Here is a 57671-nt window from a genome sequence, read left to right on the forward strand (position 1 = left end):
AGGATTGATTTGATTTGACGTGCGCGCGCATGCGCCGATGCCCCGCCCGCATCCGGTTCAAGCGCGCCGCCGCTCGACGGGAGCCTCGCGCCCCGATGCTATGCAAACGGTACTGATCGCGCTGCTGCGTCTGTATAAGGTTGCCGTAAGCCCTCTGCTCGGCAGCCGATGCCGTTTTTATCCTTCTTGTTCGGATTACGCGCGCGAGGCAATCCAGTATCATGGCGCCGCGCGCGGGAGTTACCTCGCGGTGAAGCGCTTATGTCGCTGCCATCCGTTTTCCGAGGGCGGGATCGATCTCGTTCCGCCCGCACCCCCGAAAAAGCGCTGAAACGCCGCTCCATCGACTCTGAGACCACGCATGGATATCAAACGCACCATCCTATGGGCGATCTTCTTCGTGTCAGCGATCATGCTGTTCGACAACTGGCAACGCGATCACGGACGCCCGTCGATGTTCTTCCCGAACGCGACGCACACGCAGACGAGCACCGGCACGCCGGCATCGGGCACGCCCGGCTCGGAAGCCGCAGCCTTGGCCTCGGCCTCGGCTCCGTCCAACGCCATCGCGCCTGTCGCCGGCACCGCACCGAGCCAGCCGCAGGCGGCCGCGCAGCTGGTTCATTTCAGCACCGATGTCTATAACGGCGACATCGATACGCGCGGCGGCACGCTCGAGAAGCTCGTTCTGACTGGGAACGCCGATCCGAAGGGCGCGCCGCTGAACGAAACGCTGTTCGATCACACCGCGAAGCACACCTATCTGGCGCGCACGGGCCTGATCGGCGGCGACTTCCCGAACCACACCGACGTCTTCACGCCGGTTCCGGGCCCGCTCACGCTGAGCCCCGACCAGAAGACGCTGACGGTGTCGCTCGAATCGCCGGTCAAGGGCGGCTTGAAGGTCGTCAAGACCTACACGTTCACGCGCGGCAGCTATGTGATCGGCGTCGACACGAAGATCGAGAACGTCGGCACGGCGCCGGTCAAGCCGAGCCTGTACATGGAAATCGTGCGCGACAGCCAGCCGGTCGATACGCCGCGCTTCTCGCATACCTTCCTTGGCCCGGCGCTCTACACGAACGAGCACCACTTCCAAAAGATCACGTTCAGCGACATCGACAAGAACAAGGTCGACGTCGCGACCTCGGCCGACAACGGCTGGATCGGGATGGTTCAGCACTACTTCGCGACGGCCTGGATTCCGCAGCAAGGCGCGCCGCGTAACATCTACGTCGAGAAGATCGATCCGACGCTATACCGCATCGGCGTGCAGCAGCCGCTGTCGACGATCGAGCCGGGCAAGTCGACCGATGTCTCGGCGCGCTTGTTCGCCGGCCCCGAGGAAGAGCGCGTGCTCGAAGGCATCGCGCCGGGGCTCGAACTCGTGAAGGATTATGGCTATGTGACGATCATCGCCAAGCCGTTGTTCTGGCTGCTCGAAAAGATCCATGCGGTGGTGGGCAACTGGGGCTGGGCGATCGTGCTGCTCACGGTGCTGATCAAGGCCGTGTTCTTCCCGCTGTCGGCGGCCAGCTACAAGTCGATGGCGCGCATGAAGGCGATCACGCCGCGTATGCAGGCGCTGCGCGAGCGGTTCAAGGGCGATCCGCAGAAGATGAACGCGGCGCTCATGGAGCTGTACAAGACCGAGAAGGTGAATCCGTTCGGCGGCTGCCTGCCGATCGTCATTCAGATTCCGGTGTTCATCTCGCTGTACTGGGTGCTGCTCTCGTCGGTGGAAATGCGCGGTGCGCCGTGGATTCTCTGGATTCACGACCTTTCGCAGCAGGATCCCTTCTACATCCTGCCCGTGCTGATGGCCGTGTCGATGTTCCTGCAGACGCGCCTGAACCCGACGCCGCCGGATCCGGTCCAGGCCAAGATGATGATGTTCATGCCGATCGCGTTCTCGTTCATGTTCTTCTTCTTCCCGGCCGGCCTCGTGCTGTACTACGTCGTGAACAACGTGCTGTCGATCACGCAGCAGTACTACATCACGCGCGTGATGGGTGCGGACAAGAAGAAGGCGGCTTGATCGTCTTCGATCGCCGGCGCGCAGTACAGGCTGCGCGGCCGGCGCGAATCGCGGTTCGATCGAGATTCGACGTTCGGGATTCGACGTTCGGGATTCGTAAAGAAAATCGCCCGGTGCAGTTCATGCACGCCGGGCGATTTTTTTTGTTTGGCGGTTTGGCCGTTCCTCGAAGAACCCTGCAGCGCTATCGCTCGCTGCGGTCCCCGTAGAACTGCTCGATCAATTCCTGCACGAGATAGCGATGGTGCGCCGACAGTGATTCGATTTTCGACGCCAACTCGATCGTCTCGGGCGTAAGCGGATACTTTTCGTCGCGCGGAAGCGGCTTGGGGGTAACGCGTGCTTGCGCGTTCGGCGGCGGGCCGTAATGGAGCCAGTGCGGATCGACGCGCAGCCAGTGCGACAACGTCTCGAGCTTGTCGGAGGTCGGGATCGTCCGGCCCGTCAGCCACTTGTGGGCCGTTTGCGGGGAAATCGGCTGATCGCCGTGATGCCGCAAGTTGAAATGCAGCGCGAGCTGCGTCCCGCCCAGCACCTTTTCAGGGCTACGCTGCAACGCGAACTTGAGGCGCTCGGAGAACGCGGCTTTTTCTTCGGCGGTCGGCATCGGCAAATTGTGCAATCCGGTCCATGTCGAGGAGACAACCGGCTGGGTCAGCTTTAGCTTGATCGGGTGCGAATTGCGCTGATTTCGGGCGGGCAGGGGGCCGTGCGCACATAGTGGCGTTTCGGCAGAAACTCACATGCCAGCTAGCTTTGCGGGGAGATCAGTGGACGCACAAGCTTCATTTCGTCCTAATTTTACGCTATCTCGATTGAGATAAAGCTTAACTATGGTATCGGCGCGGCCGAGCCTGATCGGAGATCGAAGGGCCTCGGACATCGCCACGCTACAATGCCGGGCATACGCGCCGCCTCGCCCCCTTGCACCTCTCGCTCCCGTTCGACCATGCTGCCTCTCGATTCCGATCCAATCGTCGCCATCGCCACTGCCCCCGGACGCGGCGGCATTGGTGTCGTGCGCATTTCGTGCGGGCGGGTTGGGGAAACCGCTGCGCTGGCCTTGATGGGCGCGCTTTGCGGCCAAGCGCTGACGCCGCGCCACGCGAGCTACGTGCCGTTCGTCGACGCGGGAGGGAACGTGCTCGACCGCGGAATCGCGCTTTACTTCCCGGCGCCGCATTCGTACACGGGCGAATACGTAGTCGAACTGCAGGGCCATGGCGGCCCGGTCGTGCTGCAACTCGTCCTGCAGCGGTGCCTCGAGGCGGGACAGGCATTCGGTCTTCGGCTAGCCGAGCCGGGCGAGTTCACGCGGCGCGCATTTTTGAACGACAAGCTCGACCTCGCGCAAGCGGAGGCCGTCGCCGACCTCATCGAAGCGAGCACGGAAGCCGCGGCGCGTTCGGCGGGGCGTTCGCTCGACGGGGCGTTCTCGCGCGATATTCACGCGCTCGTCGACGAAGTGATTACGTTGCGGATGCTCGTCGAGGCCACGCTCGATTTTCCGGAGGAAGAAATCGACTTCCTCGAAGCGGCGGATGCCCGTGGCAAGCTCGCGCACATTCGGACCCGGCTCGATCACATCCTCGGCGAAGCACGCCAAGGTGCGTTGCTGCGGGAAGGGTTGTCGGTGGTGCTGGCAGGGCAACCGAACGTGGGTAAGTCTTCACTGCTTAACGCGTTGGCCGGGGCCGAACTGGCGATCGTGACGCCGATCGCGGGGACGACGCGCGACAAGGTCACGCAGACGATTCAGATCGAAGGCATTCCGCTGCATGTGATCGATACAGCCGGATTGCGCGAGACGGAAGACGAAGTCGAGCGAATCGGCATTGCGCGGACGTGGAGCGAGATCGAGCGCGCCGATGTCGTCTTGCACTTGCTCGATGCCCGCTCGGGGGTGACCGACGAGGATGTCGTGATCGACGAGCGGTTTCCGAGCGGCATACCGGTCGTGCGAGTGCTGAACAAGACCGATTTGACGGAAGTCGGTGCGTCGGTAAATCGACAGGCGGTGGGCGGCGGAGAGACAGAAGTTTGCGAAATCCGGTTGTCGGCCAAGAAAAGCCTGGGCATCGATCTGTTGCGCGCGGAATTGCTGCGCATTGCGGGTTGGCAAGCGGGGACGGAAAGCGTCTATCTCGCGCGCGAGCGGCATTTGATCGCGCTGCGCGCGGCCCAGGATCATGTGTCGCTCGCGACGGACCACGCGCAAGAGCGTGCGCAGTCGCTCGATTTGTTTGCGGAAGAATTGCGGCTGGCCCAGGAAGCGTTGAACTCGATTACCGGGGAGTTCACTTCGGATGATTTGCTGGGCGTGATTTTTAGCCGGTTTTGTATCGGCAAGTAATTCCGGGGTTTCGGCAGAACCTCGGCCGAACAAGCAAGCAGTCGAAATCCAGCCGCAGGCAAAAGAGCCGCGTAATGCGCGGGCGCGAGCACGCGGTCACGTTCGGCCTCCCCCACCGGCCACATCCGATGCGAGACTCCTGTATTGAGGGGCCGCACCAGCCACTGCCCCCCTTGAAAAACCCCCACCCCACCCCGCATCTGAGTTCCTCCTCCATTTCGGAGAACGACGATCATGGGAAGCCGCCCTGCCTTTATCGATGACCTCGCGCGTGCGCCGTCGCCGCACGGCGGTCCATCCGCGAACGATGTCGTGCTCGATCGAGACGACACCCTGCTCGATGCCTACTCGCGCACCGTCATCAACGCGCTCGAACGCGTTCAGCAAGCAGTCGTTTTCGTCTCGGTCGAGCGCACGGTCCCGGGCGAGCAGCACCCGCGCGGCGGCACCGGCTCCGGGTTTCTCTTCACGCCCGACGGCTATCTGCTGACCAACAGCCACGTCGTCCATGGCGCCACGGCGATTCGCGTCACGCTCGCCGACGGATCGACTCACGACGCCAGTCTAGTCGGCGAAGATCCGAGCACCGATCTCGCCGTGCTCCGCATCGGCTCGGCCGAGCCGCTGCCGCACGCCGAGCTCGGCGAATCGTCGAAGCTGCGCGTCGGTCAGATCGCCATCGCCGTCGGCAATCCGCTCGGTCTCGCGCAAACGGTGACGACCGGCGTCGTCTCGGCACTCGGCCGCTCGCTGCGCTCGGCCTCGGGCCGCATGATCTACGACGTCATCCAAACCGACGCGGCCCTCAACCCCGGCAACTCCGGCGGCCCGCTCGTCAATTCCGCCGGACAGGTCATCGGCGTCAACACGGCCATCATTCCCGGCGCGCAGGCGATCTGCTTCGCCACCGCGATCGATACGGCCAAGTGGGTCATCATGCAATTGTTCGCGCACGGCCGCGTGCGCCGCGCCTATATCGGCGTGGCCGGCACCACCGTGCCGATCGCACGCAAGGTGCAGCGCTACTTCGCGCTCGGCACGACAAGCGGCGTGCGCGTGATGGAGGTTGCCAAAGGCAGCCCGGCCGCGCTCGGCGGGCTGCGCGTCGACGATACGGTCATCGCGATCGACGGCCTGGCCGTGGATGGCATCGATGCGCTGCAGCGCGTGCTCGATGCATCGAGGATCGATCGTACCGTCGAGATCGTCGTACTGCGCCTGACGCAAAAGCTCACGCTAAGCGTCACGCCGGCCGAGCCGGCCCCGAAGTGAGCCCCGGCAGGGCTAGATGTGCGACAGCACGTTGACGAGTTTGCCGAATGGATCGCGCACGTAAAAGCGGCGCACGCCCCACGGCTCATCGGCGACGCCGTAGTCAATCGCGAAGCCACCCGCCCGCGCACGAGCGAATGCTTCGTCGACATCGTCGACTTCGATCGACAAATCCGGCACCGGCGCGCCCGAACCACCTTCGGCAGCGATGCTCAGTTGGACTTGCATGCGTTCGCCGTTCCCCAGGGTCACGATCCAGCCGTGATCCATCAGCATTTCGAGGCCCAATACGTCTCGATAAAACGATGCAGCCCTATCGATTTCATCTTGGGACACTGCGATGTTTGCGACGATGCGATTCGTTTTCATCGTTCTCGTTGCTCCGCCTGTTTGCGTATTCGGTTATCGACGCAGCAGCCGCAGCCCGTTCGCGACCACGATCAGGCTCGCCCCCGCATCGGCGAACACGGCCATCCACATCGTCCCGAGCCCCATGAGTGTCAATGCCAGAAAAATCACTTTGATCGCGAGCGCGAACACGATGTTCTGCACGAGCACCGCATAGGTCGAGCGCGACAAGCGCACGAACGCCGGGATCTTGCGCAAGTCGTCGTCCATCAGCGCGACATCGGCCGTCTCGATCGCTGCGTCGCTGCCCATCGCGCCCATCGCAAAGCCGATCCGCGCTCGCGCGAGCGCAGGTGCATCGTTGATGCCGTCGCCGACCATGCCCACCGCGCCGCCGTCGGCCGAAAGCGACTCGATCGCACGCAGTTTGTCGTCGGGCAGCTGGTCGCCGCGCACATCGTCGATTCCGACTTCGGCCGCGATCGCACGCGCCGTGTGCGCGTTGTCGCCCGTCAGCATCGCCGTGCGAATGCCGAGCGCATGCAATTGGGCCAGCGCGGCGCGGCTCGTCTGCTTGACCGTGTCGGCCACGGCAAACAATGCGAGCACGCGTGCCTCGTCCATCAACAAGACGACCGATCGGCCCAGCCGCTCGAGTTCGTCGGCGCGCGCTTCGACAGTAGTAAGCAGAAGCCCTCGTTCGCGCGCGAGACGCGCGTTGCCGAGCCAATAACGCGTGCTTTCGATCGAGCCCGCCACGCCGCGTCCAGGCAGCGCTTCGAAACTGTCGACGGACACCGTCGCGCGGCCCCCTTCAAGTTCGCTCGCCTGCGCGGCCGCCTTCGCGATCGCGCGCGATACCGGGTGATCGGAGCGCCCCGCGAGCGCCGCCGCGATCCGTCGACAATCGATGGCCGACACGTCGGGTTGCGGCTCGAAATCGGTTTGCGCGGGCGCGCCCGTCGTGATCGTACCCGTCTTGTCGAGCGCCAGCCATGCGAGCTTGCGTCCCTCTTCGAGGTAGACGCCGCCCTTGACGAGAATGCCGCGCCGGGCCGCAGCCGCGAGTCCGCTCACGATCGCAACCGGTGTCGAAATGACGAGCGCGCAGGGACACGCGATGACGAGCATGACGAGCGCGCGGTAGATCCATTCCCGCCACATCCCGCCGGCGACGAGCGGCGGCACGACCGCGACGAGCAGCGCGCAAGCGAAGACGATCGGCGTGTAGACGCGCGCGAAGCGGTCGACGAAACGCTGCGTCGGCGCACGGTTGCCCTGCGCCTGCTCGACGGCGTGGATGATCCGCGCGAGCGTCGTGCCGTCGGCGGAGGCGGTGACGCGATATTCGAACGAGCCGGCCTCGTTGATCGTGCCCGCGAACACGGCGTCGCCCGGCCCCTTGTCGACGGGTAGGCTCTCGCCCGTGATCGGCGCCTGGTTCACGCTCGATTCGCCGAGAACGATCTCGCCGTCGAGCGCGACCCGCTCGCCGGGCGCCACGCGCACGCGCGCCCCGATCGGTACGGTCTTCGCTTCGACGCTGAGCCAGGCGCCGTCGCTCTGCTGGACAGTCGCTTTCTCGGGCGCCAGTTGCATGAGCGCGTGAATGGCGTTGCGCGCGCGATCGAGCGACATCGCCTCGATCCGCTCCGCAAGCGCGAACAGCACCATGACCATCGCCGCTTCGGGCCACTGGCGCAGCGCCATCGCGCCCGTCACGGCAATGCTCATCAACGCGTTGATGTTGAGATTGCCGTTTCGGACGGCGATCCATCCCTTGCGATAGGTCCCGATCCCGCTCAGCGCGAGCGCGAAACCGGCGAAACCGCCCGCGAGCCACGGCGAGACGCCGAACCAAGTCGCCGCTTCGGAGACGATCGCCGCAAGCGCGGCCAATGCGAGCGGCCACCACGGGCGCGCGGGTTCCGCGATCGACTGCGCGCGCGAGGCGGGATCGGGCAACTCCGGCACGAAACCGAGAGAACGGATGGCATCGAGAACGGCCGGCTCGGCACCCGGTGCATGCACGACCGTGAGCGTGCGCTGCATCAGGTTGAAGGCGAGGCCGGTGACCGCCGCCATGCCGTCGAGCTTGCCGCGGATCAGCGCCTCCTCGGTCGGACAATCCATCTGCATGATGCGGATCGTCGTCTCGATGCCGTCGGCGCGCTTCGACGCAGCGGGCAACGGGGTCAGCACCGCCGCTTCGTGGGAGCAGCATCCGTCATGATCGGCATGGCCATGGCCGGCGTGCTCGTGCTCGTGCCGCGCCTGCTGCTCGTGCGCGTGGCTATGGACGTGCTCATGAGCATGCCCGCATTCATGTGAATGACGATGATGCTGGGATGCTCCATTGTCGTCGTGGCGATGCGCGTGCCCACCGTCGGCCGTCACGACATTTTGCTGCCGCTCGGCGTAATGTATGGAATCTGCGCGATGCGATCGCGTCATGGATATGTCCTCGGGAAACCGTTGGATTACAGTAAACACCTTATAGCCACTCCAAGGTCAACCCACGACCGTTGCGAGGTTCCCATGAAAATCGGCGAATTGGCGAAAGCCGCCCATTGCACGACTGAAACCATCCGCTTCTACGAGAAAGAGGGTCTGATATCAGGCGCTCAGCGAACCGAAGCGAACTATCGCAGCTACGGGCCCGAGCACATCGAGCGGCTGCGCTTCATCCGCAACTGTCGCGCGCTGGACATGACGCACGACGAGATCCGCATGTTGTTGCGCTTTACGGACCGCCACTCGGACCGCTGCGAATCGATCGACGCCCTGCTCGACGAGCACATCGTCCATGTCGATACACGGCTGGCCGAACTGGAACATCTCAAAGCGCAGTTGATCGAACTGCGCGAGCAATGCAAGGGGGAAGGAACCGTGGACGACTGCGGCATCGTCCACGGCCTCTCCACAATGGAAACGCTGCCGGCGCCGGCCAAGCGGACGCACGTCGGCTGAGCGCCGAACGGCGAATGACGTGCAATCCGGCGGAGGTGACGGGTCGCTTCATCAGCGTCCGGATCGCGCGTGCTGCACGCGCCCGTTGCACGCGCTCATAAACGAAAAAAGCCCCGCGGGACGTATGGGCCCGCGGGGCTTTCAGCGCGCCCCCCAGGAGGCGGCGCGCTCAGCGATTCGCGATAGGATTACTTCGCGCCGACGCTTTGCAGCGGCTTCCACTGGCCGTTTTCAGCCTTGTAGATCGTGATGCCGCCGTTCTTCAGATCGCCGTGGTCGTCGTATGCGAGGTGCGTCGTCGTCACGCCGGCCATGTTGGTCTTCGCGAGCACCGGCAGGTACTTCGCCGGATCCGTCGAGTTGGCCTTCTTCATCGCCGTCAGCAGCGCGATCGTGCCGTCATAGGCATACGGCGAGTACGTTTCGACGTCCGTGCCGAACATCTTCTTGTACTTCGCAACGTATTGGGCGCCGCCAGGCATGTCGGAAAGCGGCAGGCCTGCCAGCGAGGCGTAGGTGCCGTCGGCGGCCGGGCCGGCGATCTTCAGGAAGTCGGGCGTGTGCAGCATTTCGCCGCCCATCAACGGTGCCGTGATCGCCAGCGACTTCATTTGCTTGGCCATCGGCGCGGCTTGCGCGTCGGCGCCGCCGAAGTAGATCAGGTCGGGCTTGGCGGCCTTCAGCTTCGTCAAGATGCCCTTGAAGTCGACAGCCTTGTCGTTCGTGAACTCACGGTCGACGATCGTCGCGCCCGAAGCCTTGGCCGCCTTCGCGAATTGATCGGCCAGACCTTGGCCATAAGCCGTACGGTCGTCGACGATCGCGATCTTCATCATGTGCAGGTTCTTCACCGCGAACGTGCCCGCCACCGAACCTTGCTGCGTGTCCGAGGTCATCATGCGGAACGTCGTCTTGAAGCCTTGCTGCGTGTACTCAGGCGCCGTCGCCATCGCAACTTCGGGGATGCCCGCGTTCGCGTAGATGCGCGAAGCCGGGATCGTCGTGCCCGAGTTGAAGTGGCCGATCATGCCCTTGATGCCGTCGTCGACGAGCTTTTGCGCAACCGTCGTACCCGTGCGCGGGTCAGCTTGGTCGTCGGCCGAATCGAGCACGAACTCGACTTGCTTGCCGCCGATCACGGGCTTCGTCGCGTTCATGTCGGCGATCGCGAGCTTCACGCCGTTTTGAAAGTCAGTGCCGTAGTGCGCTTGCGGGCCCGTCATCGGGCCGGCAAAGCCGATCTTCACTTGATCGGCCTGTTGTGCGTGTGCGGTCCCCACCAGCGACATTGCGGCAACGAGCGTCGCGCCTGCCAGCGTTTTCATTTTGTGCTGCATAGCTTTCTCTTCTCCTAGATACCAAGGTAGTTGGAAGCGGCTTCGGGGTCTCCGCGCCGCTCCCGGTTTTGATTCCATCGACAAGGATTGCTCAGCCGATCGTCATCAAATTCGCATTGCCGCCGGCGGCTGCCGTGTTCACGCTCACCGAGCGTTCGGTCAGCAGCCGCTCGAGCGCGTAATCTTCATCGCCGTTCTCCAGCGCGTGTGTCGAGACGCCTTGCACCGACACGATCGGCCCCGGGCGCTTGGCCACTTCCCTCACGAGCGTGAGCAGCTCGTCGCTGTCGCCCTCGAACAGCACGGCGTCGAACGGGGCATCGGCCCCCTTGCGCGCCTCGGCGAACGGCTTGAGCTGAGCCGGCAGCGCGGCGACAAGCGACTCGCCGGCCGCGCCCGAAAAGGCCGCGCGGTTGCCCGTGGCCAGCACCGCCGCGAACTGCGCACGCGCGCCGCTTGCCGTCGAGGGCACGCACGATACCGTACCGCGGGCGCCGAGCGTATAGGTGTTGCGCTCGCCCGTTGGGCCCGGCAAGACCGCCGTGGCGCCGGCCGGCATGTTTGCGAGATAGCCGTCGCAGCGCGCCGCGAGTACGGGCTGCCGATCGGCGATGAGCCAGTCGCGCAGCGCCGTCAGCGCGGCACGGGGCGAGGTTGTCGCGCCGCTCTTCTCGGCGCTTTTCTCGGGTTCGGCCGCGCCGTCTGCGACGAGCGAAGCCGCCAGCGACTTCGGCAAGCCCGACGGGCGCTTGGCCAACAGGCGCTGCAGATAGAGCGCGCCGCCGGCCTTCGGACCCGTGCCCGACAGCCCTTCTCCGCCGAACGGCTGCACCCCGACCACCGCGCCGATCACGTTGCGATTGACGTAGATGTTGCCGACGTGCGCGTTGGAAATCACATGCGCGATCGTTTCGTCGATCCGCGTATGGATCCCGAGCGTGAGGCCGTAGCCCGTCGCGCGGATCTGCTCGAGCAGCTTGTCGAGGCCGCTGCGGCGATAGCGGATCACGTGCAGCACCGGGCCGAACACTTCGCGTTTCAGCTCGTCGATGCCGTCGAGTTCGATCAGCGTCGGCGGCACGAACGTGCCGTGCGCGCAGCCTTCGGGCAGCGGCAATTGCGTGACCGAGCGACCCTTCTCGCGAAGCGCGGCCACGTGCGTATCGATCGTGCGCTTCGCTTCGGCATCGATGACGGGGCCGACGTCCGTGGACAAACGATCGGGGTTGCCGAGCGCGAGCTCGTGCATTGCGCCCTTGAGCATCGTCAGCGTGCGATCGGCGACGTCGTCTTGCAAACACAGCACGCGCAGCGCCGAGCAGCGCTGGCCGGCCGAATCGAAGGCCGACTGCATGACGTCGGCGACGACTTGCTCCGCGAGCGCCGACGAGTCGACGATCATCGAGTTCTGTCCGCCCGTTTCGGCGATCAGCGGAATCGGCTTGCCGTCCGGATCGAGACGATCGGCGAGCGTCTTGTTGATGAGGCGCGCGACTTCGGTCGAGCCCGTGAACATGACGGCACGCGTACGCGAATCGGCCACGAGCGCGGCGCCGACGGTCTCGCCGTCGCCGGGCAGCAGTTGCACGGCACCCGCGGGCACGCCGGCTTCACGCAGTAGGCGCACGGCCTGCGCGGCGATCAACGGCGTTTGCTCGGCGGGCTTGGCGAGCACGGTGTTGCCGGCCGCGAGCGCGGCGGCCACTTGCCCCATGAAGATCGCGAGCGGGAAGTTCCACGGGCTGATGCAGACCACCGGGCCGAGCGGGCGATGCGTATCGTTCGAGAATTCCTCCCGGATTTGCGCCGAGTAATAGCGCAGGAAATCGACGGCTTCGCGGATCTCGGCGATCGCGTTCGCGAGCGACTTGCCCGCTTCGCGCACGATGAGACCCATCAGCGTATGCATCTGCGCTTCGAGCAGATCGGCTGCACGCGCGAGGCAATCGGCGCGGGCGTAGACGGGCGTCGCCTGCCAGATCGGGGCGCTGGCGACGGCCGCGGCCAGCGCGGCGTTCACATCGTCGCGCGTCGCTTCGACGACGGTGCCGACGAGATCGCGGTGGTCGGACGGATTGCGCACGACGTGTTCGCTGCGGCCCTCGGCGCTCGATGCGGCCAACTCGCCGTTTTCGAGCATCGGCGCGGCACGCCACGGATGGTGCGCACTCGCGAGCAGCGCCGACGACAGCGAAGCGAGGCGATGCTCGTTCGACAGATCGAGGCCCATCGAATTGAGACGCTCGCTGCCGAACAAGTCGCGCGGCAGCGGGATCTTCGCGTGCGGCGCGCCGAGCGGGACGATCCTCGAAGCTTCGTCGACGGGATCGGCCACGAGCGAGGAAACGGGCACGGTTTCGTCGGCGATGCGATTGACGAACGAGGTGTTCGCGCCGTTCTCGAGCAGGCGGCGCACGAGGTACGCGAGCAGCGTTTCGTGCGTGCCGACCGGCGCGTAGATCCGGCACGGGCGATTCAATTTCTCGCGGCCCGTGACTTCTTCGTACAGCGGCTCGCCCATGCCGTGCAGGCATTGGAACTCGTACTGGCCCGGGTAGTAGTTCTGCCCGGCCAGATGATAGATCGCCGCCAGCGTGTAGGCGTTGTGCGTCGCGAACTGCGGGTAGACGGCATCGGGCGCGCCGAGCAGCTTCTTCGCGCAGGCGAGATACGAGACGTCGGTGTAGATCTTGCGCGTGTAGACGGGATAGCCTTCGAGCCCGTCGAGCTGCGCGCGCTTGATTTCGCTGTCCCAATACGCGCCCTTCACGAGGCGGACCATGATGCGGTGGCGGCTGCGGCGCGCGAGGTCGACCACGTAGTCGATCACGAACGGGCAGCGCTTTTGATAGGCCTGCACGACGAAGCCGATGCCGTTCCAGCCGGCCAGTTCGGCATCGAAGCACAACGCTTCGAGCAGATCGAGCGAGAGCTCCAAACGATCGGCTTCCTCGGCGTCGATGTTCAAGCCGATGTCGTAGCGGCGCGCGAGGATGGCGAGCGCCCGCACGCGCGGCAGCAGCTCGTTCATCGTGCGTTCTTGCTGAGCGCGCGAATAGCGCGCATGCAGCGCCGAAAGCTTGATCGAGATGCCGGGGCCTTCATAGATGCCGCGCCCGCCGGCCGCTTTGCCGATCGCATGGATCGCTTGTTCGTACGACGCGTAGTAGCGCAGTGCGTCCTCTTCGGTCGTGGCCGCTTCGCCGAGCATGTCGTACGAGTAGCGAAAGCCCCGCGCTTCGAACTTGCGGCTGTTCGCGAGCGCTTCCGAAATCGTCTCGCCCGTCACGAACTGCTCGCCCATCAAGCGCATCGCCATGTCGACGCCCTTGCGGATCAGCGGCTCGCCGCCCTTGCCGATCAAACGCGTGAGCGCCGACGACAAGCCGGCTTCGCTGTTGGTCGTCACGAGCTTGCCCGTGATCATGAGGCCCCAGGTCGCCGCATTGACGAACATCGACGGCGCGTGGCCCATGTGCGACTTCCAATCGCCCTTGCTGATCTTGTCGCGAATGAGCGCGTCGCGCGTGGCGCGATCGGGAATGCGCAGCAGCGCTTCGGCCAGACACATCAGCGCGACGCCTTCCTGGCTCGACAGCGAGAACTCGTGAATCAGGCCCTCGACGCCGCCGCCCGTGCGCTTCGCGCGCAGCGTTTCGACGAGCTTCGTCGCCATCTTGCCGACGTCCGCCGACAGCTGCTCGGGCAGGCGGGCCTCGCCGATCAGAAACGGCACGCACTCTTGCTCGGGACGGCGGTACGCGGCCGTGATCGCCGCGCGCAACACCGACTGCGGCTGCACGTTCTGCGCGAAGTCGAGGAACGGGTGCGGTGCGCCGTCTTCCTCGTGCTCGGCGGCGGGGCCGTCGCCGAGCTCGCCCAAGTTCGACACGCCTGAGAGCTCAGGGGGCAATTGCCCATGTTCGATCTTCTCGAGATACGCGAAGATCGCCTGCTTGATGAGCCAATGGGGAGTGCGCTCGAGGCGGGCGGCGGCCTCTTTGAGGCGGGTGCGGAGGAGGTCGTCGACTTTGACGCCGAGAGTAGTGCTGGCCATGGTTCCTTCGATAGCCGGTGATTGAGCCGGCCCGATCACTAAAAAGTTGGCCGAATCGTACGCCTCACAATAAAAAGGTGCAACCAAAATCCCGATCTGGTTGCACCCCGATGAAACCCTTTACGGGCAAGCGTTGGCGCGGAATCGGCACCGGTTCGACCTCGCCGATTGCGCTCAGTGTTTTCCCTGACGTGAAATCGTTCCCGCCGCCCTACGCGAGGGCTGAGGAATGCCGTTAACGCAGGAAAGCGTTCTAGCGCACGGTAAGCGCCACGAAAGGAGAGGCGAAATGGAAAAGTGGATCGTAATCGGCGGTATCTGGACGATGGCCGTGGTGTGCCTAGCGCTGTTCGTTCGCGGAGCATCGCCGGCACACAGCCGTGCCGTGGCGCTGGCGCGCGTGCGTCAAGCTCGGGTCAGGGCCAAGGCGGCCAACGACGCGCTTCTGACCGAGCGCAGCTGAAGGGCGAACGACGTGTTCGCAAAAACTAGGGAGCGACTGCCTCGGTGCTGAGACCAGACCGAGCGACAGGGGGCGCCAAGCACGGGTTGCACCGGCCGCGCCCAACGCAATTACATGAATTACAGATCGCACCCACCTCGAGGCGCATCATGATTTGCTCGAACGAAAGCCGGTCCTCTGCCCGTAATCGGCAGGCGGGGCAGCGCCGGCGCTCTCCTTTCGCCGCCTGCGCGCGGCCCCTCGTCTCGCCCGCGCCGAGCTACACGAACCGTGTCCGGACGCGCGCCCGCAACGCGCGCAGCCGCCTGCGCCACTAAGCCGGTCCCGGTCGGCGGCAGAGCCGACGCATCGTCCAAGCGCGGTGCGCCGGCTCGGCGCCCCCGAACTTCTCCCGCCCCAGCCCCTCCACGCGCTCAGATGTCGAGCGGATCGACCTCGACGCTCCAGCGCAACACGCCTTTCAATGTCCGTAGCATCGGCTGCCAGGCGCGCAGCGTCGCCAGCAGCGACGCGCGTGATGCGCTTTCGATGAGCAATTGCGCGCGGTGCACATTGGCGACCTTGACGATCGTCATCGGCACGGCGTCGTAGACGGTCACACGCTCCGCGAAAGGCAGGTCGGACAACGCCGCGCCGGCCGCCTTGAGAAAGGCGAAGGCGGCGTCCAGCGTACGCGCTTCGGCGCGCAGCAGCGCTTGATAGACGAACGGCGGCAATTGCGCGTCGCGCCGCTCCGAGAGCGTCGCATTCGCGAAGCCGACGTAATCGTGGCGACCCAGCGCGTGATAGAGCGCGTGCCGGGGATAGCGCGTCTGCACGAGCACTTCGCCGGCCAAGCCGCTCCGGCCCGCGCGCCCGCTCACCTGCATCAGCTGCGCGAACAGCCGCTCGCTCGCGCGAAAGTCGTGCGAAAACAGCGCTGCGTCGGCATTGAGCACGCCAACCAGGGAAACACGCTGAAAATCGTGCCCCTTGGCAATCATTTGAGTGCCGACAAGGATGTCGACTTCGCCCGCATGCACGTTCGAAAACAGCGTCTGCGCACTGCCCTTGCGGCGCGTGCTGTCGGCGTCGATGCGCAGCACTCGCGCGCCCGGAACGAGCGCCGCAAGCGTCTCCTCGACGCGCTGCGTCCCGCGGCCGAGCGGTGCGATGTCGACGTTGCCGCACTCCGGGCAGGCGCGCGGCACGCGTGATTCCCAGCCGCAATGGTGGCAGCGCAGCGCGTGCTCGTTTTTGTGCAGCACGACGTAGGCGCTGCAGCGCGGACAGCCCGCCACCCACCCGCAGGCGTCGCAGGCAAGCACGGGCGCATAGCCGCGGCGATTGAGAAAGACGAGGCTTTGCTCGCCGCGCTCGAGCCGCGCTTTCAGTGCCGCGACGAGCGGCCCCGAGATGCCGTCGACGCTGCCCCGCCCGCGGCGGCGTTCCTCCTCGAGGTCGATCATGCGGACGGACGGCAACACGGCGTCGGCCACCGCGCGCCGCGACAGCGACAGCCGCCGGTAGCGGCCCTGCTCGGCCTGCCACCAGCTTTCGAGCGAGGGTGTGGCCGATCCGAGCACGACGGCGATCCCGCGCTGCTTGGCCCGCCAGATCGCCAAATCGCGCGCGGAATAGCGCAGCCCTTCCTGCTGCTTGTAAGCCGGCTCGTGTTCTTCGTCGACGACGATCATGGCGAGCGCGGGCAGCGAAGCCAGCGCGGCCAGACGCGTGCCGAGCACGATGCGCGCGCGCCCCGTATGCGCCGCAAGCCAGCTGCGCGCGCGCTCGCCGTCGGCCATCGCGCTGTGCAAGGTGACGATCGCCTCGGCACCGGCGAGCCCCGCGAAGCGCGCGCGAAAAGCCGCTTCGAACTGCGGCGTCAGATTGATTTCCGGAACGAGCACGAGCGCCTGTGCATCGGGCCGAGCCGCGAACAGCCGTTCGAGTGCGCGCAGGTACACCTCGGTTTTGCCGCTGCCCGTGACGCCGTGCAGCAGGAACGGTGCAAAGCCTTGCGCACCGGCGATCGCATCGACGGCTTGTGTCTGTTCGTCGGTCAGTGCGGGACGAACGGCGGCAACGCGCTCGTCGCCTGCGGCGCTCGTCTCCCCGTTGGAGCGTGCCGCACCATCGAGCGCACCGTCCGGCCCGGCAGCCGGCTCGGCTTCGATCCACCCCTGTGCCTGCCAAGCGGCCAACGTGGCGCCGGCTTTGGGATGCAAAGCGCGGGCGTCCGAGGCGCCGAGCACTTGGCCGCCCGCCAATGCATCGGCCAGCCGGCGCAGCGCCGCGGCTCGCGCCGGCAACGCGTCGGGCAAGGCGGCGCGGCCGGCGTCCGTCAATCGATAGCGCGGCTCGACGGCGAACAGTCGCGGCCACCGATCCGGGTCGCGCAGCGCCTGCGGCAGCGCCGGCAGCGCCACTTCGCCGAGCGAGCGCTGGTAGTAGTCGGCGGCGAACGAAACGAGTTCGAGCCACTCGGAAGACAACGGGGCGCAAGCGCTGCATACCGCCTCGACGCTGCGCACGCGCTCGGCCGGGACGTCACTGTGAGCACTCACTTCCACGATTAGCCCCACGATCGTGCGCTTGCCGAACGGTACAGCAACCAGGGTGCCCGGGGACGGCGGCGGGCTATCGCAGCGGTAATCGAAAAGGGTCGGCAGCGGAGAGTCGAGCGCGACGCGAACGAACGCCCCGCTCATGGCGGACAGCCCCGCGGGGCATCGCTGCGGCGCCCACCCGGTTGTGCACGCAGGCAGCGCAGACCGAACGACATGAACTTAAAGTGAAACATGAGATTCGTCGCTAACCTATGGATCTCGCTGAACTTTGCCGCGCGAGCGAGACCGCCTGTGGATAACTTTGTTGAAAAGTGCGCCGGCGGAACCCAAAAGAGGCCGTCGCGCTGACATTCTGTGGGAAACCGCACACTTCGCGGGTCGGGCGCAAACCCTTGCCGGTCAAGGCCGCGTCCCGGGAGGTACATCGTTTGCGGGGTGGAGTCAACCACCGCACGCTCTACCGCGCCGCAACGAGAAGAATGTGTATAAGTCAAGTCTTGACAATCACAAGACGACCCGGCGATGCCATCTTGCGGGCGACTCGGTCCCTAGATCGAGAGCCCAGCTCGCTGCGCTGCAGCAAAACTCATCGTCTCTTCATCGTCTGATTACGCGCCCGAGGCGGAACCGGCCCGGATCGCCCGGCTGTGCCGGTGCACTTCATCGACGAGTTCGGCGACCTGCTCCGGCGGCGTGAATTGCGAGATGCCGTGGCCCAGGTTGAAGACGTGCCCCGGATGATTGCCGTAGCTGTCGAGGACGGCCCGCGCTTGCGCACGGACGGCCTCGGGTGGCGCGAACAGTACCGTGGGATCGAGATTGCCCTGCAGCGCCACGCGCGCGCCGACGCGTTCGCGCGCGCGCCCGAGGTTGACGGTCCAGTCGAGGCCGACCGCATCGACGCCGCACGCTGCGATCTCCTCGAGCCAAAGGCCGCCGCCCTTCGTGAACGTGATGACCGGCACGCGGGCCCCGTCGTGCTCGCGCACGAGCCGGCGCACGACGGCGTCGATGTAATGCAATGAAAAACGCTGAAATATGCCGTCGGCCAGCGCGCCGCCCCAGGTATCGAAAATCATCACGGCCTGGGCGCCCGCCGCGATCTGCGCGTTCAGATACGCGGCAACGGCTTCGGCGTTGATCTCCAGAATCCGGTGCATGAGATCGGGGCGCGCATACAGCATCGATTTCACCGTGCGGAAGTCGTCCGACCCGGCGCCCTCGATCATGTAGCACGCGAGCGTCCACGGGCTGCCCGAAAAACCGATCAGCGGCACGCGCTGGCGCCCCTCGGCGTCGGTCAGGGCGCGGCGTATCGATTTCACGGCGTCGAGCACATAGCCGAGGGTGGACTCGATATCGGGCACCCGCAGACGGGCGACGTCTTGCTCCGTCCGCACGGGATGCGCGAACCGGGGGCCCTCGCCGGCGGCGAACGACAATCCCAGGCCCATCGCGTCAGGCACGGTGAGGATGTCCGAAAACAGAATAGCGGCATCGAGCGGGAAACGCTCCAGCGGCTGCAGCGTGACCTCGGTCGCGTAATCGGGGTTCTTGGCCAAGCCGAGGAAACTGCCGGCACGGCCGCGCGTGGCGTTGTATTCGGGCAGATAACGGCCCGCCTGGCGCATGAGCCAAATCGGGGTGTAATCGGTCGGCTCGCGCAGCAGCGCGCGCAGGAACGTATCGTTGAGCAGGGTCGAAGGCACGTCGGACTTGAAGGCAAGGCGAAGAAGAACGCTATTTTACCGGACGCTCGCGTCTCCAACGCGTCGCATACCGGCCTTCAGAGTGCGCCGGGAAAGGCCTGCGCCATTTTGGCGCAGCTATTATCGAACGCGTTGCGGCATCCGGCCGGCCTCGGCTGACCGGTCCGCTCTCGAAATACAACGTCAAAGCACAAAGGGGATCTCATGAAAAAGAACCGGCTAGCGCGCAAGGCGATCGGTGCGATTGCGCTAACGGCCTCCTGCCTTGGCACAGCGTTCGGGCAAACGAGCGGCGCCGCGCCGGCCGCGGCGTCGAGTTCGAGGCTGGACGCCGTCATCGCGCGCGGCACGCTGCGCGTGTGCACGACGGGCGACTACAAGCCCTACTCGTTCCTCAAGAGCGACGGCACGTTCGAAGGGATCGACATCGACATGGCCGAATCGTTGGCGAAGTCGCTGGGCGTGAAGGCCGAGTACGTGAAGACGACGTGGTCGCACTTGATGGACGACTTCCTCGCGAAATGCGACATCGCCGTGGGCGGCGTCTCGACCTCCCTCGAGCGCCAGAAGCACGTGTATTTCACACAGCCGTACATGATCGACGGCAAAACGCCGATCACGCGCTGCGCCGACGTCGGCAAGTACCAGACGCTCGCGCAGATCGACCAGCCGTCGACGCGCGTGATCGTCAATCCCGGCGGCACGAACGATCGCTTCGCGAAGCAGTACCTCACGCATGCGAAGGTCACGGTCTACCCCGACAACGTCACGATCTTCAAGCAGATCCTCGACGGGAAGGCCGACGTCATGGTGACCGACGCGTCGGAGACGCTGCTGCAGCAAAAGCTCAATCCGGGCCTCTGCTCGGTGCATCCCGACAAGCCCTTCCAGTACGGAGAAAAGGCCTACATGCTGCCGCCGGGGGACGTGACGTTCCAGCAATACGTCGATCAGTGGCTGCACCTCGCGCGTGCAACAGGCGAATTTCAGTCGATTTCGGACAAATGGCTCAAGTGATGTGACAACGGTAATAAAGCTAAAACTGGAGCGAGCGATGCGCCGAGCCGATCGAAATCGGCCCGGCGCGAGGGCGGCTCAGTCGGGCACGCGCGGTGCCGGCGCATTGGCGCGATGCGTCGTGCCGAACAGCCGCTCATGCTCGACCTTCACGCAGACGTTCATCGCGACATCGAGGCCCGCGGCGTTCGCACGCGCGACCGCCTCGTCGTTGACGACGCCCACTTGCAGCCACAGCGATTTCGCGCCGATCGCGATCGCTTGGTCCGCGATGTCCGCCGCCTGCGCGGGCCGACGAAACACGTCGACCATCTCGATGGCGGCGCCTTCCTGCGCGAGCGCCTGCGCGGCATCGGCCAGCGAAGCGTAGCAACGCTGGCCGAGCACGCCGACGGTGTCGTTGGCATACGCCGGATTCACGGGCACGATGCGATAGCCGTGCGACTGCATGTAGGCGGCCACCGAGTGGCTCGGGCGGTACGCATGCGTGGACAAACCGACCACGGCGATCACGCGGTCGCGGCCGAGGATGCGTTTGAGGGTCTCGGACTCGTTCATTGTGTTGCCACGTCGATGGGTAAAAATTGTCGGCACGCGCAAGACTCGGTCAGATACACGCGCGGCGTGCGAGCGGGAAGGGGCATCTTAAGCCCGCAATTCCCTAGACGAAACCCATTCATGCTATTTTCTCGATAAATTACTGAGACACTATTCACGCGGCATTTCACTTCTTGCCGTTAATCGGAAATAGTGACTTAATTGATCCCAAGATCGTGTAAAAAATCCCGCAACGCCTTATTGGGCGGGCGTTACAACCTGAAACACTTTGTTACCGCGTCCTTTTGGCAATTCGCCCACAATGCCCTCAACGGTTTCAACACGGATGTGTCTTCGCTTGGGCTGGTCGAATAGATCGTAGCAATGCCCGAGCCGATAGGTTACCGAGTCATTTCGGGCATCTCTGTTGGAGTCGTTGTCGATGCGCGTCAGTTCGTTTGTCGTGATGTGCACCGGCTCCTTCGTTGGTCTCCTCGCGCTAACCCCGTAGCGTGTGGTTTTTAGCGGGCTATCAAGCCCGCTTTTTTTTTCCGTAATCCGGAGTTGGCGGTTTAGTGCTGACTTCGGTCCTGTGCAAAGCTCATCCGGAGTCGGTGCTGCAGTACTTACTGCAGCACCACGCAGAGTTCCACCTCCGATCCGGTACGAAGCGCCAACGCACATTAGCGCTCGCCCTTGAGTTCCTCGATCATCCGCTCGCGCATGACGAACTTCTGCACCTTGCCGGTCACCGTCATCGGCATCTCCTCGACGAAACGGATGTAGCGCGGCACCTTATAGTGTGCAATCTGCCCTTGGCAATAGGCCCTGACTTCCTCCTCGGTCAGCTGCTCGCCGGGACGCGTGACGATCCACGCACACACCTCCTCGCCGTACTTCTCGTCGGGCACGCCGAACACCTGCACGCTCTGAACCTTAGGATGCCTAAATAGAAACTCTTCCACTTCACGCGGGTAGACGTTCTCGCCGCCGCGAATGAGCATGTCCTTCAAGCGGCCGACGATGTTGCAATAACCTTGCGCATCGATCGTCGCCAGATCGCCCGTGCGCATCCAGCCGTCGACGATCGCCTCTCGCGTCCGCGGCTCGTCGTCCCAGTATCCGCGCATGACCGAATAGCCGCGCGTCCACAACTCGCCCGTTTCGCCCACGGGCACCGTGTTGCCCATCGCATCGACGACTTTCGCTTCCAAGTGAGGCGCGATGCGCCCTACCGTCGACGTTCTTTGTTCGAGCGGATCGTCGGTCGCGCTCTGGAACGAGACGGGGCTCGTCTCCGTCATGCCGTAGGCGATCGTGATCTCCGACAAATGCATGCGCGCGACGACGCGCTTCATCGTCTCGATCGGGCACGGCGAGCCGGCCATGATGCCGGTGCGCAGCGTCGAGAGATCGAATTTCGCGAAGTCGGGGTGATCGAGCTCGGCGATGAACATCGTCGGCACGCCATGCAGGGCCGTGCAGCGCTCGTCGGCCACGGCGGCCAGCGTCGACGCCGGCTCGAACGCCTCGCCCGGAAACACCATCTTCGCGCCCGTCGACACGCTCGCGAGCACGGCGAGCACCATGCCGAAGCAATGATAGAGCGGCACCGGAATGCACAGAGCGTCAGCCTCGGTAAAACGCATCGCCATCGCGATATAGCGGGCGTTGTTGACGACATTGCGATGCGTGAGCGTCGCGCCCTTCGGGTTGCCCGTGGTGCCGCTCGTGAATTGGATGTTGATCGCGTCGAGTGCCGACAGCGCCGCGTCGATCGCATCGAGATCGACCGTCTCGCGCGCCACGCGCCCGGCCTCGATCAGATCGGAAAACGTCGTCATGCCCGGCGTCGACGTATCGCACATGCGCACGACGAGGCGAAGCGCCGGCAAGCGCGCCGCGCGCAGCTGCCCCGGCTCGCACTGGTCGAGTTCCGGCGCAAGCGCCTGCAGCATCTCGACATACTTCGAACTCTTGAAGCATTCGGCCGTGATGAGTGCGCAGCAGCCCGATTTGTTCAGCGCGTACTCGAGTTCGGCCAGCCGATAGGCCGGATTGACGTTGACGAGAATCGCGCCGATGCGAGCGGTCGCAAATTGCGTCAGCAGCCACTCGACCCGATTCGGCGACCAGATGCCGACGCGATCGCCGCGCTTGATGCCGTTCGACGCCAAACCGGCCGCGAGCACGTCGACTTCGTCGGCGAACTCGCGCCACGTCCATCGAATGCCCTGATCCCGGAACACGACGGCCGGGCGGTCCGGAAAGCGTGCCGCCGTGCTCTGCAAGAGCTGGCCGATCGTCGCTTCACTGAGCGCGATGTCGGTCGCGCCGCGCACGTACGAGAGACCATTGATCGGCGCAATGAGAGCGCCTTCCTCAGGAAGCTGCGTCGCCATCTCGATGTCTCCGTGTTCTTAGAAAATTTTGCCGAAAGATTGTGCCACCGAGCGCGACTCTCTCGCATCAAGTCTTACCCGCAGCCCGCTTTCGATGGATGCCAGGAGCGACCGGCGCCGGTGCTTCTTCACTGTACGCGCGCTCCCCTCCACGCAAAAGAAAACGCCGCTGGGCGATCACCGAGCGGCGTTAAAGATCCTACTATTCGCATTGTTTCGAACACGCGCCGATCGCGGCGCGACAGGCGGGCGCGTTCGAGCGCGTTCGTTAGCGGCGTTCCGAGCGCAGCTTGCGCAAACGGGCAATCGCGGCGAGCTGCGCTGTGGCGTAGGCCAACTCGGCTTGCGCCGTCGCGTACTCGATGTTCGAGCCCGAGTTTTGCATGGCTTCCTCGGCGCGCTTGCGCGCCTGATCGGCCTTCGCTTCGTCGAGATCCTGACCGCGAATCGCCGTATCGGCGAGCACGGTCACGGCACCCGGCTGCACTTCGAGAATGCCGCCGGCAACAAACACGAACTCTTCTTCGCCGTTTTCGGCCTCGATGCGCACGGCACCGGGACGAATCCGCGTGATGAGCGGCGTGTGACCCGGCAAGATGCCGAGTTCGCCGGCCTCGCCCGGCAGCGCGACGAATTTCGCCATGCCCGAGAAGATCTGCTCTTCCGCGCTGACGACGTCTACTTTGATGGTTGCCATGTCTTTCGTCCCATGCAAGGCTGGTTGAGCGCATTAGAGGGCGCCGATGCGGCTCGTCGATATCGATACATCGCACGTATCGACAAAGACAAGACGCGTGGCCGGCGCCCGCTGCGTAACACCCGACCGTTACTGGATCTTCTTGGCCTTTTCGAAGGCTTCGTCGATCGTGCCGACCATGTAGAACGCTTGCTCGGGCAGATGATCGCACTCGCCTTCGACGATCATCTTGAAGCCGCGGATCGTTTCCTTCAGCGGCACGTACTTGCCCGGCGAACCCGTGAACACTTCAGCGACGTGGAACGGCTGCGACAGGAAACGCTGGATCTTACGTGCGCGCGCCACCGACAGCTTGTCTTCCGGCGACAGTTCGTCCATGCCCAGAATCGCGATGATGTCGCGCAATTCCTTGTAGCGCTGCAGCGTTTGCTGCACGCCGCGCGTGATCGAGTAGTGCTCTTCGCCGATGACGTTAGGATCGATCTGACGGGAAGTCGAATCGAGCGGGTCCACCGCGGGGTAGATACCGAGCGAAGCGATGTCACGCGAAAGCACGACCGTTGCGTCCAAGTGGCCGAACGTCGTAGCGGGCGACGGGTCGGTCAAGTCATCCGCAGGGACGTACACGGCTTGCACCGACGTAATCGAACCCTTCTTCGTGGACGTGATCCGCTCTTGCAGCTTGCCCATTTCTTCGGCCAGCGTCGGCTGATAGCCCACGGCCGACGGCATCCGGCCGAGCAGTGCCGACACTTCGGTACCGGCCAGCGTGAAACGGTAGATGTTGTCGACGAAGAACAGCACGTCGAGGCCTTCGTCACGGAAGTGCTCGGCCATCGTCAGGCCCGTCAGCGCCACGCGCAGACGGTTGCCCGGCGGCTCGTTCATCTGGCCGTACACGAGCGCGACCTTGTCGAGCACGTTCGAGTCCTTCATTTCGTGGTAGAAGTCGTTCCCTTCACGGGTACGCTCGCCCACGCCCGCGAACACGGAGTAGCCGCCGTGCTCCTTCGCGATGTTATTGATGAGCTCCATCATGTTCACGGTCTTGCCGACGCCGGCGCCACCGAACAGGCCCACCTTGCCGCCCTTCGCGAACGGGCAGATCAAATCGATAACCTTGATGCCCGTTTCCAGCAGTTCCGTCGACGGCGACAGTTCGTCGAACGCCGGAGCCTTCTGGTGGATCGAGCGCTTGGTTTCGCTTTCGATCGGACCGGCTTCGTCGATCGGACGGCCGAGCACGTCCATGATGCGGCCGAGCGTCGGCTTGCCGACGGGCACGCTGATGGGCAAGCCCGTGTTCTTCACCATGATGCCGCGGCGCAGGCCGTCGGACGCGCCGAGACAAATCGTGCGCACGACGCCGTCGCCCAGCTGCTGCTGAACTTCGAGCGTCAGTTCCGTGCCTTCGAGCACGAGGGCATCGTAGACCTTCGGCATGTGTTCACGCGGGAATTCCACGTCGATCACCGCGCCGATGCACTGTACGATCTTGCCTTCTACCAAAGCAGTAGTACTCATCGCTTTTCCTTTAGATACTCAATTCTTCACTCGCGCAACGGGCGCTGAGGACGGTTCGTTCCGACTCGCGTTACACCGCGGCGGCACCGCCCACGATTTCCGACAGTTCCTTCGTAATCGCGGCCTGGCGGCTCTTGTTGTAGACGAGCTGCAACTCGCTGATCACCGTCTTCGCGTTGTCCGACGCGGCCTTCATCGCGACCATGCGCGCCGATTGCTCGGACGCCATGTTTTCCGCGACGGCCTGATACACGAGCGCCTCGACGTAGCGAACGAGCAGCTCGTCGACGACGGCTTGCGCGTCGGGTTCGTAGATGTAGTCCCATGCCGACTTCGGCGTCGTCTCATCCGTCTCGAAGTGCTCCGCCGACAGCGGCAGCAGCTGCTCGATCACGGGCTCTTGCTTCATCGTGTTGACGAAGCGCGTGTATGCGAGATACACCGCCGAAACCTTGCCTTCCGAGTACAGATCGAGCTGCACCTTCACCGCGCCGATCAGCTTTTCGAGGTGCGGCGTATCGCCGAGCTGCACGACGTGCGAGACGACCTTCGCGCGGACGCGATTCAAGAAGCCGAGACCCTTGCCGCCGATTGCCGTGGCTTCGAGGGTTTGGCCTTTCTGCTCGAGCTCCTTGAACTTGCCCACGGTCGCGCGCAGCACGTTCGTGTTCATGCCGCCGCACAGACCTTTATCGGTCGTGACGAGGATGATGCCGGCCGCTTTCGCGCCTTCGTTCGACACCATGAACGGGTGACGATACTCGGGGTTCGCGCGGCTCATGTGCGCGGCGATGTCGCGGACCTTGTCGGCATACGGACGAGCAGCGCGCATGCGCTCCTGAGCGCGGCGCATCTTCGATGCGGCCACCATCTCCATCGCCTTGGTGATCTTTCGCGTGTTTTGCACGCTCTTGATCTTGCCGCGGATTTCCTTCATTCCAGCCATTGCTTGCTCCTTTGCCCGCCTGTGTTAGCGCTTCAGCGCTTACTCAGGCGCCATGCATAGCTGATCGAAGCAGCGCTCGCGTCGTTAAAACGGCTTCTCTTCGTTAGAACGCCGCGCTCACCGCTTCAAGGTCCCTATGCCTCGATCAATAAGCACCCGACTTCTTGAAGTCCTTCAGAGCGGCGTGGAGCGCTGCTTCGTCGTCCTTCGACAAGTCCTTCGTGTCTTCGATGCGCTTGATGAGGTCGGCATGGCTCGTCTTCAGGAATTCGCGCGCGCCCTTTTCGAACGACAGCACATCCTTGACTTCGAGATCGTCGAGGTAGCCGTTGTTCGCCGCGAACAGCGACATGGCCAGCTCCCACACCTGCAGCGGCTGATACTGCGGCTGCTTCAGGAGCTCGGTCACGCGGCGGCCGCGCTCGAGCTGCTTGCGGGTGGCTTCGTCGAGATCCGATGCGAACTGCGCGAACGCAGCCAGTTCACGATACTGCGCCAAGTCGGTACGGATACCGCCCGAGAGCTTCTTGACGACCTTCGTTTGAGCGGCGCCGCCGACGCGCGACACGGACACACCCGCGTTGATTGCGGGGCGGATACCGGCGTTGAACAGGTCGGTTTCGAGGAAGATCTGGCCGTCGGTGATCGAGATCACGTTCGTCGGAACGAACGCCGTCACGTCGCCTGCTTGCGTCTCGATGACGGGCAGCGCCGTCAGCGAACCGCTCTTGCCCTTCACTTCGCCGTTCGTGAACTTCTCGACGTACTCTTCCGAGACGCGAGCTGCACGCTCGAGCAGACGCGAGTGCAGATAGAACACGTCGCCCGGATACGCTTCACGGCCCGGCGGGCGGCGCAGCAGCAGCGAGATTTGGCGATACGCCCAAGCTTGCTTGGTCAAATCGTCATAGATGATCAGGGCGTCTTGGCCGCGGTCGCGGAAGTATTCGCCCATCGTGCAGCCCGAGTACGGCGCGAGGTATTGCATCGCAGCCGATTCCGAAGCCGATGCCGCCACGACGATCGTGTACTCCATCGCGCCCGATTCCTCGAGCTTGCGCACGACGTTCATGATCGACGAAGCCTTCTGGCCGATCGCGACATAAATACAGACGAGGTCTTTGCCCTTCTGATTGATGATCGCGTCGACGGCCACGGCCGTCTTGCCGCATTGGCGGTCGCCGATGATCAGCTCGCGCTGGCCGCGGCCGATCGGCACCATCGAGTCGATCGACTTCAGACCCGTTTGCACCGGCTGCGACACCGACTTACGCCAAATCACGCCCGGTGCGATCTTTTCGACCGCGTCCGTCAGCTTCGCGTTGATCGGGCCCTTGCCGTCGATCGGGTTGCCGAGCGCATCGACCACGCGGCCGACGAGTTCGGGGCCGACCGGCACCTCGAGAATGCGGCCCGTCGTCTTGACGATGTCGCCTTCCGAGATGTGTTCGTATTCACCGAGAATCACGGCGCCGACCGAGTCGCGCTCGAGGTTCAGCGCGAGGCCGAACGTGTTGCCCGGGAATTCGAGCATTTCGCCTTGCATCACGTCCGACAGGCCGTGGATGCGCACGATACCGTCGGTCACGGAGATCACGGTGCCCTGGTTGCGAACGTCCGTGCTCGCTTCAAGGCCCTGGATCCGGCTCTTGATCAGCTCGCTGATCTCAGAGGGATTGAGTTGCATTATTCGCTCCTGATGTTCAATTCTGTTGCGTGCCGTGCGCGTGCGTGCCGCTTTACGCGGTCAGCGCCGAGCGCATGTCGGCGAGCCGTGCGCGAACCGAGGTGTCGAGCACTTCGTCGCCGACGGTGACGCGCACGCCCCCGATCAGCGAAGCATCGACGTCGACCGTCGGCTTGAGCTTGCGCCCAAACTTGCGCTCGAGGCTCGCGACGAGATCGGCGAGCTGGGCGTCTTGCAGCGGGAACGCGCTGACGATCTGCGCGTCGGCCGCGCCTTCGCGAGCGTTTTTCAGTTCGTCGAACTGGACGGCGATTTCGGGCAGCAGCGAGAGACGGTGATTGTCGACCAGCATCTGCACGAAGTTCTTGGCTTGCGGCGAGTCCGTAAGCGGCGACTTCGCTGCGGCGAGCAGCAGGTCGACGACCTGTGCGCGGCTCACCTTCGGGCTCGAGACGACCGACATGAGCTCGGGCAGACGCGCAACCTGGCCCAGCTCCTGCACGAGAGCGGACCATGCGGCGAGGTCGCCGCCTTCAGCGACACTGAACAGCGCTTCTGCGTACGGACGGGCGATGGTTGCAAGTTCGGCCATGATCAGAGCTCGGCTTTCAGTTGATTGAGCAGTTGGGCGTGCGCCGCCTGATCGACTTCGCGCTTCAGGATCTGCTCAGCGCCCTTGACCGCCAGCGTCGCCACCTCGGCACGCAGCGTTTCGCGCGCCTTCACGACTTGGTTGTCGGCTTCGGCTTTCGCCTGAGCGATGATGCGCGCGGCTTCCGCTTGTGCGTTGGCCTTGATTTCCTCGGCCACGGAAAGCGCGCGCTTTTCGGCGTCGGCAATACGCTGCTGACCGTCGTTGCGCGCTTGCGCGAGTTCCTGATCGACGCGCTTGTGCGCCGCCTCGAGTTCGGTCTTGCCCTTTTCCGCGGCGGCGAGGCCGTCGGCGATCTTCTTCGCGCGCTCGTCGAGTGCGTGGACCATCGGCGGCCACACGAACTTCATCACGAACCACGCGAGGATCAGGAACACGACCATTTGCGCAAGCAGGGTTGCGTTGAGATTCACGGTGTTTCCTTAAACGTTGCTAATTCGGAAAGTGAAACGGTAAGGCGCTCATCGACGTTACGTTCGATCAGCGCCTGGCTTGAAGCCTCCGTTTCTCCCCTGCGCCGCCCTAAAGGCCGCGGCGCACAGTTCCCGAGGAACCTCAGCCTGCCAGCTTCGAGAGCAGCGGGTTCGCGAACGCAAACAGCATTGCCACACCAACGCCGATCAGGAACGCCGCGTCGATCAGGCCAGCCAAGAGGAACATCTTGGTTTGCAGCGGGTTCATCAGTTCCGGCTGACGCGCGCAAGCTTCGATGTACTTGCCGCCCATCAGGCCGATACCGATACAGGCGCCGATAGCACCCAGGCCGATGATGATGCCGATACCGATGGCGGTCAGACCTTGGATGTTGGCGATGAAAGCTTGCATGATCACTCCTTTGTAAAAGACTTTTTAGAACTGGATTTAAAGAAACGAAAAACGAATCTGCTCGCGCAGCGACGCGCCCTTGGGTTAGTGCGATTCGTGCGCCTGGCCGATGTACACGAGCGTCAGCATCATGAAGATGAACGCTTGCAACAAAACGATCAGGATGTGGAAGATCGACCACACGGTGCCTGCGATCACATGGCCCACGAAGCCGAGCACCGTCGTGTCCGCGCCGAAGGTCCAAAGGCTGCCGAGCAATGCGATGAGCAGGAACAGCAGCTCGCCCGCATACATGTTGCCGAACAGCCGCAACGCGAGCGAAACCGTCTTGGCGACGAACTCGATGATGTTCAGTGCAAGGTTCGGGATCCACAGCAGCGGATGCGCACCGAACGGGGCCGAGATCAGCTCGTGAAAGAAGCCGCCGGGGCCCTTGATCTTCAGGTTGTAGTAGATCATCAGCACGAACACGCCGAGCGCGATGCCGAACGTGCCGTTCAGATCGGCCGTCGGGACGATGCGGTGGTGCGAGATGACGCTCGACAGGCCGAGCCAGCCGATCACGCGGCCGGGGAGATCGACGGGGATGAAATCGAGCGAGTTCATCAGCGCGACCCAAATGAAGACGAACAGGGCGAGCGGCGCGATGAACGTGCGGTTGCCGTGGATGATCGCCTTCGATTGGTCTTCGACCATCTCGACGAGCATCTCGATCGCGCATTGGAAGCGGCCCGGCACACCCGGGGTCGCGCCGCGAGCGGCCACCAGCAGGATGGCGATCGTCACGAAACCGCACACGAGCGACCAGAACAGCGTGTCGATGTTCAGGATGTGCATGTCGATGATCGACGTCTGGTGCGCAGTGGCGAAGTGTTGCAAGTGGTGCGCGATGTACTCGGACGGATCCAAGTGCGTGCTTTCTGTAGCTGCCATATCGTTTATTGCCACCTAAATTATCGAAAAACTTTCGGTGCCCGCACGCGTGCCGCTAACACGCCGCGCGGACGCGGCGAGCGCCGGCTCGCTGCGATCATCGTCGCGCGCCGCCGGCCCCCACCGTCATCCCATTCATTCTCACCCGCTCACCGCAAGCCCAACGCCAGCCAGTACGTCTGCAGCGTGACGAGGAAGGTCACGAGCAGCGGCAACCACCGCACGTCGTGATACCAGACGGCCACCGCGACGAACATCGCGACCGTCACCCCCATCTTGAGCATCTCGCCGACCATCCATGTCAGGATCGATCCGGCGCCGCCCGCTCCTTTCAGACGTGCCGCGAACAACGCGCTCGGCACCCAGCAAATTGCTCCCCCCAACAAGGCCGACAGCGCAGCAGGACCCGGCGGCTTAGAAAACAGCCACCAAACCACCGTGACGACCAGGGACAAAACCAACTGCGCTATCACCACCTTGAACGGCGTGACGCGCGACGGGCGGCTCACGTCCGAACCAAAGAGCTTTTCGGCCTCGGCACGCGTGAGCGGAGCGAAATTCTTGTCTTGCTGCTCGGCATCCCACGCATCGTCGAACGTTTCCGAACGACCGGCCGCGCGAGCTGAAGAAGGATCGTGTCGCGCGCGTTCGTCGTGCCTTGTGCTCGGCTCTCGATCCGCCATCGCCCTATCCTGCAAAACCCATTTTCCAACCCGCAGCTTTCGCCGTGCTTACGGGGACGCCTAGCTAATAAATCCGGGCGATTGTAAGCGATAGTTGCAGGCGATTCAAGACTTTAGCCGCGACAAAAAACAGCTTGGAAGCGACGCCTAAGGCGGCTGCGCGGCTCGCTGATCTGACTAAACCGAAAGGCGCGGCGAACGCTTGCCGCATCGGCGCCGCCAGGGTTCATGGATGTGTGAGCAACCATCCGCCGAGCGCGACGGCGACGAACCAAAACGGAATCGAGACGAGGTGGAACGGCAGCCAGATGCCGCGCGTTTTCGAGAGCCGCACGGCGATCAGATTGGCCAGCGAGCCGATAGCCACGCCGAAGCCGCCAACGCTTACACCGTAGGCCAATGCGCGCCAGTCTTTTGTAAACTCGGCCAGCATGATCGCGGCCGGCACGTTGCTGATGCCCTGCGACAACACGGCACCTGCGACATAAGCGCGCAGGGGGGATTGAAGACCCAATCGCGCGACGGTGTCGTGCACCCACGGCAGCGCGGCTACGCTGCGCAGCACGATGAACATCAGCACGAAAATCAGCAGCAAAGCCCAGTCGATTTTGAGCACGGCGTCGCGTCGCCACAACAAAAAGCCCCCGGCGACGCCAACGAGACCGATGCCCGGGTGGTGCGAATCGGCCAGCAGCACGAACGCGGCGAACAGCACGGCCGCCACGCCGGCATAGGCGCGATCGACGTGCTCTTTGGCCGCGTCCTTCGACAGGTCCAGCGATTTGCCCTTGAACGCGAGGAAAGTCAGCAGATACAACATCGCCATCAGCACGGCGGTGAGCGGCGCCAGCGCCCAGACGAAGTGCCCGAACGACACGCCGCCGACCTGCCAGAGAAACAGATTCTGCGGATTGCCGAGCGGCGTCAGGATAGAGCCGGCATTGACGGCCAGCGCCAAGAAAATCGTCAGCCGTTTGACGGGCAGCGGCGTCAGCGCATGCAGCGACAGCACGAGCGGCACGACGACGAACAGCGCGACGTCGTTCGTGACGAACATCGACAGCACCGCCGCGAGGCCGATCAGCAAGCCGGCCAGCGCGCGCTCGGTGCGCACGTGATGGACGACGCGGTGAGCGAGCCACATCAGCAAGCCGGAAAGCTCGATCGCCTTGGTGAGCATCAGAAGGCCGGCCAGCGTAAGCACCGTCGGCCAATCGACGAGCCTTGGCAGCACGAGCCAAGGCTGCGGCCGTGTGCCTTGAAGCACGGCTAGGACAACGACGAGAATCGCGAGGACGGGCTCTTTGAATGCGTACGAAACGATTCTGCGAGGCAGGCTGGCAGGGTTCACGCGCACATCGTCGGCAGTCGGCATAAGCAGTGATCGGTCGAGCGAGAACGGAAGCGGAAGCGGGAATGAAACGTCAGCACGAGACGCGTGAGAATCGCGCCGCGTTCACCGCCGTACAGCTCGGTTCCATTCCGTTCAGGCCGCGGGGCCTCCGCGCAATCGCGCGAGAATGCCGTCGAGCGCGTCCAGATCGCCGAATTCGATCTGCAGGTGCCCTCGCCCGCGCCGGCCGAGCTTGATCTTGACGGCCGACGCCAGCAGATCCGACAGTTCTTCCTCGAGACGGCGCGTATCGCGGCCGCCATCGTGATTCACACGCGCTTTCACCGCGGGCTCGGCCTTCGTCGTACTCGTGACGAGCCGCTCCGTCTCACGCACCGACATGCGCTTGTTCACGACTTGGTTGGCGAGCGTGATCTGAGTGGCCGAATCGACGGCCAGCAGCGCGCGCGCATGGCCCATGTCGAGATCGCCCGCGAGCAGCATCGTCTGCACGGGGTGCGCGAGATTGAGCAGCCGCAGCAGATTCGACACGGCACTGCGCGAGCGCCCTACCGACTCGGCGGCCTGCTCGTGCGTGAAGTCGAATTCATCGAGCAGGCGCTGGATGCCTTGCGCTTCTTCGAGCGGATTGAGATCTTCGCGCTGGATGTTCTCGATGAGGGCCATCGCCGCCGCGGCCTGGTCGGGCACGTCCTTGACGAGCACCGGCACCTCGGCGAGCCCCGCGATGTGAGCAGCGCGGAAACGGCGCTCGCCTGCGATGATCTCGTACTTCTCCTCGGAGACGGGCCGCACGAGGATGGGCTGCATGACGCCCTGCGCGCGAATGCTCGCGGCAAGCTCCTGCAGGCTGCCCTCGTCCATGCGCGTACGCGGCTGATACTTGCCCGCCTGCAGCTTACCGAGCGGCAGCACGTTCGGCTGCCCTTCGCCGCGCACGGCCGTCGTGATGTCGGGGCTGCCGCCCAGCAGCGCCTCGAGCCCGCGTCCCAATCCCTTCTTCTTCGCTACGGCATTCATCGTCTATCCTCGATCCGCTTTTCCATCGCGCCGCGCAGCGCTCACAGCGCGCGCACGCGTTCAATCATTTCGGTCCCGAACTGGACATACGCTTGCGCGCCGCGCGACGCGCGATCGAACACGACACCCGGCAACCCATAGCTCGGCGCCTCGGCCAAGCGAACGTTGCGCGGGATGACCGCGTCGAACACCTTGTCGCCGAAATGCTCCTTGAGTTGATCCGATACTTGCTGCTGCAACGTGATTCGCGGGTCGAACATCACGCGCAGCAGGCCGATGACCTTCAAATCGCGATTCAGGTTCGCGTGAACCTGCTTGATCGTGTTGACGAGATCGGACAAGCCTTCGAGCGCGAAGTATTCGCACTGCATCGGAATGACGACGCCGTGCGCGGCGCACAGGCCGTTCAGCGTCAGCAGCGACAACGCCGGCGGACAATCGATGAGAACGAAGTCGTAATCGTCGGCAACCGCCGCGAGCGCAGCTTTCAATTGCCTTTCGCGATTATCCACACTGACGAGTTCGATCTCGGCACCCGCGAGTTCGCGATTGGCCGGCAGCACGTCATACGGCACGGCTTCAGGCTTGATGCGCGCATCGGAGACGGAGACACCGTCGACGAGGACTTCGTAGACGGTGTTCTCGCACTCCGCCTTGTTGATCCCGCTGCCCATCGTCGCATTGCCCTGCGGGTCGAGATCGATCAGCAGGACGCGCTGTCCCTGCGAGGCGAGACTCGCGGCGAGATTGACCGTCGTCGTTGTCTTGCCGACACCGCCCTTTTGGTTCGCCACGCAGAAGATTTTTGCCATCGTTCGGAGATCCTGGGGTCTATTGACTACTGCTGCTGCATTTCGGACGCCGGCGCGGGAGCTGCCCGATCGAGCACGACTTCGACGAGATGCCGCTCGGCGTCGAGAAACGGCACGCGAAGCTGCGCGATCGCGGCGGCGTGCGCACCGAGAGGCAGCCGCTCGATCTCGGCATCGGGCCTCACGCCCTTCATCGCCCAGATCGCGCCCTGCTCGCTGACCAAATGACGGGCAAGTGTAACGAAATCGGCGAGCTCTGCGAATGCGCGCGAGACGATTGCGTCGAATTTTCCTGGGACTTCGATGCCCGGACGAAGATTCTCGACGCGCCCTGTGACGACCGACAAGTTGTCAAGCTTGAGTTCGGCCTTCGCTTGCGCTTGGAAAGCCGTCTTCTTCTGCACGATGTCGTTCAACGTCACCTTGCGTTCGGGGAACACGATGGCGAGCACGATGCCGGGCAATCCGCCGCCCGAGCCGACATCGAGAATCGATTGCCCTTCCCGTGCCGCCAGATGCGGCACGATCGAGAGCGAATCGAGAATGTGCTGAATGAGCATTTGGCGCGGATCGCGAATCGCCGTCAGGTTATAGACCGCGTTCCACTTCGCCAGCAGCGCAACGTAGTCGGCCAGCCGGCCGAACTGATCATCCGAAAGCGCGACGCCGATCTCGTCCGCCCCGGCGTGCAAAAGATCCAACCACGAAGCTCGGTCGCTCGACTGCGCCCCTTTGGCGCGCGACCCCGTCATCGGGCACCGGGAGCCGTGTCGGCCCCGTTTCCGTCGCCGGCATTCGATTCGGCTACCGCCGTCGTCGCGCGCCGGCCCAAGCCCTTTTTCAGATGCACCATCAGCAGCGAGATCGTCGCGGGCGTGATGCCCGAGATACGCGAAGCCTGGCCGATCGTTTCGGGCCGGAATTGACTGAGCTTTTGGCGCGCTTCGAAGGACAATCCGCGGACCGAGGCATAGTCGATCCCGTCGGGCAGCCGCGTGCTTTCGTTCGCTTCGTTGCGCTCGATCTCGTCAGCTTGCCGCTCGATATAGCCCTGGTATTTGACGCCGATCTCGATCTGCTCCTTGATCTGGTCGAGCAGCACGGGATCGTCGGCGAGCGGCGTTTCAGGGCCGCACGTGCCGGCGCGCAGACCGCAGATTCCGTCGTATGTAATCCCCGGCCGCCGCAACAAGTCGGCCAGGTTGTATTCGTGATCGATCGGCTTGCCGAGCAGGGCAGTCGCTTCCTCGGCCGAAAGCGTCTTTGGATTCACCCACGTCGTACGCAGCCGTTCTGTTTCACGTGAAACAGCATCGCGCTTTCGGCAGAACGCATCCCAGCGGACGTCATCCACCACGCCGAGTTCGCGTCCCATTTCAGTCAAGCGCATGTCGGCGTTGTCTTCGCGAAGACTGAGCCGATATTCGGCGCGGCTCGTGAACATCCGGTACGGCTCGGAGACGCCGCGCGTGACGAGATCGTCGACGAGCACACCGAGATAAGCTTGATCGCGCCGCGGACACCACGCGTCGTTCTCCTGGACGAATCGCCCGGCGTTGATGCCGGCAAGCAGTCCTTGCGCCGCCGCTTCTTCGTAACCTGTCGTGCCGTTGATTTGGCCCGCGAAGAACAGCCCACGGATCACCTTGGTTTCGAGCGACGCCTTCAGCCCTCGCGGATCGAAGTAGTCGTACTCGATCGCATATCCAGGCCGGAGGATGTGCGCGTTCTCGAGCCCCCGCATCGAATGCACGAGGTCGAGTTGCACGTCGAACGGAAGGCTCGTCGAGATCCCGTTCGGATAGAACTCGTTGGTCGTCAGCCCTTCCGGTTCGAGAAAGATCTGGTGCGAGTCCTTCGACGCGAAACGGTGAATCTTGTCCTCGATCGACGGGCAATACCGCGGCCCCACGCCTTCGATCACGCCCGTGTACATCGGCGAGCGGTCGAGGCCACCGCGGATGATGTCGTGCGTGCGCTCGTTCGTATGCGTCACCCAGCAAGGCACCTGCTGCGGATGCTGCTCCGCGCGGCCAAGGAACGAGAACACCGGAACCGGATCGAGATCGCCAGGCTGCTCTTCGAGCTTCGAGAAATCGATCGTACGACCGTCGATCCGCGGCGGTGTGCCCGTCTTCAAGCGCCCTTGCGGCAGCTTCAACTCCTTGAGCCGAGCCGACAGCGACACTGCGGCAGGATCCCCCGCGCGGCCACCCGTGTAATTGTTGAGCCCGACGTGGATCTTCCCGTCGAGGAAGGTCCCCGCCGTCAGCACAACGGCCCGCGCGCGGAACCGCACGCCGACCTGCGTGACCGCGCCTACGACGCGATCGCCTTCGACGATCAGGTCCTCCACGGCTTGCTGGAACAGCATGAGGTTTGGCTGATTCTCGAGCCGCCGGCGAATCGCCGCCTTGTAGAGAATGCGGTCGGCCTGAGCCCGCGTCGCGCGGACTGCTGGCCCTTTGGACGAGTTGAGAATCCGAAATTGGATGCCACCCTCGTCGGTCGCGGCCGCCATCGCACCGCCGAGCGCGTCCACCTCTTTCACGAGGTGGCCCTTGCCGATGCCGCCGATCGACGGATTGCAGCTCATCTGGCCGAGCGTTTCGATGTTGTGGGTCAGCAGGAGCGTCTTCGCGCCCATGCGAGCCGATGCCAAAGCGGCTTCGGTGCCGGCGTGACCACCGCCGACGACGATTACGTCAAATTCTGTGGGATAAAGCATGGCGATCCCACGCAGCGTGAAGTGCGTAGGCCTGTCGGGAAAATGTATGCGCGAAATTATAGCGGGGTTCGCGGAAGAGGCGGCCTTGCTAAATGGCGCCAGATTCCGTTTGTGCGCGAAATTCACATAAGTCGTTGGGAGATGGGCCGCTCGCAACGACCACAACGCTGCGAATCCCCTGGTGTTTCACGTGAAACATCATGGAGGTGGGAGCGTGAAACCGAGGTCACTACCCCTCGGCTTCTATAGGAATACTGACGGTCTAAGGTGCCGAAACGGCCGTTGAGGGACAGGCATCGCGCGCGCCCCATCCAAGCATCCTGGCAGTCGGATGCCCAACTGCTCAGATATCCAGATACTCAGGCGGTTTTCTTAGCGAGCCCGAGATACGTCTCGATGACCCGAGGATTCTGCGCTAGCGAATCCGCCGCCCCTTCGAGCGCCAGTTCTCCCGTTTCGAGCACATAACCGTAGTCCGAGATCTGAAGCGCCGCGCGCGCATTCTGCTCGATCAACAGCGTCGCCACGCCCGTGCTGCGCAACGCGCTGATGATATGGAAGATCTCCCTGACGATGAGCGGCGCGAGCCCGAGGCTCGGTTCGTCGAGCATGAGCAAGTCAGGCTTGCCCATCAGCGCCCGCCCGAGCGCGAGCATCTGCCGCTCGCCGCCCGACAGCGTACCGGCCGCCTGCTTGCGCCGCTCCTTGAGCCGCGGAAACCGCTCGAACACCGGATTGAGTTGATCGAGAAAGTCGCGCTCTCCTGCCCGCTTGCGCCGATAGGCACCGAGTACGAGATTGTCCTCGACCGTCATCGTCGAAAACAACTCCCGCTTTTCCGGGACGAGACACATTCCCTGCTCGACACGCTTTTCGACGGGCAGCCCGCCGATATCCTCGCCACGGTAACGCACGGGGCCGGCTGCATGCCCCGACGTCGGAAGCGCGCCCATGACCGCGTTGAGCAGCGTCGACTTGCCGGCACCGTTCGGTCCGATCACGCTGACGATCTGCCCAGGCCGAACGTCGATCGACACGTTATGGAGCGCCTCCACCTTCCCGTAGCGAACGGACAGCCCGGACACCGAGAGGATCGGCTCGGCCGCCGACTTGTTTTTCTTTTCGTTTTCGTTTTCGCTCATGTCATTCCACCCCGCCGAGATAGGCTTCGACCACGGCCGGATCGTTCTGCACGTCTTCCGGCAGGCCATGCGCGATACGCGTGCCGAACTCCATGACGACCAGGCGATCGGCAAGATTCATCACAAAATCCATGTCGTGCTCGACGAGCAGAATGCTCATCCCCTCTCCCTTCAGCCTGCGCAGCAGCTCGCCAAGCTGCTGCTTTTCCCGATAACGCAGACCGGCAGCGGGCTCGTCGAGCAGCAGCAATGTCGGATCGCAGCACAGCGCCCGCGCAATCTCCAAGATGCGCTGCTGGCCGAGCGGCAGACTGCCGGCTTCGTCGTACATGTGCTGCTCGAGGCCGACGCGCCGAATTTGCTCGGCCGCCTCGAACAGCAGCCGCCCTTCCTCTTGCGCATTGAGCCGCGCCAGGCTGCGCCAGACACCGCTGGAGCCGCGCAGATGCGCGCCGATCGCCACGTTCTCGAGCACCGTCATCGTCGGCAGCAGCTTGACGTGCTGGAACGTACGACCGATACCGCGCTTGGCGATTTCACGTGAACTGAGCGCATCGATGCGTTCGCCGCGGAAATGGATCTCGCCGCGCGTCGCCTGCAGCACACCGGTGACGAGGTTGAACGTCGTCGATTTGCCGGCGCCGTTCGGACCGATGAGGGCGATGATTTGCCCGGCCTCGACTTCGAAGCTGACATCGTTGACGGCGACGAGCCCGCCGAACTCCTTCCGTGCGCGGTCGACGACAAGCAACGGCTCGCCCGGTGCCGGCTTCGTCTGCCGCGGTAAAGCCTCGGCGTGCTCGGGCGCACGCGCTCGCGGGCCGCGCGGAAACCAGCGGGCGACGAACGGCCAGACACCCTGCCGCGCATACTGCAGCAGCGCAACCATCAGCACACCGAACACGATGATCTCGAAGTTGCCGCTTTCCCCTAGCAGCCGCGGCAGCAGTGATTGCAGATAGTCCTGCAGAATGGTGAGGATCGCGGCGCCGAGAATCGCACCCCAAACATGCGCGACGCCGCCGACGACGGCCATGAACAAATATTCGATGCCGTGATTGAGTCCGAACGGCGTGGGATTCACGGCGCCCTGCAAGTGCGCGTAGAGGAACCCCGAGATCGCGGCAAGGATCGCTGCATAGACGAAAATGATGACGCGCATCCAAGCCGTATGCACGCCCATGGCCTCGGCCATCACGCCCGCGCCGCGCAGCGCCCGGATCGCCCGCCCCGGCCGGCTATTAAGCAGATTCTGAATCGAAACGACGGACACGAGCACCACGACCCAAATCAGGTAGTAGATGCTGCGGCCGGACGCGAGCGAAAGGCCGACGACACTCAACGCCGGAATGCCGTTGATACCGTCGTACTTGCCGAGCGCATCGAGGTTGCCGAAGAGGTAATACAGCGACAACCCCCAAGCGATCGTGCCGAGCGGCAGGAAGTGCCCTGACAAGCGCATCGTGACGGCACCGATGACGAGCGCGACGAAGGCCGTCATCACGATGCCGACGACGAGCGCGATCCATGGCGAGACGCCGAACTGCGTCGTCAGATAGGCCGTCGCATAGGCGCCCACGCCGACGAACGCGGCCTGCCCGAAACTCGTCATGCCGCCGACGCCCGTGAGCAGCACGAGCCCGAGCGCGACGATCGAATACAGGCCGATGTAGTTCAGCAGCGTGATCCAATACTCGGGCACATGCAGCGGATGCGGCAGCACGGGCAAGGCGAAGAGAATCACGAGAAAGATCCAGATCGGCCTCGCTCCCGAAAATAAGCGCTTCATCGCTCACTCCTCCTCTTCTTCGACGTGCCCGGTGACCAAGCTGCGCCACAGCAGCACCGGAATGATGAGCGTGAAGACGATCACCTCCTTGTAGCCGCTCGCCCAGAACGACGAATACGATTCGAGCAGCCCGACGAGGATCGAGCCGGCCGCCGCGAGCGGATAGCTGACGAGCCCGCCGATGATCGCGCCCACGAACCCCTTCAAGCCGATCAGGAACCCCGAGTCGTAATAGATCGTCGTGAGCGGCGCGACGAGGATGCCGCAGAGCACACCGAGCCCCGCAGCCAGCGTAAAAGCGAGCCGCCCTGCTTGCGTCGTCCCGATGCCGACGAGCCGCGCGCCGAGCCGGTTGACCGAGGTGGCTCGCAGCGCCTTCCCCGAGATCGAACGATCGAAGAACAAGTAAAGCGCGACGATGAGCACGAGCGCCGTGACCACGACCCAGATGCTCTGCCCCGAGATCGACAGACCGCCGATGCTCAAAGAGGCGTCGGAGAACGACGTCGTGCGCGAACCCTCGGCGCCGAACATCAGCAGCCCCACCCCGACCATCGCGAAATGCACGGCCACGGCCACGATCAGCAGCAGCAGCGTCGTCGCCTCGGCCAGCGGCTCGTAGGCCAAACGGTAGATGAAGGGCCCCATCGGCACGACGATCGCGAGCGTCAGCGCGATCTGCACGGCCATCGGCAGCGTCATCGCGTACACATGCTGCGTGATCGCGTAGACGGCGATCGGGCCGAGCAGATAGCGGCTCGCGAGCGACGTCAGCACGCGCGGCGCATGCCGCCGGCGCTCGGCATGCCGCACGAGCCCGGCCACTTCGACGACGAAACACGCCGCACCGAGCACGGGCAGCAAGATGGCGGTGGCCGGAAGCTTCTGCGCCTGCAGCATCGCAAGCGTCAGCGCCCCGTACGAAACGAACTCCCCTTGGGGAATGAAGATGACGCGCGTGACGGAGAAGACCAGGACGAGCGCAAGCGCGAGTAGCGCATAGATCGCCCCGGTCGTGATGCCGTCCTGCGCGAGGATCGCGGCAATCGATAAATCCATGCTTGTTCGAGTCCTGTACCTACTAAGCGACGAATGACGAATCCGAATCGACGGAAACCAAACGAAATGCCGCCCAGGCGGGCGGCACGGCCTATCTCAAAGCCCACCCGACTGCATTACTCGTTCAGCAGCTTCCACTTGCCGTCGACCACCTCCACCATGACGCGCGCGCGCTTGTCGAGCCCGTTATGGTTCGTCGGCGTCGTCGTCATGATCCCTTGCGAGATCGGCAATTCCTTGATGTTTTCCAATGCATCGCGCAGCGCCGAGCGGAACGCTTCGGTGCCGGGCTGAGCCTTGCCGAGCGCCACGGGGATCGCCTTCTGCAGCATCTGCCCCGCGTCCCAAGCATGACCGCCGAACGTCACCACGGTGCCGACGCCGTAAGCCTTCTCGTAGGCATGCTGATACGCGAGCGCCGACTGCTTCACCGGGTTGCTGTCCGGCAGCTGATCCGCCACGAGCACCGGGCCCGAAGGCAGGATCTCGCCGTCGCAATCCTTGCCGCACACGCGCAGGAAGTCGTTGTTCGCCACACCGTGCGTTTGATAGACCTTCCCGTTGTAGCCGCGCTCCTTCAGCTCCTTGGCGGGCAGCGCCGCCGGCGTCCCCGAGCCCGCGATCAGCACGGCGTCGGGATGCGCGCTCATCAACCGCAGCACCTGGCCCGTGACGGAGGTGTCGGCGCGGTTGTACTTCTCGTTCGCGACGACCTTGATGTGATCGGCCCCCGCAGCCTTCGCGAATTCGGCGTTCCAGCTCTCGCCGTACGCATCGGCAAAGCCGATGAAGCCAACAGTCTTCACGCCGTGCTTGGCCATGTAATCGGCGATGGCGGTAGCCATGAGGCTGTCGTTTTGCGGCGTCTTGAACGCCCACTTGCGCTTGTCGTCCACCGGCTCGACGATCTTCGCCGAGGCGGCCAGCGAAATCATCGGCGTCTTGGCGGCCGAGATGGGATCGAGCATCGCGAGCGAGTTCGGCGTCACCGACGAACCGACGATCGCATCGACGTGATCTTCGTCGATGAGCTTGTGCACGTCCTGCACCGCTTTGCCCGTATCGGAACCATCGTCGAGCACGATGTATTGCACGGTCTTGCCGCCGATCTCCTTGGGCAGCAGCGCCACGGTGTTCTTCTCGGGAATGCCGAGCGAGGCGGCCGGTCCCGTCGTCGACAGAACGACGCCGATCTTCACTTGCGCGAAGGTGACGCCGGCCATGCACATCGTTGCCGCCGCCACGGCGCCATGTACCCATTGCTTCATCGTCATTATTGATCTCCAGAGGCTTTACGCGAGAAAGCGCGTTGTCATTGCCGGGGCATAGGCCGGCTGAAAACGATTATTTTTGCGAGCCTGTTTCGCAAGGCGCGCTCGGGTCAAAGAAAAAACGATACACGATGCCGCTCGTCGGAGCACTTCATGTCACGCGCGGCCGGTGTGTCCTGCGAATGAATCGATGATCGATGGGTGGGCGCATCAGTATCTGTCTCGCTCATTCACTTACATATTAGTATTATTTCGCTCGCCATTATTTCCCGTCAAGGAAGCATTTCCCGGCCACGGGTTTCCCCCAAGGAGGTGGGACAAACAGCGTTTGAATATTTCAAACCTCGCGCTCACGTTCAAACACGCGAAGGGAAGGCGCTGCTTGAGCGCGGCACGCGCGCGTATGGAATCGGAGTCGCGTTGCCGAAGGGCATGCTCGAAGAAAGGCGATTCTCCGATTGCATGAATCGAACGCACAAATAAAAAGCGCTGTTGGATCCTATCCAACAGCGCTTTCGTCCGGGCACTGAGTGCCTCGATTGTCTCCTCGTTCTCCACCTGTAAATTCGGTGCATCAGAACTGAGACGAAGATTAAACAACCCCGTCTTGTCCCACAACCTAGCACTTTCCCTAGTGGTGCACAGCAGCACACAATTCATGCAGGCACGCATCGTTTGAAGCCGCGTACTCGCGCCGCACGACAGGGCATGCCCGCCCACCCGCGCCGCACGAGGGTTTGCCCTGCTCCGCCCTCGTGCAAAGCGTGCACGCCGCCCGCATGGCGCGCCGCAGCGCAACAGCCCGACATCGAGCCTGCTCACCCGCGCAGCGGCCGCACACGCGCGACGATTTCGCCGACGATCCCGCGCCGGAATGCGAGCACGCAAGCAATGAAGACGATGCCGATCACGATCGTCGTCGAATCGCCGAGCGAATTGAACCAGTCGATGTGCGTGAGCGAGGCGAGCGCGGCGCCGATATCGCCGAGGCGCTCTTCGAGCGTCACGACCAGCGCGGCGCCCACCAGCGGCCCGAAGAGCGTGCCCATGCCGCCCACGAGCGTCATCAGGATCACGAGGCCCGACATCGTCCAGTACGCGTCGCCGAGCGTCTCGAAGCCCAGCACGAGCACCTTCAGCGAACCGGCAAGCCCGGCCAGCCCGGCCGAGAGCACGAATGCAAGAAGCTTGAAGCGGTCGGTGTCGTAGCCGAGCGAGATCGCGCGCGGTTCGTTCTCGCGGATCGCCGTCAACACTTGCCCGAACGGGGAATGCACGACGCGCACGATCAGCAGGAAGGCCAATACGACCAAGACGAGCACGACGTAATAGAGCGTCAAGTCCGACGATAAGCTCAGGAGTCCGAACAATTTACCGCGGGGCACGCCTTGCAAGCCGTCCTCGCCGCCCGTGAACGGCGCTTGCAGATAGATGAAATAGACGAGCTGCGCGAGCGCGAGCGTGACCATCGCGAAGTAGATGCCCTGGCGCCGAATCGCGAAGAAACCGACGATCAGCCCGAGCAGCGTCGCCGCCGCGGTCCCGGCAAGCAAACCGAGTTCCGGTGTGAGGCCGAGCGTCTCGATCGTGTAGCCGGTCATGTACCCGGCCGAGGCGAGGAACATTGCATGGCCGAACGAGAGCAGCCCCGTATAGCCGATCAGCAAATTGAAGGCGGCCGCGAACAGCGCGAAGCTGAGCACCTTCATCACGAACACGGGATACGCGCCTGCCCACGGCGCCACGATGAGCCCGACGAGCAAGAGGGTGTAAAGCGCTTTTCTTTGCATCACCGTTCCTTGCCGAAGAGACCCGCGGGGCGCACGAGCAGAACGAGCGCCATGATGACGAAGACGACGGTGGCCGACGCCTGGGGATAGAACACGCGCGTGAAGCCCTCCACGATGCCGAGCAGCAGGCCGGTGAGGATCGAGCCCATGATCGAGCCCATGCCGCCGATCACGACGACGGCGAACACGGTGATGATCATCGGCTGGCCCATCAGCGGCGACACTTGAATGACGGGCGCGGCGAGCACGCCGGCAAACGCAGCCAGCGCCACGCCGAAACCGTACGTCAGCGTGATCATCAGCGGCACGTTCACGCCGAACGCCTCGACGATCTTCGGGTTCTCGGTGCCCGCGCGCAGGTAGGCGCCGAGCCGCGTCTTCTCGATGACGAACCAGGTGGCGAAGCACACGACGAGCGAGGCCACGACCACCCACGCCCGGTAGTTGGGCAGATACATGAAGCCGACGTTCGTCGCACCCGAAAGCAGATCGGGGACGTCGTACGGCTGCCCCGAGGAGCCGTAGATCGAGCGGAACACGCCTTCGACGACGAGCGTGAGCCCGAACGTCAGCAAGAGCCCGTAAAGATGGTCGAGGCGATAGAGCCACCGCAGCATCGAGCGCTCGATGAGCACGCCGAACAGGCCGACGACGAGCGGCGAGAGCACGAGCATCGCCCAGTACGGCAGGCCGAAGTAGTCGAGGCCCATCCACGCGAGCATGGCGCCGAGCATGAACAATGCGCCGTGCGCGAAGTTGATGACGTTGAGCATGCCGAAGATCACGGCCAGCCCGAGGCTCAGGATCGCGTAGAACGATCCGTTGACGAGCCCGAGCAAGAGCTGGCCCAGCATGGCCTGCAACGGAATGCCGAAGATATCCATTGAACTGCCATCCAAGAGAAGAAGACGCGCGCGTTGCGGGCGCGCGCGTCATGACCGCGTACTAATGCAAACGGCAAGCGGCCCTTTACATCACCGTCACCATCACTTCCAAAGATCGCACTGCGTCTCGGCCTTCGTGCCGAACGCTTGATCGCCCGGAATCGTCGCCTTCAGCGTGTAGTAGTCCCACGGCTTCTTCGATTCGGCCGGCGTCTTGACCTGGAACAGATACATGTCGTGCAGCATCACGCCGTCGGGGCGCACCGTGCCCTTCGCATAGAAATCGTCGACCGGCTGCTTGTGCAGCTGCGCCATCACCTTGTCCGGGTCCGTCGAGCCGACCGCCTTCACGGCGTTCAGGTAGTCCGTCGTCGCCGAGTAGTCGGCCGCTTGCAGGCTCGAGGGCATCTTGCCCGTTTTCTTGAAGTACTTCTCGGCCCATGCGCGCGACTTGGCGTTCTGATCCCAGTACCAGCTGTCGGTCAGCAACAAGCCCTGCGCCGTCGGCAGCCCGACGCTGTGCACGTCGTCGAGGAACATCAGCAGCGCGGCGATCTTCATCGTCTTCGTAATGCCGAATTCCTTCGCCGCCTTCAGCGAGTTCACCGTATCGCCGCCTGCGTTGGCCAAGCCGAGCACTTGCGCCTTCGACGCTTGCGCCTGCAGCAGGAACGAGGAGAAGTCCGATGCGGACAGCGGATGCAGCGCGTTGCCGAGCACCTTGCCGCCGTTCGCCTCGACCACCTTCGCCGTGTTGCTTTCCAGCGACTTGCCGAACGCGTAATCGGCAGTCAGGAAGTACCAGCTCTTTTCCCCGCTCTTGACGATCGCGGAACCGGTACCGCGCGCCAGCGCCGTCGTGTCGTAAGCGTAGTGAATGGTATAGGGCGTGCACTGCTTGTTCGTCAGCGCATCGGTGCCGGCGCCGATCGAGAAGTACGGACGCTTCTTTTCCTTGATGACGTCGTTCATCGCAAGACCGGTGGCCGAGTTCGTGCCGCCGATCAGCATGTCGAGGCCTTCCGTGTCGATCCACTTGCGGGCCGTGGATGCGGCGATGTCGGCCTTGTTCTGGTGGTCCTGCGTGATCAGCTTGATCGGCAGCCCATTGACCTTGCCGCCGAAATCGTCGATGGCCATCTGGATCGCCGTGGCGCCGCCCTTGCCGTCGATATCGGCGTACAGGCCCGACATGTCGGTAATGAAGCCGATCGTGACTTGGCTCTCGGCCGCGACCGCGTGCTGTGCGGCGAAAGCGGCGGCGAGTGCGGTGCCGGTAACTGCGAGAGTGCGAACAGCACTTGCGAGCAACTTGGTCCTCATCGGGTATCTCCTTCTTCGCTTATGGTTGTGCATACAACTATTTTCATGCATGAGATGCGACGCGCCCGCGAAACACGAGACGAGCGCCTGAAAAACCATGGCGTCCGAGCGTCAGACGCCCAGCAGATCGTGCAGCACCGGCATCTTGCTTTCGAGTTCGCGCGCGACGAAATGCTCGACGATACGGCCGTGCTCCATCACATAGAAGCGATCGGCCAGCGGCGCCGCAAAACGGAAGTTCTGCTCGACCATCACGACCGTGTAGCCGCGCGACTTGAGCGCAAGGATCATGCGCGCGAGCGCCTGCACGATGACGGGTGCGAGGCCTTCGGAAATTTCGTCGAGCAGCAGCAGGTTCGCTCCCGTACGCAAGATGCGCGCGACGGCGAGCATTTGCTGCTCGCCGCCCGAGAGCCGCGTGCCCTGGCTCATGCGGCGCTCTTTCAAGTTCGGGAACATCTCGTAGATTTCGTCGAGCGACATCGCATAGCGGCTCTCGCCCACCATCGGCGGCAGCAGCAGATTCTCCTCGCACGACAAGCTCGAGAAGATCGCGCGCTCCTCGGGGCAGTAGCCGACGCCGCAGTGCGCAATCTTGTGCGTCGACATTAGGATCGTTTCTTTCTCGCCGATGCGCACCGAGCCCGTGCGCCGGCCCGTCAGGCCCATGATCGCGCGCATCGTCGTCGTGCGCCCCGCGCCGTTGCGGCCGAGCAAGGTCACGACCTCGCCGCGCGCGACCGTCAGATCGACGCCGTGCAGAATGTGCGATTCGCCGTACCACGCCTGCAGGCCCGAGATCGTCAATGCAGCCGGAGCGCCGGCCAGCGCCCCGCTCGTGTCGCTCACCGCGATGCTTTCCCGCTCCGTGTGATTCATCAGTGCGTCCCCGTCAACGCCGCGTCGGCGCTGCCCATATAGGCTTGCATCACGAGTGGATTCTTCGACACTTCGGCATAGCTGCCTTCCGCGAGCACTTCGCCGCGCTGCAGGACGGTGATCGTGTCGGAGATGCCCGCGATGACGTTCATGTTGTGCTCGACCATGAGGATCGTGCGGCCCGCCGATACCTTCTTGATCAGCGCGGTCACGCGGTCGACGTCTTCGTGACCCATGCCTTGCGTCGGCTCGTCGAGCAGCATGAGTTCGGGCTCCATCGCGAGTGTCGTCGCGATCTCGAGCGCACGCTTGCGTCCGTAGGAAAGCTCGACCGTGAGCGTATCGGCGAAATCGGCCAGGCCCACCTGATCGAGCAGTTCGCGCGCGCGATCGTCGAGACGATGCAGCGTGCGCTCGCTGCGCCAGAAGTGGTAGGCCGTGCCGAGCGCGCGCTGCAATCCGACGCGCACGTTCTGCAAGACGGTCAGATGCGGAAAGACCGCTGATATCTGGAACGAGCGGATGATGCCGCGCCGCGCGATCTGGGCCGGACGCTCGCGTGTGATATCAACGTTGTTGAAGACGATCTGCCCAGCACTGGGCTCGAGAAATTTCGTGAGCAAGTTGAAGCAGGTCGTCTTGCCCGCGCCGTTCGGGCCGATCAACGCGTGGATCGAGCCGCGGCGCACGCGCAGGTTCACGCCGTTCACGGCCGTGAAGCCCTTGAACTCTTTGGTCAGCCCGCGCGTTTCAAGAATCGTGTCGCCGAGAATCATGTCCCCTTCCATGCGAAGTCAGGCGAAGCACTGCATTGGCATGCGCTTGTCGAGCGCATCCGATTTCCCGAACGGTACGCCTCTCGGTAACGAGACGCCCATCGTTTATGGCATGGTGCATCAATGCGGAGAGGTCGGCCCCGCCCCATGCGGCATCGCGCATTGTCTCCCCAATGATGCAGCGCAATCATTGGGATTTGCACTAGTGCTTAATTGCGTCGGCAAGTAACTAGTGCACTCCTTTCGATATGTAAAACGCCGCTGCTAGCTTATCGGTACTTAGTACGGGCGAACGTCACACAGCGTTCACGGTAGGCGCCGTCCCCACCGCTTGCGTCGACGAAGCCCGTGCACGGCGATCGGCACGAATCATGTCGCTTGCGCGCTCCGCGATCATCAGCGTTGGCGAATTCGTATTGCCCGATGTGATCGTCGGCATCACCGAAGCGTCGACGACACGCAATCCCGTCACGCCGAAAACACGTAGCCGCGCATCGACCACGGCGCCAGGATCGTCGGCCGTACCCATGCGGCATGTTCCCACGGGATGGAAGATCGTGGTGCCGACGGCACCCGCCGCCTGCACGAGTTCTTCTTCGGTCTGGTACTGCGGCCCGGGCAGGATTTCCTCGGGCGCATAGCGCGCGAGCGCCGGCGTCTGCACGATGCGGCGCGTGAGCCGCAACGCATTGGCGGCGATATGGCGATCGTAGTCGGTCGACAGATAGTTAGGCGCGATGAAAGGCGCCGCGAGCGGATCGGGCGATTCGATATGAATGCTGCCGCGCGAGGTCGGCCGCAGATGGCAGGCCGATGCGGTGAACGCGTTGAAGCGATGCAGTGGCTCGCCGAAGCGATCGAGCGAGAGCGGCTGCACGTGATATTCGATATCGGGGCGTGTGATCGAGGCATCGTCCTGCGACGACTTCGCGAAGGCACCCAACTGCGAGGGCGACATCGACATCGGCCCGCTGCGCCACAATGCGTATTGCATGGCGATGAGCGCCTTGCCCCACCAATGCGCCGTCATGGTGTTGAGCGTGCGCACGCCGCGGACGCGATAGGCCATTCGCAGCTGAAGATGGTCTTGCAGATTTTCGCCGACCCCGCGCAAATCGTGCACGACTTCGATTCCGAACCGCTGCAGCCGGGCCCCATCGCCGACACCCGATAGCTCGAGCAATTGCGGCGAATTGACCGCGCCCGAAGCCAGCACGACTTCGCCCCGCGCACGCGCGAAGAATTCGCGCGAGCCCGAGCGATCGCCTCGGCGGTAGACCGCGCCCGTGCAGCGTTTTCCGTCGAATGTCAGCCGCCGCACTTGCGCGCCGGTCACGACGGTGAGGTTTGGACGTTCCAGCGCGGGACGCAGAAACGCCTTCGATGCATTCCAGCGGACGCCGCGCTTTTGATTGACCTCGAAGTAGCCGACGCCGCTGTTGTCGCCGCGATTGAAATCGTCGGTCGCCGGAATGCCCGCCTGCTGCGCGGCTTCTCGAAACGCCTCGAGCACCTGCCATTTGAGCCGCTGCCGTTCGACGCGCCATTGACCGCCCGCGCCATGCCAGGCATCGGCGCCGCCATGATGATCCTCGCTGCGCTTGAACACGGGCAGCACCGCGTCCCAAGACCACGACGAATCGCCCGTCGCACGGGCCCATTCGTCGTAGTCCTCGCGCTGGCCTCGCATGTAGATCATGCCGTTGATCGACGAACTGCCGCCGAGCACTCGCCCGCGCGGATAGGACAGCGAGCGCCCGTTCAGCCCGGCCTCCTCGCCCGTGCGATAGAGCCAATCGGTGCGCGGGTTGCCGATGCAGTAGAGATATCCGACGGGAACGTGAATCCAGCGGTAGTCGTCCTTGCCGCCCGCCTCGATCAGCAGGACGCTGACATCCGCGTCTTCGCTGAGCCGGTTCGCGAGCACGCAGCCCGCCGTGCCCGCGCCGACAATGACATAGTCGAATTCGCCTTCGAGAATCGTTTCGCTCATCATGTCGCGCACCGCCTCGCATCGATCGAGAATAATTAGGCAGGCCCATATGAAGACTGAAGACGCGCGGGCCCGGGTTCCCACCAAAGCCTAACCGCCCATGCGGCCCGAAATCCAATGAGTTCTCCTCAATTGCGATATAAGGCGCGCTAATATCACCGGCATGGACCTTACTTTGCTCCGGGCGTTCGTCACGGTGGCGCGCGTCGGCAACCTCACGCGCGCGGCCGCCCAGCTTCATCTGACGCAGCCGGCCGTCAGCCTGCAGATCAAGAACCTGCAGGAAACGCTCGGCATGGCGCTGTTCGTACGCGGCTCGCATGGGCTCGCGCTGACTCGCGACGGCCGGGCCCTGCTGCCGCACGCCGAGCGAGCGCTCGTCGCGGCGGGCGACGTCGAGCGCGCGGCGGCCGCATTGCGCCAGGAAGTCCGTGGGCGATTGCGCATCGGCACCATCCTCGATCCGCAGTTCCTGCGTCTAGGCGGATTCCTGAAGCAGCTTGTCGAGACCTACCCTCAGATCGAAACGGCTTTGCGCCATGGCATGTCCGGGTGGGTGGCGCAGCAGGTACGCGCCCAGGAACTCGATGTCGGCTACTACATCGGCCAGCCCGCCGACGACGGGATGCCGGACGGCCTCTTCCATGCAGCGACGCTCACGCGCTTTCAATACCGCGTGCTCGCGCCGGCCGGCTGGAAGGAGCGCGTCGGCCGTTCGCCCGATTGGCGCTCGCTCGCCGCGCTGCCGTGGATCTGGACCCCGCCCGCCTCCGCGCATAATCGTCTGCTGTCGCGGCTGTTCGCACAGGCCGGAGCCGATCCGGTGAAGGTAGCCGAAGTCGATCAAGAGATCTCGATGCTCGATCTCGTCAAGTCGGGCGTCGGACTTTCGCTCGCCCGCGATGCAATCGCCATCGCCGAGGCGCACACGCACGCGCTGACGATCGCCGAAGACGTGGTCGTGCCCACCGAGCTCACGTTCGTCGCACTGGCCGCGCGCATGGACGAACCCGCGATTGCCGCGGCGTTCAAACTGATCGAAGCGCAGTGGGCCATTTGATTTGATCGGGTGCATTGCGAACAAACGCGCGGCTTCGGTTTTTGTTAGATTCGTCCTTACGCGCCCGCTTCCACCCGGGCGCGTTTTTTCCCCGTTTGCGTTTTTCCGTTACCTCTTGCTGCACGCTGCTTGACGCGATCAATCCGCTCGTAGGGTCGGCCACGCTCGGCCGGTTGCCCTCCCCGCTGGCAGGCCGCCCCCTCATCACACGTTTCGACAGGAGCTCGACATGGCACGCAACATCGAAATCAAAGCGCGCGCCCGCGCATTCGACGATCTACGCGAGCGGGCAGCCGCGCTCTCGGACGACGCACCCCTCATCTTTCGGCAACAGGATTTCTTCTACGACGTGCCGCGCGGCCGCCTGAAGCTGCGCCAATTCGACGACGGCACGCCCGCCGAACTGATCTTCTATCAACGCGACGATCGCGACGGGCCGAAGGCGTCGTACTACACGCGCAGCCCGGTGACGAACCCCGATGCCATGCATGCGCTGCTGGCGACGGCGCTCACGACCCGCGGCATCGTCTCGAAGGAGCGCCATGTCTACCTCGCGGGGCGCACGCGCATCCATCTCGACCGCGTCGACGGGCTCGGTGATTTTGTCGAACTCGAGGTCGTCCTCGCCCCCGATGACGACGAAGACGCGGGCGAAGCCGAAGCGCATGCGGTGTTCTCGAAGCTCGGCGTTTCGCAAGCCGATCTCGTGGCCGTCGCTTATGTCGACCTGCTCAACGACAGCCTCGGAGGCCGCGCCGCCTGACGCCGTCAAGACGGCACAAACCGATTCGAGCGGATTCGAGCCCGCTCGACCAAGCTCACGCGGGCGCCGTTCCGGGCGAAAGATGATCGAGCGGCAGCGGCCCGTTGCGCTTGAACGTCGTGAGCACGATGTTCGAGCGCACGCTGTCGACGCCCGGCACCCGCATCAGCTTTTTCATGACGAACGAAGACAGCGCATTGAGATCGGGGGCGACGATGCGCAGCAGATAGTCGGCATCGCCCACCACCGCGTGACATTCGAGCACCTCGGGCAGGACGTCGATCTGCTGCTGAAATTGCTCGACGATCGAATCGCCGTGATGTTTGAGCTTCAGGCTCGTGAAGGCCGTCACGCCGAGCCCGAGTTTCTCGGGCCGCAGCACGACCCGGTAGCCGTCGATGATTCCGATCGACTCGAGCCGCTGCAGGCGCCGGCCGATTTGCGAGGGAGACAGCGGCACCCGCTCGCCGAGCTGCTGGTGCGTCGCCCGCCCGAAACGCTGCAGCACCTCGAGCAAGGCCAAATCGAAGTGGTCGAGCTCTAACATGAAAATTTCCCGCACAAAAATATAAATCTATGCGTAATTATCGCATATCCATATAAAACAACACGCAATTCTCGCCCTCTCCCCGCATCACACGCAATAGACTTGCGTTACCGCTGGACCGATACGATCATCACGCGCGGAAGCGGCGATGGGTGGGCCAGGGAGGGCGATGTCCAAAGATGAGGGCGTGGGTGCCGAACGGCCCGGCCGCCCGCCCAAGCGTCGTTGTCCCAGTTGTGAAAAAATGGCCAAACCGACGCAAGGCATGGGTCGCACGCGCACCCTTGCGCGCGCCGGATCGAACGGATCGGGTCGATCCCCCGCCCAGGGCTCAATGAAAGGAGATGATGCAATGATCCACAAGCTGACTTCGGAAGAGCGCGCGACGCAGCTTTCGCAGTTGAGCGGCTGGCAAGCCGTTGCGGGCCGCGATGCGATCCATCGTCAATTCAAGTTCGCCGATTTCAACGAGGCTTTCGGCTTCATGACGCGCGTGGCCATCAAGGCCCAGGAGATGAACCATCACCCCGAGTGGTTCAACGTCTATCACACGGTGGACATCACGCTGACCACCCACGATGCCCAGGGCGTGACCGAGCGCGACATCGAACTCGCGCATTTCATCGAAGACGCGGCGAAGAGCATGCGCGCGGCCTAAACGGCTGCAACCCTAGCCGCGCAAGGCTCGCACGTATGCTTCCCATGCATCGCGCGCGCCTCGTTCGAGCCCGTCTGACGATAGAGTCGCCTGACGCTGTACAATCATCAGCGCATACGGCTTGGAGAGTGCGCTAGCCTCCTTACACAAGCTCAGCTCATCGCCGCTCGAAGGCGAGCGAGCGCGCCAGAAGTTGATCGCGGCTTCAAGTTCGTTGATCGTGATCTCGGACATGTTCGTGACCGTTGGGGCGCCCGCCGAAGCTTTTCTTGCGGCGGCACGCTTTTGCCGTGTGGCGAAGGCATCGCCGGTCGGCGTGCTAGAAATGCGTAATTCATTGTACTTGAGCGAATTCCATGCGACTCCTTCTGATCGAAGACGACCGCCCAATCGCGCGCGGCATCCAAAGCAGCCTCGAACAAGCCGGCTTCACCGTCGACATGGTTCATGACGGCATCTTTGCTGAACAGGCCCTCACGCAAAACCGTCACGAACTCGTCATTTTGGATCTGGGCCTGCCAGGCATCGACGGCATGACGCTGCTCTCGCGCTTCCGGCAGTCGAACCGTCACACGCCGGTGATCGTGCTCACGGCGCGCGACGAACTGAACGATCGCGTGCAGGGGCTCAACGCCGGCGCGGACGACTACATGCTCAAGCCGTTCGAGCCCGCCGAACTCGAAGCGCGCATTCGCGCCGTGATGCGCCGCAGCGGCCCGCATAGCGACATTCCGCGCCCGGAAGTGTCGCTCGGGGGCGTGCGCCTGTCCGGTGTCGATCGCCGCATCTTCAACGACGACAAACCGCTCGAGCTGTCGCCGCGCGAGTTCGCGGTGCTCGAAATGCTGCTGCTGCGCCACGGCCGCGTCGTCAGCAAAGCGCAATTGCAGGACCATCTGACCCACTTCGGCGGCGATCTCGGCGATACGGCCATCGAAGTGTACGTGCACCGGGTCCGCAAAAAGCTCGAAAACTGCCGCGTAGAAATCGTCACGGTGCGAGGCTTCGGGTATCTGCTGCAGGAAATTCGCCAAGCGTCGTAATCCGTGGCGGGTGCGGGCCGCCGGCGTGCGCCGGCCGGGCCCGTGCCTCACTGCGCCCCACGCGGGCGCGGCGGTCCCTTCCCTTTCCCGTCCGAGACGTTCATCGCCATGCAGCACGTCGCCGCGACCAGCTTACGCCGCTCGCTTCTGCGACGGCTCGCCGGGCCGCTGTCTCTCCTCGCTCTGATGAGCGGCCTCGTCGCTTATTGGCTCGCCTGGCAATACACGCAGCACGTCGTCGACCGTTCGCTGTCCGACTTGGCCACCGCGATTTCGAAGCAGATCCAAATCGCCGGGCCTGACGTGCGTTCGACAGTGCCGCCGCTCGCCAAGGCGATGTTCTCCGATCCGAACGACCAGCTGATCTACCGCATCAGCGACGGCGTGCACGAGATCGCGGGAGAAAGCCAACTGCCGCTGTTCGGCACGCGTGTGCGCGAACGGCGCGAGGCGAACGTATTCGAGGCGCAGTTCGAGGGGATGCACGTGCGTGTCGCGCAGGTACGCGTGCTGCAAGCCGTCGGCAATCCGATCATCGTCGAAGTCGCGCAGCCGTTGCGGCATCGCTATCGGATCGCGGCCGAGTTTCTCGTCGCCATCATGATGCCGTTGCTGATCCTGCTGCTGGCGGGCTGGGGCATCGTCTGGCGCGTCGTCAATCAGCAGCTGAACCCGTTGACCGTCCTGGCCGATTCCTTGAACCGGCAGACGCACATGTCGCTCGAGCCAGTGGACGAAACGTTCGTGCCCATGGAGATCAAGCCGCTGACGAGCGCGATGAACGCGTTGCTCGTGCGGCTGAAGTCGGCCCTCGACGCCCAGCGCAAATTCATCGCCGACGCGGCTCATCAACTGCGCACGCCGCTCACCGCCGTGAAGCTGCACGCCGAGCAAGCGGCGAACGCTCGCGACGCGAACCAGACGCTCGTCGCCGTCCGCGAGCTGCGAGCCGCGGCCGATCGCGCCGTGCGGCTTTCGAATCAGTTGCTGTCGCTGGCCCGGGCCGAGCCGGGCGCCCAAACCGCGCGCTTCGCGGAACTCGATATCGCCGCGCTCGCGTTCGAGACGGGTGCCGAATGGGTGCCGCGCGCACTCGTCGCGCACGTCGATCTCGGTTTTCAGCGCTTGGACGGGCCTTCGAACGACAAGCCGCTCGTCGTGCGCGGCAACCCCGTCCTGCTGCGCGAGGTCATCGCAAATCTGCTCGACAACGCGCTCAAGTACCTGCCGTCGGCAAGGCCGCACGGAGCAAACGTGACCGTGACCGTATCCGAGACGACCGACGAAAACGGCGCACGCTTTGCGGACATTGCCGTCGAAGACAACGGCTCGGGCGTGCCGCCCGCCTTGCAAGCCGATTTGTTCAAACGATTCTTCCGCGGCGACCGTCAAGACGCGGCCGATCCGGGCATCGAGTCCGGCGCGGGTCTCGGTCTCGCGATCGTGCACGACATCATGAACCTGCACGGCGGCAGCGTGCGCTATGAAGATGCGGCCGGCGGCGGCGCTCGATTCGTGTTGCGCGTGCCGCTGGCAACTGCCGCGCCAGGCGGCCTGGATGCGGGGCAGATACTGTCCATCCCCGCGCGTATGCCGCTAGGCGGGCATTAAGCCTTACCGTTCTTCTTTTTGCTCTGCTTGGGCGCCTTGGACTCCTTCGGCGCGAGCATCGTGCCGCGGCATTTGCGGGCGCCGCACCGGCACGCGTATTCGTCCTTGAGCTTTTTCGTCTGGCGGGCGTCGATCACGAGGCCGTAGTCGTAAAACAGCTCTTCCTCGGCGCCGATATCGCGCAGCGCTTGAATGAACACGTGGCCGTCGACCTCTTCCGCTTCGCAATTGGGCGCGCACGAATGGTTGATCCACCGGGCGCTGTTGCCGTCGACTTTTCCGTCGATCACGCGGCCGTCCTCGAGGGCGAAGTAGAACGTGTGATTCGGTTCCTTGGGATTGTGCGGATGCCGCCGCAACGCTTCCTTCCACGAGATGCGCTCACCCTTGTATTCCACTAGACGCTCGCCCGCCTTCAACGGCACGGCAGCAAATACGCCCTTGCCATGCACGCCGGACTGGCGCACGACCAACTTGCGTGAACTCATCGATAAATCCTCAGAAAAGCCTTGGTGCCGCCGGCGAGCGGCATTGCGTTTTCGATCGCGGGATGGAAACGCGGCGCCCATTGGGCGCCGCAAGAGGCAATGACGTGGTCAACGTCGCAAAGCGCCAATCGTACACGCGGAGGGCCGCTTCGTTCAACGTCTCGTTCGCATGAACTAGCAGCGGGCGCTCGAGACGATCGCAGCGGATATCGGGATGAGCGAGCGTTTCGCGATTCGTCGATTCGCCCGCCGCGCCGATTAGGCGGCGCTTTGGGCGAAGATCTTCCAGACCTTCTTTTGCGTCAGCGAGTCGGCTTCTTCATGGACCGGGCAATCGAGCCGCAACTCGGCGTCGCCGATCGCCAGATTCAGGGCCGAGCAACGATGAGCCGATTTTTTCGGCGTCTTGCTGACTTCGAAATGCTTGCACGTGACGCACATGCGATGCGCGGGGATGTCGCCTTGCACTTCGAGCTGGCGAATCATCTTGATCATCGTGCGATAGAAGATCGCTTGCTCCTCGTTGCGCAACGTGCCGATCGCTTCGGTCAGAAAATCGGGCCACTGCTGCGCGCGCTTGGCAGCCGTACGGCCGCGCGACGTGAGCTTGACGGCCAGTGCGCGGCCGTCTTCCGTCGTACGCCGCTTCTCGATCAACCCTTTCGCTTCGAGCGTGCTGACGGCGTCGCTCGTCGTGGCCGCCGTGAGAGCCGTCTCGCGAGCGATCTCGCCGAGCCGCAACGGATTCTTGCGCTGCATCAGCAACACGAGGATCTCGCCCTGCGTGGGGGTGAGCCCCGCGCTTTCAGCCCACTCCCACGCTTGGCTGCGCATCGCCGTGCTCAAGCGTAGCAAGCTATGGGTCACGCGCCCGGTCGCCAGCTCTCCGTATACACCTTCGCTCATAGTCTTCGTTCGCTATTTCGCCAATTGACAGCATGCCTCTGCTGATTCGGTTGCCCGCGCCTTGCCTCGCTGCGCCCCGGCAGCCCCGTGGGACGGCTCGCTTTCTCGTCGAGCGTGCCGATTTTACTATTTCAGAAGCGCTCCGGCCGCCCGAGTTCAATTCGATCGTCGCGGCGCCGGCGGCTTCGGGCCGACACCAACGCACCTCTTTTGCACCGATGTTACGGCATCGAGGTGACTTTCGGCCCGACAGACGCGCCATTTTAAGCGACGAGGAAAAATAGTACAGCTAAGTTATTCAGGGGCCGCTGTGGACAAGTCGTGTATAACGCGTCGAGCCGATTGTGGGGCATTTCTGAATAACATCAGATCGATTTGAAACGCGACTTGAGTTGTTCAGGGCTCATGTCAGTTCCGCACGCGCGAACCATGCGGTTATCGTTTACGCAGGTGTTTGAGGCATCGAAGAAAATTCGAGTTTTCCACAGACGCCCCCACCCTTTGTTAACTACTACTACGTATGTATACGTTGTTAACTTAGAAAACCTAAACCCCACGCCATCGCAGGCACTGCTGACGAACCGCTTCGTGCAGCGACTTCTCTTTTGCGACGACACCGCGCAGCCAGGCAGCATCGTTGACTTGCGCTTGCGCGATGTTGCCGATTTCCCGTAATGCCGCCGAAGACTGCAGCGCGTCGGCATGTGGCTCGATCACGCGCAGGGTTTCGAGGATGTCCTCGAATATCGGGCGGCGCTCGCCCGTCTGCGGATTGA

General features: G+C 63.7%; 52 protein-coding genes (2 of these 52 running past the window's edge). 13 read left to right on the plus strand and 39 right to left on the minus strand.

Annotation, left to right across the window (positions count from 1 at the left end; translation table 11 throughout):
* From rnpA to yidC, 3 genes are all read left to right on the plus strand, one after another.
* On the plus strand, positions 1–8 hold the 3' end of the coding sequence (gene rnpA / locus DWV00_RS14260) for a ribonuclease P protein component (RefSeq protein WP_115534216.1). The gene continues 439 nt to the left of window position 1, outside the view; only the last 8 of its 447 coding nucleotides appear in the window; its start codon lies beyond the left edge, outside the window; its stop codon occupies positions 6–8.
* Positions 9–100: 92 nt separating this feature from the next.
* Positions 101–331, plus strand: coding sequence for a membrane protein insertion efficiency factor YidD (yidD, locus tag DWV00_RS14265; RefSeq protein ID WP_220274696.1), 231 nt, complete (start codon positions 101–103; stop codon positions 329–331).
* Between the two features lie 30 nt (positions 332–361).
* The gene (yidC, locus tag DWV00_RS14270; RefSeq protein WP_115534217.1) at positions 362–2038 is read left to right on the plus strand and encodes a membrane protein insertase YidC; all 1677 of its coding nucleotides are present in this window, start codon (positions 362–364) and stop codon (positions 2036–2038) included.
* A gap of 184 nt (positions 2039–2222) precedes the next feature.
* Here the strand turns inward: yidC and DWV00_RS14275 are convergent, their stop codons facing one another.
* A complete protein-coding gene (locus DWV00_RS14275; protein WP_115534218.1) occupies positions 2223–2645 on the minus strand; it encodes a transcriptional regulator in 423 nt (140 codons plus the stop codon).
* A gap of 342 nt (positions 2646–2987) precedes the next feature.
* On the opposite strand from DWV00_RS14275, the gene mnmE reads away from it, so the two are divergent.
* Positions 2988–4391 (plus strand): tRNA uridine-5-carboxymethylaminomethyl(34) synthesis GTPase MnmE, encoded by a 1404-nt coding sequence (mnmE, locus tag DWV00_RS14280; protein WP_115534219.1) that lies wholly within the window; start codon positions 2988–2990, stop codon positions 4389–4391.
* 234 nt (positions 4392–4625) lie between these two features.
* Positions 4626–5663, plus strand: a complete 1038-nt coding sequence (locus tag DWV00_RS14285) for a S1C family serine protease (RefSeq protein WP_115534220.1) — start codon at positions 4626–4628, stop codon at positions 5661–5663.
* Positions 5664–5675: 12 nt separating this feature from the next.
* Here the strand turns inward: DWV00_RS14285 and DWV00_RS14290 are convergent, their stop codons facing one another.
* Positions 5676–6032, minus strand: a complete 357-nt coding sequence (locus tag DWV00_RS14290) for a VOC family protein (RefSeq protein WP_115534221.1) — start codon at positions 6030–6032, stop codon at positions 5676–5678.
* 33 nt (positions 6033–6065) lie between these two features.
* Positions 6066–8213, minus strand: coding sequence for a heavy metal translocating P-type ATPase (locus tag DWV00_RS14295; protein WP_245964876.1), 2148 nt, complete (start codon positions 8211–8213; stop codon positions 6066–6068).
* Positions 8214–8549: 336 nt separating this feature from the next.
* Here DWV00_RS14295 and cadR point away from each other — a divergent pair, with 336 nt between their 5' ends.
* A complete protein-coding gene (gene cadR, locus DWV00_RS14300; protein WP_115534223.1) occupies positions 8550–8981 on the plus strand; it encodes a Cd(II)/Pb(II)-responsive transcriptional regulator in 432 nt (143 codons plus the stop codon).
* A gap of 188 nt (positions 8982–9169) precedes the next feature.
* On the opposite strand, the gene DWV00_RS14305 is transcribed toward cadR, so the two are convergent.
* Together DWV00_RS14305 and putA are read right to left on the minus strand one after the other, a co-directional pair.
* Positions 9170–10318 (minus strand): branched-chain amino acid ABC transporter substrate-binding protein, encoded by a 1149-nt coding sequence (locus tag DWV00_RS14305; RefSeq protein ID WP_115534224.1) that lies wholly within the window; start codon positions 10316–10318, stop codon positions 9170–9172.
* A gap of 91 nt (positions 10319–10409) precedes the next feature.
* Entirely contained in the window at positions 10410–14375 is a 3966-nt protein-coding gene (gene putA / locus DWV00_RS14310) for a trifunctional transcriptional regulator/proline dehydrogenase/L-glutamate gamma-semialdehyde dehydrogenase (protein WP_115534225.1), read from the minus strand.
* A 289-nt stretch (positions 14376–14664) separates the two neighbouring features.
* Between putA and DWV00_RS34040 the strand changes: the two genes are divergently transcribed.
* A complete protein-coding gene (locus DWV00_RS34040; protein WP_181885455.1) occupies positions 14665–14838 on the plus strand; it encodes a hypothetical protein in 174 nt (57 codons plus the stop codon).
* A 413-nt stretch (positions 14839–15251) separates the two neighbouring features.
* On the opposite strand, the gene DWV00_RS14315 is transcribed toward DWV00_RS34040, so the two are convergent.
* Positions 15252–17528 (minus strand): primosomal protein N', encoded by a 2277-nt coding sequence (locus DWV00_RS14315; protein ID WP_115534226.1) that lies wholly within the window; start codon positions 17526–17528, stop codon positions 15252–15254.
* 467 nt (positions 17529–17995) lie between these two features.
* Positions 17996–19096: a uroporphyrinogen decarboxylase gene (gene hemE / locus DWV00_RS14320; RefSeq protein ID WP_115534227.1), complete on the minus strand. Its 1101-nt coding sequence runs from the start codon at positions 19094–19096 to the stop codon at positions 17996–17998.
* Between the two features lie 204 nt (positions 19097–19300).
* Between hemE and DWV00_RS14325 the strand changes: the two genes are divergently transcribed.
* On the plus strand, positions 19301–20113 hold the full coding sequence (locus DWV00_RS14325) for a transporter substrate-binding domain-containing protein (protein WP_115534228.1): 813 nt from the start codon (positions 19301–19303) through the stop codon (positions 20111–20113).
* Positions 20114–20191: 78 nt separating this feature from the next.
* On the opposite strand, the gene DWV00_RS14330 is transcribed toward DWV00_RS14325, so the two are convergent.
* From DWV00_RS14330 to DWV00_RS14460, 27 genes are all read right to left on the minus strand, one after another.
* Positions 20192–20671 carry a CoA-binding protein gene (locus DWV00_RS14330; protein ID WP_115534229.1) on the minus strand — a complete coding sequence of 160 codons (480 nt, stop codon included), beginning with the start codon at positions 20669–20671 and terminating at the stop codon, positions 20192–20194.
* A gap of 237 nt (positions 20672–20908) precedes the next feature.
* Positions 20909–21124: a hypothetical protein gene (locus tag DWV00_RS34045; RefSeq protein WP_181885464.1), complete on the minus strand. Its 216-nt coding sequence runs from the start codon at positions 21122–21124 to the stop codon at positions 20909–20911.
* Between the two features lie 209 nt (positions 21125–21333).
* Entirely contained in the window at positions 21334–23052 is a 1719-nt protein-coding gene (locus DWV00_RS14340) for an AMP-binding protein (RefSeq protein WP_115534231.1), read from the minus strand.
* Between the two features lie 268 nt (positions 23053–23320).
* On the minus strand, positions 23321–23749 hold the full coding sequence (locus tag DWV00_RS14345) for a F0F1 ATP synthase subunit epsilon (protein ID WP_115534232.1): 429 nt from the start codon (positions 23747–23749) through the stop codon (positions 23321–23323).
* 129 nt (positions 23750–23878) lie between these two features.
* On the minus strand, positions 23879–25273 hold the full coding sequence (gene atpD, locus DWV00_RS14350; protein ID WP_115534233.1) for a F0F1 ATP synthase subunit beta: 1395 nt from the start codon (positions 25271–25273) through the stop codon (positions 23879–23881).
* Between the two features lie 70 nt (positions 25274–25343).
* A complete protein-coding gene (gene atpG, locus DWV00_RS14355) occupies positions 25344–26219 on the minus strand; it encodes a F0F1 ATP synthase subunit gamma (protein WP_115534234.1) in 876 nt (291 codons plus the stop codon).
* Positions 26220–26364: 145 nt separating this feature from the next.
* Positions 26365–27906 carry a F0F1 ATP synthase subunit alpha gene (gene atpA, locus DWV00_RS14360; protein WP_115534235.1) on the minus strand — a complete coding sequence of 514 codons (1542 nt, stop codon included), beginning with the start codon at positions 27904–27906 and terminating at the stop codon, positions 26365–26367.
* 52 nt (positions 27907–27958) lie between these two features.
* Positions 27959–28498, minus strand: coding sequence for a F0F1 ATP synthase subunit delta (locus DWV00_RS14365; protein ID WP_115534236.1), 540 nt, complete (start codon positions 28496–28498; stop codon positions 27959–27961).
* A 2-nt stretch (positions 28499–28500) separates the two neighbouring features.
* Positions 28501–28971 carry a F0F1 ATP synthase subunit B gene (locus DWV00_RS14370; protein ID WP_115534237.1) on the minus strand — a complete coding sequence of 157 codons (471 nt, stop codon included), beginning with the start codon at positions 28969–28971 and terminating at the stop codon, positions 28501–28503.
* Positions 28972–29113: 142 nt separating this feature from the next.
* Complete coding sequence (atpE, locus tag DWV00_RS14375) at positions 29114–29383, minus strand: F0F1 ATP synthase subunit C (protein ID WP_007180033.1); 270 nt, start codon at positions 29381–29383, stop codon at positions 29114–29116.
* Positions 29384–29467: 84 nt separating this feature from the next.
* Entirely contained in the window at positions 29468–30316 is an 849-nt protein-coding gene (atpB, locus tag DWV00_RS14380; protein ID WP_115534238.1) for a F0F1 ATP synthase subunit A, read from the minus strand.
* Positions 30317–30465: 149 nt separating this feature from the next.
* Positions 30466–30999, minus strand: a complete 534-nt coding sequence (locus tag DWV00_RS14385; protein WP_115534239.1) for an ATP synthase subunit I — start codon at positions 30997–30999, stop codon at positions 30466–30468.
* Between the two features lie 226 nt (positions 31000–31225).
* Positions 31226–32374: an SLC13 family permease gene (locus tag DWV00_RS14390; protein WP_115534240.1), complete on the minus strand. Its 1149-nt coding sequence runs from the start codon at positions 32372–32374 to the stop codon at positions 31226–31228.
* Positions 32375–32485: 111 nt separating this feature from the next.
* Positions 32486–33373 carry a ParB/RepB/Spo0J family partition protein gene (locus DWV00_RS14395; protein WP_115534241.1) on the minus strand — a complete coding sequence of 296 codons (888 nt, stop codon included), beginning with the start codon at positions 33371–33373 and terminating at the stop codon, positions 32486–32488.
* 41 nt (positions 33374–33414) lie between these two features.
* Positions 33415–34185, minus strand: coding sequence for a ParA family protein (locus DWV00_RS14400; protein WP_115534242.1), 771 nt, complete (start codon positions 34183–34185; stop codon positions 33415–33417).
* Between the two features lie 26 nt (positions 34186–34211).
* Positions 34212–34937 carry a 16S rRNA (guanine(527)-N(7))-methyltransferase RsmG gene (gene rsmG, locus DWV00_RS14405; RefSeq protein WP_115534243.1) on the minus strand — a complete coding sequence of 242 codons (726 nt, stop codon included), beginning with the start codon at positions 34935–34937 and terminating at the stop codon, positions 34212–34214.
* Entirely contained in the window at positions 34934–36913 is a 1980-nt protein-coding gene (gene mnmG / locus DWV00_RS14410) for a tRNA uridine-5-carboxymethylaminomethyl(34) synthesis enzyme MnmG (protein ID WP_115534244.1), read from the minus strand. Before mnmG ends, rsmG begins: the two co-directional genes overlap by 4 nt.
* A gap of 359 nt (positions 36914–37272) precedes the next feature.
* On the minus strand, positions 37273–38055 hold the full coding sequence (locus tag DWV00_RS14415) for an ABC transporter ATP-binding protein (protein WP_115534245.1): 783 nt from the start codon (positions 38053–38055) through the stop codon (positions 37273–37275).
* Position 38056: 1 nt separating this feature from the next.
* Positions 38057–39844 (minus strand): branched-chain amino acid ABC transporter ATP-binding protein/permease, encoded by a 1788-nt coding sequence (locus DWV00_RS14420; RefSeq protein ID WP_115534246.1) that lies wholly within the window; start codon positions 39842–39844, stop codon positions 38057–38059.
* A 3-nt stretch (positions 39845–39847) separates the two neighbouring features.
* Complete coding sequence (locus DWV00_RS14425) at positions 39848–40903, minus strand: branched-chain amino acid ABC transporter permease (RefSeq protein ID WP_115534247.1); 1056 nt, start codon at positions 40901–40903, stop codon at positions 39848–39850.
* Between the two features lie 116 nt (positions 40904–41019).
* Complete coding sequence (locus tag DWV00_RS14430; RefSeq protein ID WP_115534248.1) at positions 41020–42180, minus strand: ABC transporter substrate-binding protein; 1161 nt, start codon at positions 42178–42180, stop codon at positions 41020–41022.
* Between the two features lie 812 nt (positions 42181–42992).
* Entirely contained in the window at positions 42993–43964 is a 972-nt protein-coding gene (locus DWV00_RS14435; protein ID WP_115534249.1) for a branched-chain amino acid ABC transporter permease, read from the minus strand.
* A complete protein-coding gene (locus DWV00_RS14440; RefSeq protein ID WP_115534250.1) occupies positions 43964–44848 on the minus strand; it encodes a branched-chain amino acid ABC transporter permease in 885 nt (294 codons plus the stop codon). The genes DWV00_RS14435 and DWV00_RS14440 overlap by 1 nt, the downstream gene beginning before the upstream one ends.
* A gap of 102 nt (positions 44849–44950) precedes the next feature.
* A complete protein-coding gene (locus tag DWV00_RS14445; RefSeq protein ID WP_115534251.1) occupies positions 44951–46171 on the minus strand; it encodes an ABC transporter substrate-binding protein in 1221 nt (406 codons plus the stop codon).
* 111 nt (positions 46172–46282) lie between these two features.
* Positions 46283–47050, minus strand: coding sequence for an ABC transporter ATP-binding protein (locus tag DWV00_RS14450; RefSeq protein ID WP_115534252.1), 768 nt, complete (start codon positions 47048–47050; stop codon positions 46283–46285).
* Complete coding sequence (locus DWV00_RS14455; protein ID WP_115534334.1) at positions 47050–47826, minus strand: ABC transporter ATP-binding protein; 777 nt, start codon at positions 47824–47826, stop codon at positions 47050–47052. Before DWV00_RS14455 ends, DWV00_RS14450 begins: the two co-directional genes overlap by 1 nt.
* 295 nt (positions 47827–48121) lie before the next feature.
* Positions 48122–49822, minus strand: coding sequence for a GMC family oxidoreductase (locus DWV00_RS14460; RefSeq protein WP_115534253.1), 1701 nt, complete (start codon positions 49820–49822; stop codon positions 48122–48124).
* Positions 49823–49982: 160 nt separating this feature from the next.
* On the opposite strand from DWV00_RS14460, the gene DWV00_RS14465 reads away from it, so the two are divergent.
* Together DWV00_RS14465 and DWV00_RS14470 are read left to right on the plus strand one after the other, a co-directional pair.
* Positions 49983–50879, plus strand: a complete 897-nt coding sequence (locus DWV00_RS14465) for a LysR family transcriptional regulator (RefSeq protein ID WP_115534254.1) — start codon at positions 49983–49985, stop codon at positions 50877–50879.
* A gap of 229 nt (positions 50880–51108) precedes the next feature.
* Positions 51109–51642: a class IV adenylate cyclase gene (locus tag DWV00_RS14470; protein WP_115534255.1), complete on the plus strand. Its 534-nt coding sequence runs from the start codon at positions 51109–51111 to the stop codon at positions 51640–51642.
* 55 nt (positions 51643–51697) lie between these two features.
* Here DWV00_RS14470 and DWV00_RS14475 read toward each other — a convergent pair whose 3' ends face one another.
* Entirely contained in the window at positions 51698–52189 is a 492-nt protein-coding gene (locus tag DWV00_RS14475) for an Lrp/AsnC family transcriptional regulator (RefSeq protein ID WP_115534256.1), read from the minus strand.
* A gap of 352 nt (positions 52190–52541) precedes the next feature.
* On the opposite strand from DWV00_RS14475, the gene DWV00_RS14480 reads away from it, so the two are divergent.
* Positions 52542–52847: a 4a-hydroxytetrahydrobiopterin dehydratase gene (locus DWV00_RS14480; protein WP_115534335.1), complete on the plus strand. Its 306-nt coding sequence runs from the start codon at positions 52542–52544 to the stop codon at positions 52845–52847.
* Between the two features lie 12 nt (positions 52848–52859).
* Here DWV00_RS14480 and DWV00_RS14485 read toward each other — a convergent pair whose 3' ends face one another.
* The gene (locus DWV00_RS14485) at positions 52860–53081 is read right to left on the minus strand and encodes a DUF3717 domain-containing protein (RefSeq protein ID WP_115534257.1); all 222 of its coding nucleotides are present in this window, start codon (positions 53079–53081) and stop codon (positions 52860–52862) included.
* Positions 53082–53203: 122 nt separating this feature from the next.
* On the opposite strand from DWV00_RS14485, the gene DWV00_RS14490 reads away from it, so the two are divergent.
* Together DWV00_RS14490 and DWV00_RS14495 are read left to right on the plus strand one after the other, a co-directional pair.
* Positions 53204–53890 carry a response regulator transcription factor gene (locus DWV00_RS14490; protein ID WP_115534258.1) on the plus strand — a complete coding sequence of 229 codons (687 nt, stop codon included), beginning with the start codon at positions 53204–53206 and terminating at the stop codon, positions 53888–53890.
* 108 nt (positions 53891–53998) lie between these two features.
* Positions 53999–55501 carry a sensor histidine kinase gene (locus tag DWV00_RS14495; RefSeq protein ID WP_115534259.1) on the plus strand — a complete coding sequence of 501 codons (1503 nt, stop codon included), beginning with the start codon at positions 53999–54001 and terminating at the stop codon, positions 55499–55501.
* Here the strand turns inward: DWV00_RS14495 and DWV00_RS14500 are convergent.
* From DWV00_RS14500 to DWV00_RS14510, 3 genes are all read right to left on the minus strand, one after another.
* A complete protein-coding gene (locus DWV00_RS14500; protein ID WP_115534260.1) occupies positions 55498–55989 on the minus strand; it encodes an SET domain-containing protein in 492 nt (163 codons plus the stop codon). The two genes, DWV00_RS14495 and DWV00_RS14500, sit on opposite strands and share 4 nt — an antisense overlap.
* 258 nt (positions 55990–56247) lie before the next feature.
* Positions 56248–56895: a MarR family winged helix-turn-helix transcriptional regulator gene (locus DWV00_RS14505; protein ID WP_115534261.1), complete on the minus strand. Its 648-nt coding sequence runs from the start codon at positions 56893–56895 to the stop codon at positions 56248–56250.
* 546 nt (positions 56896–57441) lie between these two features.
* On the minus strand, positions 57442–57671 hold the final stretch of the coding sequence (locus tag DWV00_RS14510; protein ID WP_115534262.1) for a YbdK family carboxylate-amine ligase. The gene runs 889 nt beyond the window's last position; the window shows 230 of its 1119 coding nt (coding positions 890–1119); its start codon lies off the right edge, out of view; its stop codon occupies positions 57442–57444.

The sequence above is a fragment of the Trinickia dinghuensis genome, assembly GCF_003367175.1.
Lineage (GTDB): Bacteria > Pseudomonadota > Gammaproteobacteria > Burkholderiales > Burkholderiaceae > Trinickia > Trinickia dinghuensis.

Coding starts and splice junctions, on each gene's coding strand:
- yidC (WP_115534217.1), top strand. CDS start 362: ATGGATATCAAACGCACCATCCTATGGGCGATCTTCTTCGTGTCAGCG.
- DWV00_RS14325 (WP_115534228.1), top strand. CDS start 19,301: ATGAAAAAGAACCGGCTAGCGCGCAAGGCGATCGGTGCGATTGCGCTA.
- DWV00_RS14340 (WP_115534231.1), bottom strand. CDS start 23,052: ATGGCGACGCAGCTTCCTGAGGAAGGCGCTCTCATTGCGCCGATCAAT.
- putA (WP_115534225.1), bottom strand. CDS start 14,375: ATGGCCAGCACTACTCTCGGCGTCAAAGTCGACGACCTCCTCCGCACC.
- DWV00_RS14505 (WP_115534261.1), bottom strand. CDS start 56,895: ATGAGCGAAGGTGTATACGGAGAGCTGGCGACCGGGCGCGTGACCCAT.
- DWV00_RS14290 (WP_115534221.1), bottom strand. CDS start 6,032: ATGAAAACGAATCGCATCGTCGCAAACATCGCAGTGTCCCAAGATGAA.
- atpA (WP_115534235.1), bottom strand. CDS start 27,906: ATGCAACTCAATCCCTCTGAGATCAGCGAGCTGATCAAGAGCCGGATC.
- DWV00_RS14385 (WP_115534239.1), bottom strand. CDS start 30,999: ATGGCGGATCGAGAGCCGAGCACAAGGCACGACGAACGCGCGCGACAC.
- DWV00_RS14415 (WP_115534245.1), bottom strand. CDS start 38,055: ATGAGCGAAAACGAAAACGAAAAGAAAAACAAGTCGGCGGCCGAGCCG.
- rsmG (WP_115534243.1), bottom strand. CDS start 34,937: ATGACGGGGTCGCGCGCCAAAGGGGCGCAGTCGAGCGACCGAGCTTCG.
- DWV00_RS14390 (WP_115534240.1), bottom strand. CDS start 32,374: ATGCCGACTGCCGACGATGTGCGCGTGAACCCTGCCAGCCTGCCTCGC.
- DWV00_RS14500 (WP_115534260.1), bottom strand. CDS start 55,989: ATGAGTTCACGCAAGTTGGTCGTGCGCCAGTCCGGCGTGCATGGCAAG.
- DWV00_RS14445 (WP_115534251.1), bottom strand. CDS start 46,171: ATGAGGACCAAGTTGCTCGCAAGTGCTGTTCGCACTCTCGCAGTTACC.
- DWV00_RS14400 (WP_115534242.1), bottom strand. CDS start 34,185: ATGGCAAAAATCTTCTGCGTGGCGAACCAAAAGGGCGGTGTCGGCAAG.
- DWV00_RS14470 (WP_115534255.1), top strand. CDS start 51,109: ATGGCACGCAACATCGAAATCAAAGCGCGCGCCCGCGCATTCGACGAT.
- DWV00_RS14330 (WP_115534229.1), bottom strand. CDS start 20,671: ATGAACGAGTCCGAGACCCTCAAACGCATCCTCGGCCGCGACCGCGTG.
- DWV00_RS14495 (WP_115534259.1), top strand. CDS start 53,999: ATGCAGCACGTCGCCGCGACCAGCTTACGCCGCTCGCTTCTGCGACGG.
- DWV00_RS14455 (WP_115534334.1), bottom strand. CDS start 47,826: ATGATTCTCGGCGACACGATTCTTGAAACGCGCGGGCTGACCAAAGAG.
- DWV00_RS14480 (WP_115534335.1), top strand. CDS start 52,542: ATGATCCACAAGCTGACTTCGGAAGAGCGCGCGACGCAGCTTTCGCAG.
- DWV00_RS14435 (WP_115534249.1), bottom strand. CDS start 43,964: ATGCAAAGAAAAGCGCTTTACACCCTCTTGCTCGTCGGGCTCATCGTG.
- DWV00_RS14460 (WP_115534253.1), bottom strand. CDS start 49,822: ATGATGAGCGAAACGATTCTCGAAGGCGAATTCGACTATGTCATTGTC.
- DWV00_RS14485 (WP_115534257.1), bottom strand. CDS start 53,081: ATGTCCGAGATCACGATCAACGAACTTGAAGCCGCGATCAACTTCTGG.
- DWV00_RS14420 (WP_115534246.1), bottom strand. CDS start 39,844: ATGAAGCGCTTATTTTCGGGAGCGAGGCCGATCTGGATCTTTCTCGTG.
- DWV00_RS14440 (WP_115534250.1), bottom strand. CDS start 44,848: ATGGATATCTTCGGCATTCCGTTGCAGGCCATGCTGGGCCAGCTCTTG.
- cadR (WP_115534223.1), top strand. CDS start 8,550: ATGAAAATCGGCGAATTGGCGAAAGCCGCCCATTGCACGACTGAAACC.
- atpE (WP_007180033.1), bottom strand. CDS start 29,383: ATGCAAGCTTTCATCGCCAACATCCAAGGTCTGACCGCCATCGGTATC.
- DWV00_RS14490 (WP_115534258.1), top strand. CDS start 53,204: ATGCGACTCCTTCTGATCGAAGACGACCGCCCAATCGCGCGCGGCATC.
- yidD (WP_220274696.1), top strand. CDS start 101: ATGCAAACGGTACTGATCGCGCTGCTGCGTCTGTATAAGGTTGCCGTA.
- DWV00_RS14475 (WP_115534256.1), bottom strand. CDS start 52,189: ATGTTAGAGCTCGACCACTTCGATTTGGCCTTGCTCGAGGTGCTGCAG.
- DWV00_RS14425 (WP_115534247.1), bottom strand. CDS start 40,903: ATGGATTTATCGATTGCCGCGATCCTCGCGCAGGACGGCATCACGACC.
- DWV00_RS14275 (WP_115534218.1), bottom strand. CDS start 2,645: ATGCCGACCGCCGAAGAAAAAGCCGCGTTCTCCGAGCGCCTCAAGTTC.
- atpG (WP_115534234.1), bottom strand. CDS start 26,219: ATGGCTGGAATGAAGGAAATCCGCGGCAAGATCAAGAGCGTGCAAAAC.
- DWV00_RS14315 (WP_115534226.1), bottom strand. CDS start 17,528: ATGAGCGGGGCGTTCGTTCGCGTCGCGCTCGACTCTCCGCTGCCGACC.
- mnmE (WP_115534219.1), top strand. CDS start 2,988: ATGCTGCCTCTCGATTCCGATCCAATCGTCGCCATCGCCACTGCCCCC.
- atpD (WP_115534233.1), bottom strand. CDS start 25,273: ATGAGTACTACTGCTTTGGTAGAAGGCAAGATCGTACAGTGCATCGGC.
- DWV00_RS14345 (WP_115534232.1), bottom strand. CDS start 23,749: ATGGCAACCATCAAAGTAGACGTCGTCAGCGCGGAAGAGCAGATCTTC.
- DWV00_RS14365 (WP_115534236.1), bottom strand. CDS start 28,498: ATGGCCGAACTTGCAACCATCGCCCGTCCGTACGCAGAAGCGCTGTTC.
- DWV00_RS34040 (WP_181885455.1), top strand. CDS start 14,665: ATGGAAAAGTGGATCGTAATCGGCGGTATCTGGACGATGGCCGTGGTG.
- mnmG (WP_115534244.1), bottom strand. CDS start 36,913: ATGCTTTATCCCACAGAATTTGACGTAATCGTCGTCGGCGGTGGTCAC.
- DWV00_RS14285 (WP_115534220.1), top strand. CDS start 4,626: ATGGGAAGCCGCCCTGCCTTTATCGATGACCTCGCGCGTGCGCCGTCG.
- atpB (WP_115534238.1), bottom strand. CDS start 30,316: ATGGCAGCTACAGAAAGCACGCACTTGGATCCGTCCGAGTACATCGCG.
- DWV00_RS14305 (WP_115534224.1), bottom strand. CDS start 10,318: ATGCAGCACAAAATGAAAACGCTGGCAGGCGCGACGCTCGTTGCCGCA.
- DWV00_RS14395 (WP_115534241.1), bottom strand. CDS start 33,373: ATGAATGCCGTAGCGAAGAAGAAGGGATTGGGACGCGGGCTCGAGGCG.
- DWV00_RS14450 (WP_115534252.1), bottom strand. CDS start 47,050: ATGAATCACACGGAGCGGGAAAGCATCGCGGTGAGCGACACGAGCGGG.
- DWV00_RS14465 (WP_115534254.1), top strand. CDS start 49,983: ATGGACCTTACTTTGCTCCGGGCGTTCGTCACGGTGGCGCGCGTCGGC.